The following is a 55694-nucleotide window of genomic DNA, read 5'->3' as shown; positions in this document are numbered from 1 at the left end:
CAGTACACGCGCAACATGGCCACCGGTGCGTCCACCTGTGACCTGGCGATCATCCTGATCGACGCGCGCTACGGCGTGCAGACCCAGACCCGGCGCCATAGCTTTATCGCCTCGTTGCTGGGCATCAAACACATTGTGGTGGCCGTCAACAAGATGGACATCAATGGCTTTGACCAAAGCGTGTTCGAGTCGATCAAGGCCGATTACCTGAAGTTTGCCGACGGCATCGCGTTCAAGCCGAGCACCCTGGCCTTCGTGCCGATGTCGGCGCTCAAGGGCGACAACGTGGTGAACAAGAGCGAGCGTTCGCCCTGGTACACCGGCCAGTCGCTGATGGAGATCCTCGAAACCGTCGAGATCGCCAACGACCGCAACTACACCGACCTGCGATTCCCGGTGCAGTACGTCAACCGTCCGAACCTGAACTTCCGTGGCTTTGCCGGCACCCTGGCCAGCGGCGTGGTGCACAAGGGCGACGAGGTTGTGGTGTTGCCGTCGGGCAAGAGCAGTCGCGTCAAGTCCATCGTCACCTTCGAAGGTGAACTGGAACACGCAGGTCCCGGCCAGGCCGTGACCTTGACCATGGAAGACGAGATCGACATATCCCGTGGCGACCTGCTGGTGCATGCCGACAACGTGCCGCAAGTGACCGACGCCTTCGACGCCATGCTGGTGTGGATGGCCGAGGAACCGATGCTGCCGGGCAAGAAATACGACATCAAGCGTGCGACCAGCTACGTGCCGGGCTCGATCACCAGCATTGTTCATCGCGTGGACGTGAACACCCTGGAAGAAGGTCCGGCCAGTGCCTTGCAGTTGAACGAGATCGGCCGGGTCAAGGTCAGCCTCGACGCGGCCATCGCCCTGGACGGTTACGCCAGCAACCGCACCACTGGCGCCTTTATCGTCATCGACCGTTTGACCAACGGCACCGTGGCGGCGGGCATGATTATCGCGCCACCGGTCGGCCATGGCGGCGCGGCGCAACATGGCAAGTTGGCCCACGTGGCCACCGAAGAGCGTGCGCAGCGTTTCGGCCAGCAGCCGGCCACCGTGTTGTTCAGTGGCCTGTCGGGCGCAGGCAAGAGCACCCTGGCCTACGCAGTCGAGCGCAAGCTGTTCGACATGGGTCGTGCGGTGTTTGTACTGGATGGGCAGAACCTGCGGCATGACCTGAACAAAGGCCTGCCACAGGATCGTGCCGGGCGTACCGAGAACTGGCGTCGTGCCGCCCACGTGGCGCGTCAGTTCAACGAAGCCGGCCTGCTGACCCTGGCCGCGTTTGTTGCGCCGGATGCCGAAGGCCGTGAACAGGCCAAGGCGTTGATCGGCAGTGATCGCTTGCTCACCGTGTATGTGCAGGCATCGCCGCTGGTGTGTGCCGAGCGTGACCCGCAAGGTTTGTACGCAGCCGGTGGGGATAACATCCCCGGCGAGTCGTTCCCGTACGACGTGCCGTTGAATGCCGACCTGGTGATCGACACCCAGGCCCTGTCGGTGGACGACAGCGTCAAGCAGGTGTTGGAACTGCTGCGCCAGCGCGGCGCGATCTAAACCTTGCTGTCACAAAAAGCCCGCCACCGATTACTCGGTGGCGGGCTTTTTGTGGGATCTTGAAAACAACCCGCTCCCACATTTTTGCTCAGCGACAGGCAGGATAATCCGTGTGAAGCTGGTCTAAAAGGGCATCCTTTTCAGTCCACAGGTTATTGATCCAGCCCTGGAACGCCGCCCGATACTCCCCATCCTGCTCATAATTCTTGCCAATGAACTCGGCCGGGATCTGCACCTCTTCAAACTGCACCACCACCTCCCGCACATTGCCGCACAGCAGGTCCCAATAACCAGGACGCCCGCCAGGGTAGTGAATGGTCACGTTCACCAGCGACTTCAACTGCTCGCCCATGGCATCCAGTACAAAGGCAATCCCACCGGCCTTGGGTTTGAGCAGGTAGCGGAACGGCGACTGCTGCTGCGCATGCTTGCCCTCGGTAAATCGCGTGCCTTCGGCAAAGTTGAAAATGCCGACCGGGTTGTCGCGAAACTTCGCACAGGTCTTGCGGGTGGTTTCCAGGTCCTTGCCTTTCTTCTCCGGGTGTTTTTCCAGATAGGCCTTGGTGTAGCGCTTCATGAACGGGAAGCCCAAAGCCCACCACGCCAGGCCAATCACCGGCACCCAGATCAGTTCCTGCTTGAGGAAAAACTTCAGCGGGCGGATGCGACGATTGAGCACGTACTGCAACACCATGATGTCGACCCAGCTCTGATGGTTGCTGGTCACCAGGTACGAGTGCTGGTAATCCAGCCCCTCAAGGCCCTTGAGGTGCCAGCGTGTACGGCGCACCAGGTTCATCCAGGCCTTGTTATTGCTGATCCAGGCCTCGTGGGTGTGGTTCATCAGCCACTCGCTCAAGCGCTTGGCAAACGGCAGCAGCTTGCACAGCGCGACGATAAACAGGAACGAGCACAACAGGATCGTGTTCAACGCCAGCAGCAGCGAGGCGATCACCCCGCGCACGGCGGCAGGCAGAAAATCCAGCATTTAGATATCCATAGGTCGGTTGGCGGCTTGAATCGCGGTCAGGGCGATGGTGTAGACAATGTCATCCACCTGGGCCCCACGGGGCAGATCGTTCACAGGTTTGCGCAGGCCTTGCAGCATCGGGCCGAGGCTGACGCAATCGGCACTGCGTTGCACCGCCTTGTAGGTGGTGTTGCCGGTGTTGAGGTCGGGGAACACAAACACCGTGGCCTTGCCCGCCACCTGGCTATTGGGCGCCAGTTGTCGGGCGACGCTTTCGTTGGCGGCGGCATCGTACTGCAACGGGCCGTCGATCAGCAGCGAACTCTGTTGTTCGTGGGCCAGCAGGGTGGCTTCGCGGACCTTTTCCACCTCTTCGCCGCTGGCCGAGTCACCGCTGGAATAGCTGATCATCGCCACCCGCGGGGTGATGCCGAAGGCGGCGGCCGAGTCGGCGCTTTGCAGGGCGATTTCCGCCAGTTCCGCCGCGCTTGGGTGCGGGTTCATCACGCAGTCGCCGTACACCAGCACCTGCTCGGGGAACAGCATGAAAAACACCGACGACACCAGGGTGCAGCCCGGTGCGGTCTTGATCAGTTGCAAGGCCGGGCGGATGGTATTGGCGGTGGAGTGGATGACACCGGAGACCAGGCCGTCCACTTCATCGAGCGCCAACATCATCGTGGCGATGACCACGGTGTCTTCCAGTTGCTGTTCGGCCATCGGTGCGTTGAGGCTTTTGCTCTTGCGCAGCGCCACCATCGGTTCGACATAACGCTCGCGGATCAGGTCCGGGTCAAGAATCTCCAGGCCTTCGGGCAACTCGATGCCTTGGGCACGGGCCACGGCTTCGACGTCGGCCGGCTTGGCCAGCAACACGCAACGGGCAATGCCCCGGGCCTGGCAAATGGCGGCGGCTTGCACGGTCAACGGCTCGCTGCCTTCGGGCAACACAATGCGCTTGTTGGCCGCCTGGGCACGCTGGATCAACTGGTAGCGGAACACCGCCGGTGACAGGCGCATCTCCCGTGGCGTGCCGCAACGCTGGTGCAACCAGCGCGCGTCCAGATGGCTGGCGACGAAGTCGGTGATGATCTCCGCGCGCTCGCGGTCATCAATCGGAATTTCCTTGTTCAGGCTGTTGAGCTGGTTGGCGGTGTCGTAGGAGCCAGTGCTCACCGACAACACCGGCAACCCGGCCTGGAACGCGCCACGGCACAGATCCATGATGCGCGGGTCGGGCAGGGTGTCGCTGGTCAGCAACAGACCGGCCAGGGGCACGCCATTGATTGCGGCCAGACTGACGGCGAGGATGATGTCGTCACGGTCTCCCGGTGTCACCACCAAGACACCGGGCTTGAGCAGTTCCACGGTGTTGCGCATGGTGCGCGCGCAAATGATGATCTTGGTCATGCGCCGGGTTTCATAGTCACCGGCATTGAGCACTTGGGCGCCCATCAGGTCGGCCACGTCACGGGTGCGCGGCGCATTGAGCTCCGGTTGGAACGGAATACAGCCCAGCAGGCGGAAATCGCCACTGCGCAGCAACGGCGAATGCTCCTTGAGGCGGGCGGCGAAGGCTTCCATGCTTTCGTCGGTCTGCACCTTGTTGAGGATCACGCCGAGCACTTTCGGGTCTTTCGGGCCGCCGAACAGTTGCGCCTGTAATTCCACGCGACCGGACAGTTCGGTCAGCACTTCGTTTTCCGGCGCAGAGACGAGGATGACTTCGGCATCCAGGCTTTTGGCCAGGTGCAGGTTGACCCGGGCCGCATAGCTGGCGCTGCGGGTTGGCACCATGCCCTCGACAATCAGCACGTCCTTGCCCACGGCGGCCTGCTGGTAAAGGGTGATGATTTCTTCGAGCAGTTCATCGAGCTGGCCATCGCCGAGCATTCGCTCGACATGGGCCAGGCCCAGGGGTTGTGGCGGTTTCAGGCCGTGGGTGCGCGCCACCAGCTCGGTGGAGCGTTCAGGCCCGGTGTCGCCAGGGTGCGGCTGGGCAATCGGCTTGAAGAAGCCGACTTTCAGCCCGGCCCGCTCAAGGGTACGCACCAGCCCAAGGCTGATGGAGGTCAGACCCACACCAAAATCGGTGGGCGCGATAAAAAAAGTCTGCATGCGAATTCTCTGGAGGTGCATGGCTTGGGTGGCGCTCTATGGTTGAGCGTCGACCGCGAATCAGGTGCCAAGGGTATCGTTATCCGGGCCCTGCGCACACCAGCCACAGGCAAAGGGCTGGCCTATTTTTGCCAGGCGTTGCGCCGGGTCAAGGACCCAGGCCCGGGATTGCCAGGGCGGCTGGTGGCGCAGGTGCTGCGTATGGCCGCAGGACAACGCGACAACCCAGTGTCCGTCTGCGTCCTGCTGAAATCCTGCGACCGTCGGGTCACTGGATCGACCCCGTCTGTCCGGGTTCTGTTCGCTTTCGGGCAAATCCTTGTTTAGACTTGTCCGTTCTTCATTCTTATGCAAAAGGTCTCGCCCCATGACGATCGCCGCTAACAAGGCTGTCTCCATCGACTATACCCTGACCAACGACGCTGGTGAGGTCATCGACAGCTCCGCCGGCGGCGCGCCGCTGGTCTACCTGCAAGGCGCAGGTAACATCATCCCAGGCCTGGAAAAGGCCCTGGAAGGCAAGAACGTTGGTGATGAGCTGACCGTTGCCGTAGAACCTGAAGATGCCTACGGCGAGTACTCGGCCGAACTGGTCAGCACCCTGAGCCGCAGCATGTTCGAAGGCGTCGATGAGCTGGAAGTGGGCATGCAGTTCCACGCTTCCGCGCCGGATGGCCAGATGCAGATCGTGACCATTCGCGACCTGGACGGCGACGACGTGACCGTTGACGGTAACCACCCGCTGGCAGGCCAGCGCCTGAACTTCCAGGTCAAGATCGTTGCCATCCGCGACGCTTCCCAGGAAGAAGTGGCTCACGGCCACGTGCACGGCGAAGGTGGTCACCACCATTAATTGACGGGCGATGCCAGTCAGTTGAAAAGAAAGGCGCCTTCGGGCGCCTTTTTTGATTGGCGGCTATTCTTGCCGACTTGACGGTTGTAATCTCGAATGGCCGTTACGAAGAATATGGGAAATCTGGAGTTTGTCATGAGTGCTTTCCACGACCTGAAACTCAAAGCCCTGGATGGTCAGGAGCTGCCTCTGGCGCCCTACAAGGGGCAAGTCGTGCTGGTGGTCAATGTCGCCTCCAAATGTGGGCTGACCCCGCAATACGCCGCGCTGGAAAACCTCTACCAGCAATACAAGGACCAGGGGTTTACCGTACTGGGCTTGCCGTGCAACCAGTTTGCGGGGCAGGAGCCGGGAACGGAGGAAGAAATCCGCGAATTTTGCAGCCTCAACTACGGCGTGACCTTTCCATTGGGCAGCAAGTTGGATGTGAACGGTCCTGATCGCCATCAGTTGTACCGTCTATTGGCGGGTGAGGGCGCCGAGTTTCCCGGGGATATCACCTGGAATTTCGAGAAGTTCCTGCTGGGCAAAGATGGGCGGGTTTTGGCGCGGTTCTCCCCGCGCACAGCGCCTGATGACCCCACGATCGTCCAAGCCATCGAAAAAGCCTTGGTCTGACCTACTTAGGAGCCGGCTTGCCGGCGATGATGCCCGAAAGAACACCTCGGGGTGTCAGGTAGACAACATCACCGTTAACGACCATCGCCAGCAAGCTGGCTCCTACAGTGTTTTGTGTAGCTCCCGGCTTTTGCACCTTAATCACCGCAATCAATAGTGCTACCCAGCCCTCCGCGTGCGCCATATTATCCGCATCATAAAATCCATCTGCCGCGGAGTGCTCCCATGCCTGTCCAAGCCTTGTTCAAACCTTTCCAGCTCGGCGCACTGCAATTGCCGACCCGCGTGGTCATGGCGCCGATGACCCGTTCGTTTTCTCCCGGTGGCGTGCCGAACGCCAAAGTGATCGAGTACTACCGTCGCCGTGCGGCGGCGGGTGTAGGGCTGATCATTACCGAAGGTACGGTGGTGGGCCATCAGGCTTCCAACGGGTACCCGAACGTTCCGCATTTCTACGGTGAAGCGGCATTGGCCGGCTGGAAGAAAGTCGTCGATGCGGTGCATGCCGAAGGTGGCAAGATTGTTCCGCAACTGTGGCACGTGGGTAGCGTGCGGCGCATCGGCACCGAGCCGGATGCCAGCGTGCCGGCCTATGGCCCGATGGAAAAACTCAAGGATGGCAACGTGGTGGTCCACGGTATGACCGTCCAGGATATCAAGGAGGTGATCGCGGCCTTCGCCCAGGCTGCCAAGGATGCCCAACGCATTGGCATGGACGGCGTGGAAATCCACGGTGCCCACGGTTATCTGGTGGACCAGTTCTTCTGGGAAGGCAGCAACCAGCGCACCGATGAATACGGTGGCAGCCAGGCCAATCGTTCGCGCTTTGCCATTGAGTTGATCCAGGCCGTTCGGGCCGCAACAGGTCCTGAGTTTCCGATCATTTTCCGCTTCTCCCAATGGAAGCAGCAGGATTACACCGCGCGTCTGGTGCAAACCCCTGAGGCGTTGGGGGAGTTTCTCAAGCCGTTGTCTGACGCCGGTGTGGATATTTTCCATTGCTCCACCCGCAGGTTCTGGGAGCCTGAGTTTGATGGCTCCGAGCTGAATCTGGCGGGCTGGACCCGCAAGCTCACGGGCAAACCGACAATCACCGTGGGCAGTGTCGGCCTGGACGGTGAGTTCCTGCAGTTCATGGTCAACACCGACAAAATCGCACAGCCGGCGAGCCTGGAAAAACTCTTGGAGCGCTTGAACAACGATGAGTTCGATCTGGTGGCTGTGGGCCGGGCGCTGCTGGTGGATCCGGATTGGGCGTTGAAGGTGCGTGAAGGGCGTGAAGGCGATATTTTGCCGTTCAGTCGTGAGGCGTTGACGACCCTGCGATGACGGGTTGCATCGCGGTTGCCCGCCAGTGAGCCGACGATGGGGCGACTCACTGGCAGGCTGCTATTGGAGTCAGCCTGCTGGTGAGATGTTCGGCTTGGTCATATTATTGACGAAAGGTCGATCTGGAGCGCGTTGCGGGTCCCCGAGTTTAGTGCTTCCTGGATTACTCGGTTTATCATATGCGACTTGATTCTGCTGTATGTTTTTTTCCTGTGGGGTGTCTTCGGGAAAGGGGCGGGGCTTGGTATAGGAATCTAAATTCGCCAATGCAGGGGATTGAGTATTGATGTGCATAGATATGAACCTTTTGGCTATGGAGTTTGTTCAAGCTAACCTCGGTATGCACACACGGTGTTTGGCCAGCGCTACCTAGGTCAACGTTCAGTGGCAATAAACAAACTCAGCGTTCCTTGAGATCAGGTAACAAATTGCACGGGCTCAATGATCTGGCAAGTGGCGAGCATTCATGGGGGAAAAGGTAAGGATGGTGCAGTAAAGTGTGCTGCACAGACGCCCCGCAACTGCCTTTCAAACTGTTCGATAATCGCCGGCCAGCCCTGACGGCTGGCGTGTTGCCTAGCGTTGAGTCGTACCCTGCGAAGGAGCTCATGCTCTTCCAGCAACCAACTGGCCGCATCGCAAAAACCATCTTCGTCCCCTGGCATAGCCACCGCACCACTGTAGCCATGGCGGATGTGCTGGGTAGCGGCCGCCTGGTCATAGGCCACCACGCCCAGCCCCGATGCCATCGCTTCCAGCACCACATTGCCAAAGGTTTCGGTGAGGCTGGGGAACAGAAACAGATCCCCGGAGGCATAGTGTCGGGCCAATTCCTCACCGCGTTGCGCCCCGCAGAAAATCGCATTGGGAAGGGCCTTGGCCAGCGCTTCGCGTTGCGGTCCGTCACCGACGACGATCAGCTTCAAACGACGTTGTGGATAAGTCGCCTGCAACCCGTCGAAGCAGCGTTTGAGCAGCCCCAGGTTTTTCTCCGGCGCCAGGCGCCCGACATGCACGATTGCAATATCTTCATTGCCCAGCCCCCATTGCCCACGCAGGGCATTGTCACGTCTGGCCGGGTGGAACAGTTGGCTGTCGACGCCGCGTGACAACAGGTCCAGGCGTTCGAAGTGGCGGCGCTCCAGCTCCAGGCGCTGGCTGACGCTGGGCACCAGGGTCAGGGTGGAACGGTTGTGGAACCAGCGCAGGTAATGGGTCAGTACCCGGCTGAGCATGCCCAGGCCGTACTGGCTGGAGTACTGCTGGAAGTTGGTATGAAAGCCGCTGACCACGCTGATCCCCAGGCGCCGTGCCGCACGCAGGGCCGACAAGCCCAGTGGGCCTTCGGTGGCGATATACAGCACATCGGGGCGCCGGCGCTTCCAGCGGCGCAGCAGTTTGTGCATTGAGGACTGGCCCCATTGCAGGCCGGGATACCCCGGCAAGGGCCAGCCGCGACACAGCAACAGGCCGTCGTCGCTGGGGCGACTCTGGTCGCCACCCTGGCGCGGGCGCACCAGTTCCACCTGATGCCCACGTGCGCGCAACCCGTCACACAGGCGACCAAGGGTATTGGCCACGCCGTTGATTTCCGGTGGGAAGGTTTCGGTAATCAGGGTGATATTCAGGAAAGCTGTCGTCATGCAGCCAGTGTCGGCGCAGGCCATGTCGTCATTGTGTCATCGCAATGACGGATTTATGACGACAGGACCCGCTACTGGTTTAGTTGAACGGCGTAGGACGCGGGGTCTTGGCCGAGGACGGCGGCAGGATCGGCAGTTTGAAGTCCGGCTGGTCGCCGGTCAGGGTGTCGAGGAACGCGACAATCTGGCTGACCTCATCGGTGCTCAACTTGCGCCCCAGCTGCAGGCGGGCCATGACGTCCACCGCTTCGGTCAGGTTCCAGTAGGCACCGTCGTGGAAGTAGGGGTAGGTCAGGGCGACGTTGCGCAAAGTCGGCACCTTGAACATCATCCGGTCCTGATCCTTGCCGGTCAGGCCCGCCACGCCCTGGGCCGGATTTTTGGTGGCGTAGGGTTCGACCATGCCCATTTTCTGGAAGGTGCTGCCACCGACCGCCTCGCCGTTATGACAGGCCACGCAGCCGATGCTCTTGAACAACTGGTAGCCCTGCGCTGCCGTGGCGCTGATGGCTGTTTTATCGCCCAGCAGCCAGCGGTCGAACGGGGCGTTGGGGGTGACCAGGGTCTCTTCGAAGGCCGCGATAGCGTTGGTTACATCGTCGAACTTGATGCCGCCATCGCCATACACGTTCTTGAACGCGGCCTGGTATTGGGGGATCGAGCGCAGCACGTCCACGGCCAGGTCATGGGTGAAGCCCATCTCGCCGGGGTTGGCAATCGGGCCGCCGGCCTGTTCTTGCAGGTTGGCCGCGCGGCCATCCCAGAACTGCGCGACGCTCATGCTGGAGTTGAGCACCGTCGGTGAGTTGATCGGCCCCTGATGCCAGTTATGCCCGATGGAGGTGGGCAGATTGTCGCTGCCGCCCATGCTCAGGTTGTGGCATGAGTTGCAGGAAATAAAACCGGACTTGGACAGACGCGGGTCGAAGAACAATTGCTTGCCCAACTCGACCTTGGCGGCGTCAGTGATTTTCGCCGGCTGCACCGGCAGGATCGGCTCGCTGGCGGCTGCGGCCCCCCAGGCCTCACCGCCCAACATCAACCCAAACATCAGCATCAACGGTCTGTACATGGCTTGCTCCCCACAGGCTTATCGTTTTAATAACCATGTGCTCTATGTGGGTAAATCGTCATGATCCAGGTCAATCGAACCGATCAGGGTTTTTCCGCCAGCAGGGTTTCGGCGCCGCGCTCGCGCACCCAGAACAATGTGGCGCCCGCCACCGCCGCCGGCATCATCAGCAGGTTGACCACCGGCACCAGCAGCACCAGGTAGACGATCCCGCCGAAACTCATGCTCTGCCAGCGCTTCTGGCGCAGCCAGGCGAGCATTTCGTTCCAGCCCAGTTTGTGGTTATCGGCTGGGTAGTCGATGTATTGGATCGCCATCATCCATACCCCGAACAGCAGCCACAGGGGGGCGGCGATCAGGTTGACCACGGGAATGAACGACAGGATAAACAGGCCGATGGCGCGTGGCAGGAAGTAACCGAGCTTGCGCATTTCCCGCGCCAGTGTGCGCGGGACCATGGCGAACAGTTCGGCCCAGCTGAAGGCCGGGAAGTCATCGGTACCGCGCACCACCACTTCGACCTTCTCCGCGAGAAAACCATTGAAGGGCGCCGCGATGATATTGGCGAGCATGGTGAAGCTGAAAAACACCATAAAGGCCACCAGCAGCACAAACAGCGGCCACAGGATGTAACTGAGGAAGCTCAGCCAACTGGGTAGCGTCGGCATCAAGGTGTCGACCCATAGACTGAACTGATGACCAGCAAAATAGATCAATCCGACGAACAGTATCAGGTTGATCGCCAGGGGCAGCAGGACAAACAGACGCAGGCCTGGGCTCAAGACCAGTTTCAGGCCTTCGCGCAGGTATTGTGGGCCTGACAGAACGGGGGCGGGCATGGGTAACTCCGGGTAAAAGGGCAAACGCGCCGACCTTACCGGCTTTGCGAAAGTGGTGAAAGCGCGGTCAGCGAGTCGACATTAACGGTAACAAACATGTCGATTAATAGGGGGTACAGAATAGAGACCACCTATGAGCTGGATTGTTATTCCGTATTTCCTTAATCTTGCCCCCCTCTATACGCTGCACCCATTATTTTTCAGGACCTCGCGAGTTCAAGCCTTCCCCAAGTGCTTCGCGGTCCTTTTTTATTCCAGCCGCTCTGTAGTCCGGGCGGTCGATAGGAGTGAGTCATGTCTGATAGCCGTCATTCGCGAGTGATTATTCTCGGTTCCGGCCCTGCCGGTTACAGCGCTGCGGTCTACGCGGCCCGGGCCAACCTCAAGCCGTTGCTGATCACCGGCATGCAGGCGGGTGGTCAGTTGACCACCACCACTGAAGTCGACAACTGGCCGGGCGATGTCCACGGCCTGACCGGCCCGGTGCTGATGGAACGCATGAAAGAGCACGCCGAGCGTTTCGAGACCGAAATCGTCTTCGACCATATCAATGCCGTGGATTTCTCGAAAAAGCCCTACAGCCTGACCGGCGACAGCGGCGTCTACACCTGTGACGCGTTGATCATTGCCACCGGCGCCAGCGCCCGTTACCTGGGCCTGCCTTCGGAAGAAGCGTTCATGGGCAAGGGTGTTTCGGCCTGTGCGACCTGCGACGGTTTCTTCTACCGCAACAAGCCAGTGGCTGTGGTCGGTGGCGGCAACACGGCGGTGGAAGAGGCGCTGTACCTGGCCAACATCGCCAGCACCGTGACCCTGGTTCACCGCCGCGAGACCTTCCGCGCCGAGAAGATCCTGATCGACAAGCTGCACGCGCGAGTTGCCGAAGGCAAGATCATCCTCAAGCTCAACGCTACCCTGGATGAAGTCCTGGGCGACAACATGGGCGTGACCGGTGCCCGCCTGAAAAACAACGATGGCAGCTTCGACGAGCTGAAAGTCGACGGCGTGTTCATCGCCATCGGCCACACCCCGAACACTTCGCTGTTCGAAGGTGTGCTGGAAGCCAAGGACGGTTACCTGGTGGTGAAGGGCGGCCGTGAAGGCAATGCCACCGCGACCAACCTGGAAGGCATCTTTGCTGCTGGCGATGTGGCTGACCACGTTTACCGCCAGGCCATCACCTCGGCCGGCGCCGGTTGCATGGCGGCCCTGGATGCCGAGCGTTACCTCGACGGGTTGAAAGACGTTTCTTGCTAAAACCGTTGAAATAAAAAACCGGCTGCGAGGCCGGTTTTTTTATGTGCGCGATTTGACGAACGCCGCCATCTCAATCTGGCAATCCAATCAATGTGGGAGCTGGCATTAGGGCAAGCCCGGCTCTCACATTGACCGGGTTTGTAAGCTGGATCAGCGGCGGGTCAGGGGCTGTGTGCTGAATTTCACACCCGCCAGGCCATGCTCGATCAATGCGCGGATATTGCCATGGTCATTGCCCTCAGGCGTGGCCAGTACCGAACGGTAATGCTCACCGAACGCCAGCAGCGCTTGCTGGTCGCTCAAGCCCTCCAGCAGCGCCAGGCCCAGGGTCTTGCACGAACCTTCGTTCTGCCCTGCGGCGTTTTCTACGCTGCCATTGGTGAAGGCCTGTGGCTGGTAGTCGTAGCCGGCGGCAATTAAGGCCAGGGTATCGGCAAAGAGGTGTTCGCCGCTGTCGAGGCTGTCGCGCAGGGTGTTCAGGTCAGTCATGGGTTTTTCCTTTGGCAAACGCCGCTTGTTGTTCGGCGCTGGCTTCTTGCTGGTATTGGGCTTTCCACTCGGCGTACGGCATGCCGTAGACCACTTCGCGGGCGTCATCAAGGCTGACCTCGATCTGGCGCTCATCGGCCTCGGCCTTGTACCACTTGGACAGGCAGTTGCGGCAGAACCCGGCAAGGTTCATCAGGTCGATGTTCTGCACATCCTTGCGGCTGTCCAGGTGCGCCACCAGTCGGCGGAAGGCAGCAGCTTCGAGTTCCAGGCGTTGTTGATCGGTCATAGGGTTCACGCAGATTCAGGGGGTTAACGGCTGGCCGCGAGCGTAATCGATACCGACTCGGCAAAGCGCAGCGCATGGGGCTTGTCGACTTCAACCTCGGCATACAGCACCGACTCATTGCTCATCACCAGGTCCAGCAGTTCCTGGGTCAGGCGTTCGAGCAGGGCAAAGCGATTGCCTTCGACGTGGGCGATGATGGCCTTGGTGATGGTGCGGTAGTTCAAGGCGTGGTCGATGTCGTTGTCGCGCACGGCGTCTTGTGCGGCATACAGGATGGTCAGGTTGATCAACACGTCCTGCTTGTTGAGGATCTCATCCTCGTTGATGCCGATAAAGGTGCGCAGACACAGGTCCTTGACCCGGATGCGCGCCATACCTGGTTGAAGTTGTGGCATTGCTACTTGCTCCGTCCAATCAGTTGCAGGAACCCCAGGCGGCTGGCGTTCGGGTTTACTTGACATGCCGCCCGCCGTTGACGGTCAGGGTGGTGCCGGTTACATAAGGGTTGTCCAGCAGGTAACGCACACTCTGGTAAATCACCTCGGGCCCGGGTTCGATACCCAGTGCCGACTTGGCCAGGACCTTGGCACGATAGGCCGCATCGTCGCTGTCGTTGAACATCACCATGGCCGGCGAGATGCCATTGACCTTGATCCGGGGCGCGTATTGGGCGGCGAAGGACAGGGTCAGGCTGTCGAGCCCGGCCTTGGTGGCGCAGTAGGCGATGTGCTGGCGACTGCCCTTGCGGGTGACATCGTCGCTGATGTGCACAATGTCGGCCAGTGTCGAGCGGTGCAACAAGTCTGCACAATGCAGGTTGATCAGGTACGGCGCAAGCATGTGTACGCTGAACATATCGATAAAGGCGTGGGCTTCGTCACCGGGTGTTTCTGCAGCCCAGGTCGAGGCATTGTGGACGATCGCCCGCAGGCTGTCGGTATGGGTCTTGAGTTCGCTGATGAACGCCAGGATACCGGCCTCGCACGAGAAATCGGCAAATACGCCAATCGCGCCACGCTCGCGCAAGGCCTGTACGCCAGGGCGTTCATTGCGATAGCTGAAGATCACCGGTTGGTTGTCGTCCAGCAGGCGCAGGGCGCAGTGCAGGCCGACACGTTGGCCGGCGCCGGTAATCAGGATCGGGGCGGGGGTGACGGTCATGGGAGGCTCGGGTCGCGGGCAAGCTAAAACTATACCAGCGACCGGCCTGTTGCGGATGGGCTCAAACGGTTGCTTCGGCAGGTTTGACCCGTGACGGTGCAGGATTGAGCCAGCCTGCCAGCAGATGGGTCGACAAGGGGATGAACAGATAGACCATCAATGGCGTCAGGGCCAGGGTGCTGACCAGCACGCGACTGAACATGCCCAGCTCGGCCAGCAGCGGTTCAAGGCCAAAGTTGAACAGCAGCGATACCGGGAAAAACGCCAGCCAGATGGCGACGGCCTGTTTCCAGCGCGGCGGGCGCTGGCCCACGGCACCAAACCAGCCTTCCATGCCGCTGACGCGATGCTCCATGGGGTCTGCGAACAACTCGCTGCCACGTCCGAGCCAGGCGCTGCGCGAGGCTGAGAACTCCCAGGCGTGCAGGGTTTTTTCGTCGGCGAAGCGGAAGATGATCTGGAATTCGCCGCCATCGGCCGGCGGTGCAAGCACGCCTGAGCCCAGGTAGCCGGGAAAGTCGGTAGCCAGTTGCTCGCCTTCACGCAGCCAGCTCATCATGTCCTGATAACGACCTTGGGCAGCGCGGCGCGCGACCATCAAGGTGACGGGTAGGGTAGACATTGTGTATCTCCGAATATGTGGGAGCGCTGCACCGGGTAGGTGGCGTCCCTGGCGAAACCGCGGGGTAGGGCGGCTACGCAAAAAAACAGGCAAGGATTATTCCTGATTTGACGAAATACGCCAGCAACATTGGACGGCTGGCCGGATCCCTTGAAAAAGACAGGTAGATAAGCGTTAAATGGGATCCAACTATGCATAAACTTTTGGTTCATTGATGTCTGTAATCACAGCACTCTCCCACGGTCTTGAACAAGGCGACCCGTCCGTTACCGATGAGTTGTTCCCGATTCGTGAAGTCGCAAGATTGACAGGTATCAACCCGGTCACCCTGCGGGCGTGGGAGCGGCGTTATGGTTTGATCCAGCCGGTGCGTACCGAAAGTGGGCACCGCCTGTACACGCAGAAGGACATCGAGACCGTTCATCGAGTTATGGATTGGATCGAGCGTGGTGTGGCGGTCAGCAAAGTTGGCAAAATCCTCGCGCGCGACGATGCTCAGGCCTCTTCCCAGCGCCAGTTGCAGGGCGGCAGCGGTGAACACGAATGGACGCAGTGGCAGCAGCAGTTGCAACTCGCCATTGGCGTTTTTGATGACTTGCAACTGGAACGCCTCTACGGCCAGATTTTTGCGGCGTACCCCGTTGCGGTGGTGTTCCAGGACATCCTGATGCCCCTTTGGCACCAGTTGTTGCGGCATCAGGGGCGTTTCGGCCAAGCCAGCGAATGGCTGTTTTTCGACAGCTTCCTGCGCGCGCGGGTTTCCCAGCGCCTGCAAGTGACCCGCGCAGGTCGCACACCGCAGGTATTGCTGGCGGCCATTGCCGGTGAATGCCGGGAGCTGGAATTGCTGGTCGCAGGGCTCATGTTCAGTGGTGATGAACTGGCTGTTCATGTGCTGAGCGTGGGCCAGCCCCTTGATGAGTTGACGCTGATCTGCGAGAAGACGCGCCCGCAGGCGCTGGTGCTGTTCTCTAACCGTTCACCGACCCAGGAACTGCCCAAGCGCCTGGAACGGTTGGCCCTGACCCTGGAATGCCCGCTGCTGCTGGCCGGTGATGCCGCGGACATGGCCGAGCAGCAACTGGCCGGCAGCGCAATCGGTTGCCTGGGCAATGAAGGACGGTTGATGCAGCGGCGCTTGCAACAGTTTCTTGGTGGAACCCTGGATACCTGAAATCAGGCATGCACTTCGGGGTGGGCCAGGCGATGCTGTTGCAGGATGAACTGGCGCAGGCGTTCGGTTTCATCCACATCGGTCTGGTTCAAGCGGTAGGCAAACAGGCCGCGAGCGGTCTCGCGCTCCAGTGTGCCACGCACCGCAATCCGCTCGTAGCCCGACGGGCTGAACCACATCGAGAACGTCCGTGGTGGTTTGCTGCGGCCCCGGGACTGCACCAGCAGGCCCTTGAATGACACTTCATGCACCCACAACGCACCCGGCTGGCCCCTGACGTTTTCCAGGGCGACCGGCTCTTCGAGCACCAGGCGCCAGGGCCGGATCATCGGCCCGTCCTCGAAAATGCTCGGGACCCCAAGACGCAAGTGCAAGGCATGGAACTCGTCTTCCACCAGTTGCAGTGGAAAGGTCATTTGCTGGTTATCGAATTGTGCCTGGATCGTCACCTGCTCATGGGCTGCAAGCCGCGTGAGCAGGTCACGGATCTGCGCGCCGCCGTTGACCGTCAGGCTCGACGATACATCCCGCACATTCAGTTGCGGGTTGTGGTGCATGCTCTGGATGAACTCCAGCTCGTCCTGCGTCAAAAGCGCGTCGCGTTGCATTGATCTGGCTCAAGGAAAGGCGTGGTAAAAGCGATTATCACTCTAAAGACCGCATTTTCTAAAGTTTGTTAGATCCGCTCGTCGCCCGGAGCGCTGCCAACTGGGCCGTAAGCTCGGCCACCTGGGCTTCCAACTGGGTTACACGCTGCTGGGCCTTGACCTGAGTCGTCACATCTTTTTGTACGCCGACGAAGTAGGTTTGCTTGTCGGCATTGTTGTAAACCGTCGAAAGTGACAGTTCATTCCAGAAGTGCGTGCCGTCCTTGCGGTAGTTGCGCAGGATTTCCCGGCACGCGCCGCCACTGTCCAGGGCTTCGCGAATGGCCATCAGGGCCGGCTGATCGCGGTCGCCCGATTGCAGGAAGCGGCAATCCTGATAAAGGATGTCGTCCAGGGCGTAGCCAGTCAGGCGTTCGAAGGCCGGGTTCACGTAAATCAGTGGCTTGTCCTTGCCTTCCCTTTCTGCCACGACGATCCCGTCGTTGGAGGCGTTGACCACCATTTGCATCAGCTTGGCGTTAATCATCGAGCGATCCATTGCTTGTTTGTGGGCCTGGCAGTGTAAGACAACCCGCCAAGCTTTCCACTGGCTGCTGTTCAATAGTGTGAAGCTGTTAATATCCCAGGTTTTCACTCAACTACAGGATCAGATTGATGAAAGTCGCCATCCTTTCCGGCTCGGTCTATGGCACCGCAGAAGAAGTCGCCCGCCACGCCATGGAGATACTCAACGCCGCCGGTTTCGAGGCCTGGCATAACCCGCGGGCGACCCTGGCCGATGTGCAGGCCTTCGCCCCGGATGCCTTCCTGGCCGTCACCTCCACCACCGGCATGGGTGAGTTGCCGGACAATCTGATGCCGTTGTATTCGACCATCCGCGATCAATTGCCTGGCGCCTGGCGCGGATTGCCGGGGGCGGTGATTGGCCTGGGCGACGCCAGCTACGGCGACACCTTCTGCGGTGGCGGCGAGCAGATGCGTGAGCTGTTTGGCGAGCTGGGCGTACGCGAAGTGCTGCCGATGCTGCGCCTGGATGCCAGCGAAAGCGTCACCCCCGAAGCGGACGCCGAGCCCTGGCTGGCAGACCTGGTCACGGCCCTGCGCGGCTGATCGGGAACTCTCGCAGCAACGCCACGTCCTTGGTCATGCTCGGCGGGGTGTTGCTCCAGTGGTTGCCGCACCTTTATTGGCGTCGCTTCTCTGACGCCACATTGTACGAATCCGAACTATCCTCACGGTTGACCCGCTCGGTCATCAAGCTGGCTGCCAACGCAACTACGGCTTGCCCAAGGTCTGACTAGACTGGCCCTTCACCCCAAAATAATAAGAACACCACAGCGTCGAGGTCATTGCCGTGAGCCTAGCCCCTGTTCAATCGACACAGAGTGTAAAAGACCAGGTCAGCGCTGCCGAATGGCAGACCCGTGTCGACCTGGCAGCCTGCTATCGCCTGGTGGCCCTGCATGGCTGGGATGATCTGATTTTTACCCATATCTCGGCCAAGGTGCCGGGCACCGAAGACTTCCTGATCAATCCGTTCGGGCTGATGTTCCACGAAATCACCGCCTCCAGCCTGGTCAAGGTCGACCAGGCCGGCAACAAGTTGATGGCCAGCCCCTACGAAATCAACCCCGCGGGCTACACCATCCACAGTGCGGTACACGAAGTACGCCACGACGTGGTCTGCGTGCTGCACACCCATACCGCCGCCGGCGTGGCCGTGTCGGCGCAGAAGCAAGGTGTATTGCCCATCAGCCAGCAGTCGCTGTTTGTGCTGTCCAGCCTGGCCTATCACGCCTATGAAGGCGTGGCGTTGAACCACGAGGAAAAGGCCCGCCTGCAAGCCGACCTGGGACCGAACAATTTCCTGATGCTGCACAACCATGGCCTGTTGACCTGTGGCGCGAGCATCGCCGATACGTTCTTGATGATGTTCACCTTCCAGCGTGCCTGCGATATCCAGGTGCTGGCGCAAAACGGCGGAGCCGAATTGATCGCCATCGAGCCGCAGATTCTCGCGGGTGCCAAGGCGATGATTGCCGGCGTGACCAAGAGCGCCCAAGGCATGGGCGGCGCGCTGGCCTGGCCGGCGCTGTTGCGTAAGCTCGACCAACAAGACCCTGGATACCGACTCTGATGCCGCTGACAGAGATTCCCCTGAGTGCCTGGCGCAAGTGCGGGCAGAGCTTTGTCTTTCGCGGGCAGACCATCCGTTATTGGGTGGCCGGGCAGGGCGAGCCATTGCTGCTGATCCACGGTTTCCCCAGTGCCAGTTGGGATTGGCATTACCTCTGGCAACCCCTGGCCCAGCGCAACCAGGTGATCGCCTGCGACATGCTCGGCTTCGGCGACTCGGCCAAGCCCCTGGATCACACCTATTGCCTGCTGGAACAGGCTGACCTGCAACAGGCCCTGCTGGCCCATTTGCGGGTGCGGCAGCCGGTGCATGTCATGGCCCATGACTACGGCGACAGTGTGGCCCAGGAACTGCTCGCCCGGCACTACGAGGGCAGGTTCCAACTGGCCAGTTGTGTATTTCTCAATGGCGGGTTGTTCCCCGAGACCCATCGTGCGGCGCTGGTGCAAAAACTGTTGCTCAGCCCCTTGGGGTGGATGATCGGCCGCGCCTTTGGGCGCAACGCCCTGGCCGACAGCTTCAAACAGATCTTTGGCCCGGCGACCCGCCCCAGTGAAAGTGCCCTGGATGATTTCTGGAGCCTGATCGAAAACAACGGTGGCCCGCGGATCTTGCACAAACTCATCGCCTACATCCCCCAGCGCCGTCAACAACGCGAGCGCTGGGTGGCGGCCATGCAACGCGGCGAGGTGCCGTTGCGGGTGATCGATGGCGAGGTAGACCCGATTTCCGGTGCGCATATGGTCGCGCGTTATCGCGAGCTGATAGCGGATGCCGACACGGTATTGCTGCCCAATATCGGCCATTACCCGCAGGTCGAAGCGCCGGTGCAGGTGCTCAAGCATTACCTGTCATTTCGCGAGGGCATTGAAAACAACCAAGATCGCCTATGGGAACTGGCTTGTGTGGGAGCTGGCTTGCCTGCGATTCGGGCTCCTCGGTAAATCAGTTGCGCCGAGGTGATGCAATCGCAGGCAAGCCAGCTCCCACATAAGCCAGCTCCTACACGAGCCGATCATCCCCGTACCTTATTGCGCACCATTCACCCCCGCCCGTATTTATTGTGACCAGAAGCCCCGTGCCCGACACTCAGCCCATCATCCACTGTCTTTGCTGGAGTTCCCTATGAGTGAGTCTGTGCAGTTCCAAGATAAAGTCGTGATCGTCACCGGTGCCGGTGGCGGTTTGGGTCGTGCCCATGCGCTGCTGTTCGCCAGGCACGGGGCCAAAGTATTGGTCAACGACCTTGGTGGCTCGACTCAGGGCGAAGGCGCCAATGCGTCGGCCGCCGACCGTGTGGTGGCCGAGATTCGCGAGGCCGGCGGGATTGCCGAGGCCAACCATGATTCGGTGACCGACGGCGAAAAGATCGTGCAACACGCCCTCGATGTGTTTGGCCGCATCGACGTGGTGGTGAACAACGCCGGGATCCTGCGCGACAAGACCTTCCATAAAATGGAAGACGGCGACTGGGACCTGGTTTACCGGGTGCACGTCGAAGGCGCCTACAAAGTGACCCGCGCCGCCTGGCCGCACATGCGCGAGCAAGGCTACGGCCGGGTGATCTTCACGGCGTCCACTTCCGGCATCTACGGCAACTTCGGCCAGTCCAACTACGGCATGGCCAAGCTTGGCCTGTATGGCCTGACCCGGACCCTGGCGCTGGAAGGGCGCAAGAACAACATCCTGGTCAATGCCATCGCGCCCACTGGCGGTACGCGCATGACCGAAGGCCTGATCCCGCCACAAGTGTTCGAACGCCTCAAGCCCGAGCTGGTCAGCCCGCTGGTGGTGTTCCTGGGCAGCGAGGCGTGCCAGGAAACTTCCGGGTTGTTTGAAGTGGGCGGCGGCTGGATCGGCAAGACCCGTTGGGAGCGCAGCCTGGGCGTAGGCTTTGACCCCGAGGCTGGCTTCTCGCCCGATGACGTGGCGGCGCACTGGCAGCAGATCTGCGACTTTGAAGGCGCGGCCCATCCCAAGGACAACATCGAAGCCTTGAAGGAGATGATGGACAACCTGCAGAAATACAGCCTGTGATCGTTACCTGAAAAACATTCAATCCTGCGGGGCGCTGATGGCGCCCCGTTTTATTTCAGGCATAAAAAAGGCCGCTGCATCAGCAGCGGCCGAAGTAAGACGTTGGATCAAGGAGCTACAAATCAACGTCAGTGAACACGGGTAACAGACTGAAAATACGCTTCAATCTGTTGAAGACTGGCTTCCAGGAAACACATGGTTTGTTCTGAAAGTTCGGTAAGAATAGTCCCTTGTAACGGAATGAAAAATACTGATTCAGGACAAGGACTGTTACCAAAACAACAACAGTGCCTGCCCCCTGTAGGAGCGAGCTTGCTCGCGAAAAACTTCAGGGCGCCGCGTTAAACCAGGCAAAACGCGTCATCGTTAACGTTCTTCGCGAGCAAGCTCGCTCCTACAGGGGGCGGGAGGGAGAGGGGGTTATCCATTCTCTTGATAGCGCTTCATCCACTGCGTCGATAGGCCCGCCAATACCCACGCTAGAGCCTGTGTTAATCCTTTCGAGCGACAAAACGAATACCTCCTTGGTGCGCTTATCGCTCCTGATGGCGGGCAGTAGGGTGGGGCCTTCTGTCACACCACCCTAGGAAGACGCATGACAAAAACAACAATGCGCGCCATCTTCAGGCCACAGGCGCTGGCCGCTGCGGTTGCTTTGGGTTGCTGCGTTCAGGCGCAGGCTGTTTCATTCAACATCGGCGAGATCGAAGGGCAATTCGACTCGTCGCTGTCGGTTGGTGCCAGCTGGGGCATGCGCGATGCCGATCGCAAGCTGGTGGGCACGGTCAATGGCGGCAGTGGCCAGGCTTCCACTGGGGATGATGGGCGCCAGAACTTCAAGAAGGGCGAGACGTTCTCGAAAATCTTCAAGGGCCTGCACGACCTGGAGCTCAAGTACGGCGACACCGGTGTGTTTGTGCGGGGCAAATACTGGTACGACTTCGAGCTCAAGGACGAAGACCGCGAGTTCAAGCCGATCAGCGACCACAACCGCAAGGAAGGCTCCAAATCCAGCGGTGCGCAGATCCTCGATGCCTTCGTCTATCACAACTATTCCCTGGGGGACCTGCCGGGCACCGTGCGCGCCGGTAAACAGGTGGTCAGTTGGGGCGAAAGTACCTTCATCGGCAACTCCATCAACAGCATCAACCCCATCGACGTCTCGGCCTTTCGTCGTCCGGGCGCCGAGATCAAGGAGGGCCTGATTCCAGTCAACATGCTGTTCGCGTCCCAGGGCCTGACCAACCAACTGACCGTGGAAGGTTTCTACCAGTTGGAATGGGACCAGACCGTGCTGGACAACTGCGGCACCTTCTTTGGGGGTGACGTGGCGGCCGATGGCTGCACCGACAACTACACCGTCGGCAGCCCGGCGATCCGTCCGCTGCAACCGGTGGCCGCCGCGTTCGGCCAGGGTTTTGGGGTGACCAATGAAGGGGTGATCGTGCGCCGCGCCGCCGACCGTGATGCACGGGATTCCGGGCAGTTCGGCATGGCCTTGCGCTGGCTTGGCGATGACACCGAGTACGGCCTGTACTTTATGAACTACCACAGCCGCACGCCGACCGTGGGCACCCTCACGGCCAACACTAACCTTGCGACCATCGGCAATATCATCAACGCGGCCAACGGCATTGCCCCCGGCAGCGGCGCCGGCCTGGCGCAGAGCGTGATGCTCGGACGCGGCCAGTACTACCTGGAGTACCCGGAAGACATTCGCCTGTACGGCGCCAGCTTCTCCACGACCCTGCCCACCGGCACGGCCTGGACCGGGGAAATCAGCTACCGCCCCAACGCCCCCGTGCAACTCAACACCACGGACCTGACCCTGGCCCTGGTCAACCCGATTGCCGGCAACGCCGCCTCGCCGATCAAAAGCTCATTCGGTGCCGACAATACAGGCTACCGGCGCAAGGAAATCACCCAGTTCCAGACCACCATGACCCAATTCTTCGACCAGGTACTGGGCGCCGAACGCCTGACCGTGGTGGGCGAGGCGGCCATCGTGCGGGTCGGCGGGCTGGAGAACAAAACCAAACTGCGCTACGGCCGCGATTCGGTCTACGGCCAATACGGCTTTGGTGGTGATACCGATGGCTTCGTCACGGCGACGTCCTGGGGTTATCGCGCCAGGGCGATCCTGGACTACAACAACGTGATCGCCGGGATCAACTTCAAGCCCAACCTGTCCTGGTCCCATGACGTCAAGGGCTACGGCCCCAACGGCCTGTTCAACGAAGGAGCCAAGGCGCTCAGCGTCGGGGTCGATGCGGACTACCGCAACACCTACACCGCGAGCCTGAGCTACACCGACTTTTTTGGCGGTGACTACAACACCCTGACCGACCGCGACTTCCTCGCCCTCAGCTTCGGCGTGAACTTCTGATTCGGCTTAAAAAGAACAAGGACAACAACCATGCGTAAGATGATTTTGCAGTGCGGTGTGCTGACCCTCAGCCTGTTGGCCGCCAACGTGATGGCCGCCGTGTCACCGGAAGAAGCCGCCAAGCTGGGGAGCACCTTGACCCCGATGGGCGCGGAAAAGGCCGGTAATGCCGATGGCTCGATTCCAGCCTGGACCGGTGGCATCCCCAAAAACGCCGGCGCGGTGGACAGCAAGGGCTTTTTGGCCGACCCGTTTGCCAATGAAAAACCGCTGTTCGTGATCACTGCCGCCACCGTCGACAAGTACAAGGACAAGCTGTCGGATGGGCAGGTGGCGATGTTCAAACGTTACCCTGAGACCTACAAAATCCCGGTCTACACCACTCACCGTACGGTCAACCTGCCCGAGGATATCTACGAATCGATCAAGCGCAGCGCACTCAACGTCAAGTCGATCAACGACGGCAACGGCCTGGAGAACTTTACCGGCAACCGTTACTACGCCTTCCCGATCCCGAAGACTGGCGTCGAGGTGTTGTGGAACCACATCACCCGTTACCACGGTGGCAACCTGCGGCGCATCATCACCCAGGCCACCCCGCAGACCAACGGCAGCTACACGCCGATCCGCTTCGAGGAAGAGTTGGCGGTGCCGCAATTGATCCCGGACATGGACCCGGCCAAGGGTGCCAACGTGCTGACCTTCTTCAAGCAGTCGGTCACCGCACCCGCGCGCCTGGCGGGTAACGTACTGCTGGTGCACGAAACCCTCGACCAGGTGAAGGAGCCGCGCCTGGCCTGGATCTACAACGCCGGCCAGCGCCGCGTACGGCGTGCGCCGCAAGTGGCCTACGATGGGCCGGGCACCGCATCCGACGGCCTGCGTACCTCGGATAACTTCGACATGTTCTCCGGCGCGCCAGACCGCTACGACTGGAAGCTGGTGGGCAAGAAGGAAATGTACATTCCCTACAACGCCTACAAGCTCGACTCGCCGTCGCTCAAATACGACGACATCATCAAGGCCGGCCACATCAACCAGGACCTGACCCGCTACGAGTTGCACCGGGTGTGGGAAGTGATCGGCACGGTCAAGCCAAACGAACGGCATATCTACGCCAAGCGCCACATGTACATCGACGAAGACAGCTGGCAGGTGGCGCTGGCCGACCACTATGACGGTCGTGGCCAACTGTGGCGCGTGGCCGAAGGGCATGCGCAGTTCTACTACAACAACCAGATCCCGGCCTACACCGTCGAGACCCTGTACGACATCATCGCCGGGCGCTACATCGCCCTGGGCATGAAGAACGAGGAGAAGAGCAGCTTCGTGGTTGGCTTCAAAGCCAAGGCAGCGGACTACACCCCGGCAGCCTTGCGCGCCTCCGGCGTGCGCTGATTGTGGGAGCGGGCCCGCTCCCACATTTGGCCGTGTTTCAGTATTCAGATTTTGTGCCGGGGTTCATTTGAAACCCGGCTTTTTTATGTCCGGCAATCAGCCCGCTGAATACTTCTTCAACAACGCCCATTGACAGGACTACGGTAGACCGCACGCCGCATAACAATAAAAAAGGGACGCTGGAATGACCGCCATGACCCGTCGCCTGGATCGCCCTGGATTCATGCCGCGTTTGTCTTGCCACCATTTGCTGCGCCCACGCCTGGCCGAGCCGTTGCTCCATGCCGAGGCGCGGGTGAAATTGCTGTGTGCGCCGGCCGGCAGTGGCAAGAGCGCTTTGTTGGCCGAATGCGCTCTGCAGGCTCCGGCAAACTGCCTGGTGTATTGGTTGCCACTCAATGGCGCCGCCCTGGAACCGCTGGATTTGTGCCAGCGCCTGGCACAAAGCCTGGGCCTGGCGTTTGTCGACGAAGCCAGCCTGTTGCTGGACCTGAGCCGCTGGCAAGCGCCGGCCTGGCTGTTTCTCGATGACTATTGCCGGGTGGCGGCGCCGGCCCTGGATGCTTTGCTCGATCGCGTGTTGGCGGCCAGCAGCCCGGCCTTGATCTGGTGGCTGGGCGCGCGGCGTCGGCCTGCCTGCAATTGGCCGCGGCTGTTGCTCGATGATGAGCTGTGGGAGTGCGGTACTACGGAATTGGCGTTCGATCAGCAAGAGGTCCAGCAACTGATCGAGCATCACGCCGGTGCCGGGCAGACCGCCGACAAGGTCCTGCAGTTCAGCGCCGGCTGGTGCGCCGGCGTGCGTATCGCCCTGCTTGAAGGCGACAGCCATCCCGACAGCGGCGCCTGGCATGGTCGCTCGCAGACCTTGCTCGACTACCTGCAACACGAACTGTTCAGCACTTTGCCCAGCGAGCTGGAGGAAGCCTGGCGTGTCCTGGCGCACCTGCCGCGTTTCAACCCGGGGTTGTGCGAGCACTTGTTCGGGTTTGGCGATGGCGCCGACTACCTGCGTGATCTTCAGGCCCTGGGTGCGTTTATCGAGCCCTGGGAAGACTCGCCGGACTGGCTGCAAGTCTTCACCCCCCTGGCCCAACTGCTGCGCGACGAACCCTGGCCGGCCCGGCGCTCCTGGCACCGGCGCGCCTGCCAATGGTTCACCGCCGCGCAGGATTGGCAGGCGGCGTTTGAGCAGGCGCTGTTGGCTGAGGAATACGAAGTGGCGGTCAGCCTGTTGGAGCACTTCAGTTTCCAAGACCTGTTCCGCCAGCAGAATGCGGTGTTGTTGTTACGCCTGCATGAGCAACACGGCGATGAGTTGATGCTCGGCTCGGCGCAACTGGTGGGGCTGGTCACGGCTGCCTTGCTGTTTGCCGGGCGTTTCGACCAGGCTGCGCAATGCATTGATCAACTGGCGCGTTTCACCCCGCAACCCACGGCCGCCTTGCAACGGCATTTGCTGGCGCGCTGGCAGGCGCAGTGGGGTTGGCTGTTGCACCTGGGAGGCGAAGCGGCGCGGGCGCGGGCGCATTTTCTCGATGCCTTGAATGATCTGCCGGACAGCGCCTGGACATCGCGCCTGATGTGCCTGTCCGGGTTGACCCAGCAAGCGTTGTTGCGCGGCGAACTGGACGTGGCGCAGGCCCTGAACCGCGAGGCGCTGTGCCTGGCGCGGGCCCATGGTTCACTGCTGCTGGAGGCGGTGCTGGAACTTGACCATGCGCAATTGCTGGAGCAGCGGGGCGCCCCGTATCGGGCCCAAAGCCTGCTGGAAGGCGTGCAGGCGATGCTGGCCCAGCAGCGTCTCAAGGCCGGGCCGCTGATGGGCCGGATCGCCCTGCGGCGTGGACACCTGGCATTGCGCCAGGGGCACGACGCCCTGGCCACCGAGTGCCTCGAAGCCGGCCTGGGCATGTGCCTGCACAGCCAGGACAAACGCGTGCTCTATGGGTTTCTCGGGTTGGCGATGCTGGCGGCCAACCGCGGCGACTATGCCCAGGCATTTATCCAGTTGCGCGATGCCGAGCGCCTGATGCAGCGCCGGCATGTTCCCGACACGGTCTACCGGGCCGTGTTGCTGTTGCTCAGCGGGCATTTCTGGTTGCAGCAGGGGCGCGCCGAACTGACCCTGGAAGCCGTCAGCCGAGTGCTGCGCCACTTTCATGGCCCCCTGGCGAAACAGGCGCCGCCGGCGACCCTGGAGCTGATCCCCAGGCTGGAATACCTATTGGTGCTGGCTCAGGTGAAGCTGCGCCAGGCTGATCAACCGATCCCTCGGCTTATGGCCTTGCTGGACACCGCTCGCGAACGTGGCATGCAGTGCCTGGAAGGGGAGTTGCAGTTGGTGTTGGGCGAGGTGGCCTGGCAACTGGGGGAGCGTGCCTTGGCGGTGCGCTCGCTGCAAAACGGGTTGGCCCTGGCGGCGCGCTGCCAGGTGCAGCAGGCGGTGCGTGAACTGCGCCTGCGCCAACCTGGGCTGCTCAGTGAGCTGGGGCTTGAACCTCAGGAGACGCTGGCGGCACCTGGAGAAAACCCGCTGAGCCAACGGGAGTTGGAGGTGTTGCAACTGATTGCGCTGGGCAATTCCAACCTGGAAATTGCCGATCTGTTGTTTATCTCGCTGCACACCGTGAAGACCCATGCACGGCGGATCCACAGCAAGTTGGGGGTGGAGCGCCGTACCCAGGCAGTGGCCAAGGCCAAGGCCCTGGGCCTGATGGCCTGATTACTCCAGGCAATGCAGATCAAAATGTGGGAGCGGGCTCGCGTTTCTGTCAGGGCTGGTAGCCCATGCGCCAACTCACCGCCTGGCTCGCGGCAAGCAATTGCCTGGCCGCCGGCCCATCTTCATCGGCATGGAATAACGACGTCGGCCCCACCACGGTCATCACCGCCACCACCTGCCCCATCGCATTGAATACCGGCGCCGATAGCGCATCGACCCCCGGCATCAGCAAGCCATGGACAAAGTGCAGGCCGCGCTGGCGAATTTGCTCGCACGTTTGCGCATGCGCCTGATTGTCCGCCAGTGCATGGGCGGTGCCGGCCTGGATTTCCAGTTCGCGCAGGTCCACGGTTTCCCGCTCGGGCAAGAAGGCACTGAACACCAGCCCCGTGGATGAGCTGAGCAGCGGCAGCACCGACCCCAGTTGCGTCACCACCGTGACCGCGCGCACCGCCGGTTCGATATGCACCACGGTCGCGCCATGGTTGCCCCACACCGCGAGAAAGCAGGTTTCATTCAACTCATCGCGCAACTGCGCCAGGGGCAGGGTGGCGACTTTCAGCACGTCCATGCTACCCAGCGCCGCCAGCCCCACGCGCAAGGCCTCGCGGCCCAGGCCGTAATGGTTGGTGGCGGTGTTCTGTTCGGCAAAACCCGAGGCAATCAGGGCCTGCAAGTAACGGTGGACCTTACTGGCCGGCATCTGCACATGTTCGGCCAGGCGCGACAGGGACGTGGCCGGCGACAGTTCAGCCAGGGCCTTGAGGATGTCGGTGCCGACCTCGGCCGAACGGACTTTCTGTTTACCGGTGTCGCGGGTAGCGAGCGGCTTTTCCATGGCAGGCGTGTATCCCAGAGACGAATGGCGGTCTTTATAGCTTGACGCTCCCTACCAATCAAATTACGTTATGCGTAATTGGATTACGATAAAAATAACGGCGGCGTGCGCAGGCTTCTTCAAGAGGGCGGCGTTGTGCTGTTCACTCCACTTGAGGAGGCATCATGTCCCCTGATTCCTTGGCCTACCAATCGGGCTTTGGCAATGAATTCGCCAGCGAAGCCTTGCCCGGCGCCCTGCCTGTCGGCCAGAACTCCCCGCAAAAAGCGCCCTACGGGCTGTATACCGAACTGTTCTCCGGCACCGCCTTCACCATGGTGCGCAGCGAAGCCCGGCGCACCTGGATGTACCGCATCCAGCCGTCGGCCAATCACCCTGCATTTATCAAGCTGGAACGGCAACTGGCCGGTGGCCCGCTGGGCGAGGTCACGCCCAACCGCCTGCGTTGGGACCCGCTGGAGATTCCCGCAGAACCTACCGACTTTATCGATGGGCTGGTGGGCATGGTGGCCAACGCCGGTGCTGAAAAGCCTTCCGGCATCAGCATCTACCACTACTGTGCCAACCGCTCCATGGAGCGGGTGTTCTTTAATGCCGACGGCGAACTGTTGATCGTTCCCGAGCAAGGTCGCCTGCGCATTGCCACCGAGCTGGGCGTGCTGGAAGTCGAGCCGCTGGAAATCGTCGTGCTGCCGCGAGGCCTGAAGTTCCGCATCGAGCTGCTGGATGCCCAGGCGCGCGGCTACGTCGCCGAAAACCACGGAGCACCGCTGCGCCTGCCCGACCTGGGGCCGATCGGCAGCAATGGCCTGGCCAACCCGCGGGACTTCCTGACCCCGGTCGCCCACTACGAAGACCTCTCGCAACCCACACCCCTGGTGCAGAAATTCCTCGGCGAGCTGTGGGGCTGCACCCTGGACCATTCGCCGCTGAACGTGGTGGCCTGGCACGGCAACAACGTGCCGTACAAATACGACCTGCGCCGCTTCAACACCATCGGTACGGTGAGTTTCGATCACCCGGACCCGTCGATCTTTACCGTGTTGACCTCGCCCACCAGCGTCCACGGCCTGGCCAACCTCGACTTCGTGATCTTCCCGCCGCGCTGGATGGTGGCCGAGAACACCTTCCGTCCACCGTGGTTCCACCGCAACCTGATGAACGAATACATGGGCCTGATCCAGGGCGCCTACGATGCCAAGGCCGAAGGCTTCCTACCGGGTGGCGCGTCGCTGCACAGTTGCATGAGCGCCCACGGCCCGGATGGTGAGACCTGCACCAAGGCCATCGCCGCGGACCTGGCGCCGCACAAGATCGATAACACCATGGCCTTCATGTTCGAGACCAGCCAGGTGCTGCGCCCGACCCGCTTTGCCCTGGACTGCCCGCAACTGCAAAACACTTACGACGCTTGCTGGGCCACGTTGCCGGCAACCTTCAACCCGAATCGGAGATAAACCATGACTCAGTCCACTCTCACCCGTAGTTGGGTGGCCTCGGCCAACGGTCACACGGATTTCCCCCTGCAGAACCTGCCCCTGGGCATCTTCAGCCTCAACGGTTCGGCACCGCGCAGTGGTGTGGCGATTGGCGAACATATTTTTGATCTGCAAGCGGCCCGTGAGCTGTTTGACGGGGATGCCCGCCGCGCCGTCGACGCCATGGCGGACGGTCAATTGAACGCCTTCTTCGAACTGGGCCGTGCCCCACGGGTTGCCCTGCGGGCCCGCCTGCTGGAACTGCTCGCCGAGGGCAGCAACCAGCAAGCGCAACTGCAAGGCCTGGGCGCCCAGGTGCTGCCACTGGCTGCCGATTGCCAGATGCACCTGCCAGCGAAAATCAACGATTACACCGACTTCTACGTCGGCATCGAACACGCGCAAAACGTCGGCAAACTGTTCCGCCCCGACAACCCGTTGCTGCCTAACTACAAGTACGTGCCGATCGGTTATCACGGCCGGGCTTCGACGATTCGCCCGTCCGGCACCGACGTACGCCGGCCCAAGGGGCAAACCCTGCCAGCCGGCCAGACCGAACCGACCTTCGGCCCTTGCGCGCGTCTGGACTATGAGCTGGAACTGGGGATCTGGATCGGCCAGGGCAATGCCATGGGCGACTCGATTGCCATTGGTGATGCGGCCGATCACATCGCCGGTTTCTGCCTGCTCAACGACTGGTCGGCCCGGGACATCCAGGCCTGGGAATACCAGCCGCTGGGGCCGTTCCTGTCAAAAAGCTTTATCACCAGCATCTCGCCGTGGGTGGTCACCGCCGAAGCCCTGGAGCCGTTCCGCAAGGCCCAGCCCGCCCGCCCGGCCGGCGACCCACAACCGCTGCCGTACCTGCTGGACAAGCGCGATCAAGCCGGCGGCGGTTTTGACATCGAACTGGAAGTGCTGCTGACCACCGCCGCGATGCGCGAGCAGAACCTGCCAGCCCATCGCCTGACCCTGAGCAACACCCAGCACATGTACTGGACCGTGGCGCAAATGGTGGCGCACCACAGCGTCAACGGCTGCCAACTGCAGGCCGGCGACCTGTTTGGTTCGGGCACCTTGTCGGGCCCTGCGGCAGGCCAGTTCGGCAGCCTGCTGGAAATCACCGAAGGCGGGAAAAAGCCAATCGAACTGGCCTCCGGTGAGGTGCGCAAGTTTCTTGAAGACGGCGACGAAATCATCCTGCGTGCCCGCTGCCAGCGTGATGGATTTGCCTCCATCGGCTTTGGCGAATGCCGTGGCACTGTGGTCGCGGCGCGCTAAGAGGGCAGGGGCATGGAACTCTATACCTACTACCGTTCCACGGCGTCCTACCGGGTGCGGATTGCCCTGGCGCTCAAGGGCCTGGGTTTCACCGCGCTGCCGGTCAACCTGCTGGTGCCCAAGGGTGGCGCCAACCGCCAGCCCGAGTACCTGGCGATCAACCCGCAGGGCCGGGTGCCGGCCTTGCGTACCGACGAAGGCGAACTGTTGATCCAGTCGCCGGCGATCATCGAGTACCTGGACGAACGTTATCCACAGGTGCCGCTGCTCGCCAAGGACTTGGCGATGCGTGCCCATGAGCGCGCGGTGGCGTCGATCATCGGCTGTGACATTCACCCGCTGCACAACTCCAGTACCCAGAACCTGCTGCGCCAGTGGGGGCATGACGAGGCGCAGTTGCTGGAGTGGATCGGGCACTGGATCAGCCAGGGCCTGGGCGCGGTGGAGCAATTGATCGGCGATCAGGGTTACTGCTTCGGCGAGCAGCCGGGGATGGCGGATACATTCCTGATTCCGCAGCTGTATGCGGCAGAGCGCTTCAAGGTGGCACTGGATGGCTACCCACGAATCCTGCGGGTCGCTGCATTGGCAGCCAAACACCCCGCATTCATCCAGGCCCACCCCGCAAACCAACCTGACACCCCCTAAATCAATGTGGGAGCTGGCTTGCCTGCTCCCACAAGTGATACCCATAAAAACAATACAGGTACCTTGCGATGCACAATCAGATTGCCAGCTTTCGCGCGGCACTCGACGCCCGTCCGGTGTCGCGCTACCAGTGGTTGATTCTCCTGTTGTTGGCGTTGTTGCTGGTCACCGATGGCTACGACGCCCAGGTGCTGGGCTACGTGGTTCCGGCGCTGGCCCAGGACTGGGGCCTGGAAAAAGCCGCTTTTGGCCCGGTGTTCAGCGCCAACCTGCTGGGGTTGACCCTGGGTTCCCTGGCCGTGACACCCCTGGCCGACCGCTTCGGCGTGCGCCGCATCCTGCTCGCTTGCGTACTGATCTATGCCAGCCTCACGGTGTTGATGGTGTTCGCCAATTCCCTCGAAACGCTGATGGTCGCGCGGTTCATCTGTGGCATTGGCATGGGCGGGGCGATGCCCAGCGCCATGGCCCTGATGTCGGAGTATTCGCCACCGCGCATGCGCACCTTGATGGTGACGTTGGCGGCGTGTGGTTTCTCTTTCGGTGGTGCGGCGGGTGGTTTTGTCGCGGCGGGTTTTATCGACAGCTTCGGCTGGCAGGCCGTGTTCCTGGCGGGGGGCGTGACGCCGCTACTGCTGTTTCCGTTCCTGGCATGGCTACTGCCTGAATCCCTGCCGCGCCTGTTGCGCGATGCACCGCCTTATACGCGCCTGCAAAAAGTCACGGCGCGCATGCTGCCAGGTTGGCAGGCGCCAGCGGCGAGCGAGGAACAGAATCGCCAGGAGCAGGGCAGCAAACTGACGGTGGTGGAGTTGTTTCGCAACGGTTATGCACGGCCAACGCTGCTGATCTGGTCGACCTTTTTTGTCAGCCTGATCCTGCTGTATTTCATGATCAGTTGGTTACCGTCGCTGCTGCTGGAAAGTGGCATGACGTTGAACAAAGCCAACCTGGTGACCTCGATGTTCCTGTTCGCCGGCACCCTGGGCGCGATTGGCATGGCCTGGTTTGCCGACCGCCTGAAAAGCAAAGTGCGCCTGCTCTCGGGAGTGTTGGCCGGCGCTGCGGTGTGCACAATCCTGCTGGGGCTCAACCATGACAACCCGCGCTACCTGGTGGCGTTTGTGTTTGCCGCAGGCTTTTGCATCATTGGCGGCCAGTTGACCCTCAATGCGTTTGCCAGCAACTTCTACCCGGCCCATGTGCGGGCTACCGGCACCGGCTGGGCCCTGGGCGTGGGGCGCTTTGGTTCGATCCTGGGGCCACTGTTTGGCAGCATGCTGCTGGCGATGCAGGTGCCGGTGCAGCAGATTTTCTTCTTCTGTGCGATTCCGGCAGTGATTGCGGCGTTGCTGATCATTCAGGTGCGTTCGCCCAGGGCCACGACGCCAAAAGATTCGCTGCGTGGCGATATTCTCAAAACCTGAGGAGCACCCTGCTTACCTGTGGGAGCTGTCGAGCCCCGGCGAGGCAGCGATGGGGGCGACGCGGTTTAACGGTCGGCCCCTTTCAATGCACCACCGCGCCAGGTGGCAGGTGGCCCAGGCGTTCCGTCAGTCTCAGCCGCTGCACCGGGTCCTCGCTGAGCAACAGCGCATGCTCAAGGTCAAAACGCTCGGCATTCGGGCAGTCCAGATGTTTATACAGGCTGGCCCGTGCCAGATAGTCGGCAGCATTGGCGTTGCCCAGCTCCACCACCCGCTCAGCGTCAATCAGCGCCGCCAGGTGATTGTCATGGGTGAGGTGCAACTGCCGCAGGTTGCGCGACAGTCGTTGCAGGATCAGTCGCGGTTCGGCGCTATGCAGGTGACTGGCTTGCAACTTGAGGTTGGGACCGTACTGGCGTTGCAGCAGTTCGCGGCAGTCGTTGGGGTACAGCCGTCGCCCGCCACAGGGGTCAAGCAAATGATCGGCACCGATCACCCGCAGCAAAAAGTGGCCTGGAAAGTTCACCCCCACCATGGGGATTTCCAGACGCCGCGCCAATTCCAGGGCAATCAGGCCCAGGGCCAGGGGCTGCCCGCGCTGGCGCTGCAAGACCTTGTCCACCCGCGCGGCGGCGGGGCGCAAGGGGGTAAAGTCATCCTGGGCGAACCCCAGTTCATTCATCATCCGCAGCAATGGCTGGCCCAATTCATCGGCGGGCAACAGCGGCATGCCGAGGCTGACCTGTTGTTGCAGCAGGTTGAAGTCAGCCAGGATCGTTTGTGGGACCACGGCCGGGTCGTGCTCGGCAGCGATCCATAACGCAGCTTCAAACAGCGCCGGAGGCGAGCGGTGTAGACATTCGAAAAAGGCTTGGCGGGGATTCATAACGTTCTCCGACGGATGTCCCGTTTTAGCCTTGCCGAGAACTTTCGTCCAGCTTCTTGAGAAACCACCTACCGGGTTATGTCACAAAGCCTGTAATTACCGCCTGCTTATTCCCGTGCATTCCAGCAACCTTTTGCCGTCGGCCTATACTTGGCGACAACTAGAAGTGATTCGGGAGCTCGACGACGATGTTTGCTCTCATGCACAGCACCCGCCTTGAATCCCTGCACCTGAGCGTTGACCCGGTGACCGGGTTGAAGGCGGTCATTGCCATCCATAGCAGTCGCCTGGGGCCGGCCCTGGGCGGCTGTCGTTACCTGTCCTACCCCGACGACGAAAGCGCCGTGGCCGACGCTGCACGCCTGGCCCAAGGCATGAGCTACAAGGCCGCGCTGGCGGGTCTGCCGGTGGGCGGTGGCAACGCGGTGATCGTCCGACCGGCCCATGTGCAAAGCCGTGCCGCGCTGTTCGAAGCCTTTGGCCGATGCATCGAGCAACTCGATGGCCGCTATATCACCGCCATCGACAGTGGCACCTCCGTGGCCGACATGGACTGCATTGCCCAGCACACCCGTTTCGTCACCAGTACCACCGCCTCCGGCGACCCTTCACCCCATGCGGCCATGGGCGTATTCGCCGGCATCCGCACCGCCGCCATGGCCCGCCTGGGCAGCGATAACCTGGAAGGCCTGCGCGTGGCAATCCAGGGGCTGGGCAACGTCGGCTACGCTTTGGCCGAACAACTGCACGCCGCCGGTGCCGAATTACTGGTCAGCGACATCGACCCTGGCAAAGTGCAACTGGCCATGGAGCAACTGGGCGCCCACCCGATTGCCAACGACGCCTTGCTCAGCACCCCGTGCGACATCCTCGCGCCCTGCGGCCTGGGCGGCGTCCTCAATCGCCAGAGCGTCGCCCAATTGCGCTGCGCCGCCGTCGCCGGCTCGGCCAGCGCCCAGTTGACCCACCTGCCCGTGGCCGACCAATTGGAGGCGCGCGGCATCCTCTACGCGCCGGACTACGTGATCAACTCCGGCGGCCTGATCTACGTCGCCCTCAAGCACGGCGGTGCAGACCTGGCGACCATCACCGCGCACCTGTCGAACATCGGCACACGCCTGACCGAAATCTTCGGCCATGCCCAGGCCGAAAAACGCTCGCCTGCACGGGTGGCGGACGCACTGGCCGAACGCCTGTTGTACTCTTGAACGCCTGTCAAAAGGTCCTTCAAGCGAGGACCTGTGCCGTGGACACCTATTGAAACAGGCTTAAGCGCCGCGAGGAGGGTGTCAGGTCAAGAGAAATACATCGCCATGGGTAACTAGCCCATTTCGCGTGCCCCACAACTCTTCAATACCATTCACAACTACCATCGAATGCCCACCGGTTTCTCCCTTGGGGTTAGTAACCTCCCTGTTCACTATGCCGATTGCGCCATTTTGCAAGTCACTGACGGAGCCCTGTTTTATATGATCTTTCAGGCCCAGGCGCATGAGGCCTTCGTTCCCATCTTCACCATCTTTAAGCGTTTCCAACGCCTTAGCAAAACTTTGTGCAGCCGTGCCATCGTTATTTTCCATCTGTGCCCGTTTGGCACTCACGGCATACATAAAGTTTGCATCTTTCATCATCTCGGGATCATCACCTTTGATCTTGGAGTTTGCCGTCGCCTGCTCCAATTCATCCTTGGACAAATGCACCTTCATGCCATCTCGCATCGTTACGTCATAACCGTCGCCAGCTTCTTTTACTTCCTTGAATACGTCAGCTGGTTTCTGGCCAAAACGCATCATTGCCGCCTTGATTCCCGAAATCGTAAGACAGTCCCCGTTTTCCCCTTGAGTAAATCCACCCCAGATATCCTTCGGTTTTGTGCCTGAACTGGAGTCGTAAGACCTGGAATCGTCAGAATATTCCGCCCGTGCGGATGAGGCCGTTGAGGGGGCGAAAAGCGACTGGGTACCACCGCGCCTCCAGGCAGACGGTATAAGGTGATCTTCCTTATAGGCCGGGGCCGCTGAAGACATGGCTGTAGATGGCGAAGCTGTATAGTTGCCCGGGCCAAAGTTGATCGACCGAGACTGGGCGGCAACATTGGCCCTTGACGGGGGATGATGAGCTGTTTGGTCAACCGGCTGCCCCTGTGCTCCCCACTGGAATGCAGCAGGTTTTCCCTCTGTGTAAAACGGCCTCCCACCACGGTCTGAGGCTGAAAAACTATCCATCCATCCTCCCCTTTCTGCGAGCACTGTCAGAGTGTCGGCGCACGTTCGCAGAGTATGCTTTCACCGAGTGAGCGAAATTGCCCACGACATATCCACTATGTGGCGGGCACGACATTCGGGTTCCAGCAAGGAGACTAGTTTGGACTACTGCACATAAAAATGGCCCTGAACCATCGGGTCAGGGCCTGTTAGATTCGGGCGTTATTCCGCCGGAGGGTTCAGCAATTCGGACAACGCATCCGGCTGGCTCTTGAACGCCTTGGCAAACACATCGCGATTCTTCGCCATGTAGATCCCGGCTTCCTCCACCTGCTGCTCGCTCAGGGACGGCACGGCTTTTTGCAACACTTCTGCCAGCAACTCAGCGAGTTCAAGCATCTTGTCATGACGGTCAGCTTCGGCTTTATCCATGAACAAACGCTCCAGATCTCGGCTGCTGCGGTATACCACTTCGACGGCCATTCACCACCTCACATGCCTTCACGATAGTTGTCTATTGCGACTACTGTATTTATATACAGCTAAAAGAATAAGCCAATCCAGGGGGTTTGGGTAGCAGCTTTTTAATGTAGTCGGGAAATGGGGCTTTGCTACAGCGGAAATTTCTGACAACTTGCCGGGGTTGCGCTGGATTTGTCCGGTGGCTTACCTTCCTCGGGCGCTGCGTATGCAGCGAGTGGGCTTGGCGGCCCGGTAGAAGATAGCGCAATAACCCCCAATAAGACTGCTGGCGTTTTTACGCCTGCTTTCTTGTGTCATGGCGGGTTGCGCAGGGACCCTTCGGGGTGCTGGGTTTCTTCTTACCGGTCCGCCAACCTTGTGCAATCCGTCACCCAATCTGCTTGGCGGCAGACGGCGGTGGATATCCATTCGATTAAGAAGAGATACGCCATGAAAAAGAACTCCCCCAACCCCCCAGACAACTCACGCAATGACACTCGGCTGCAAGCAGCAGCTAATCGGGCCATTGATCACTACCTGCGGCCTGAATCGCCTCAACCTGCTCCGGAACCGCCCGCGACGCTTTTCAGCGTAACGCCTCGGGCTGATACGCAAACCTTACTGGTCAACGCCAGCGAAACCTTGAACAGTGCCCGTGAAATGGCAAGCACACTGGCATTCGACCTTGATGGCTCACAGCGCAGCTTGCTGCTGGCGGTTCACCAGTTGGTGGAGATGAGCGGTTTGCTGGTGGACCGAGCGCTGGAGCAGGTCGCATAAGTTAATGCCAATCTGTAGGAGCTGGCTTGCCAGCGAAAATCGTCAACGATAACGCAGGGTGCCTGATACCCCGCGCGGTTCTCAGGTTCTTCGCTGGCAAGCCAGCTCCTACAAAACTGGTATAGGCTTTGAGTTTTTATGGATACTTCCTTTTCCTCAGATTTCCCCGCAGATAGCCAAGAGCAAGTCGACAGCTACGACCGCTGGTTTCGCATTCAAGTTCAAGCAGCTCTGGATGACGGTCACCCAGGCATCCCTCATGATCAGGTCATGGCAGAAATGCGGGCCCTGATTGACGCCAAGGTCGCAAAGCATTCCGTTGATTGAAGTGCCTAATGTCAACTGGCTATCATCTCACTCTGCAATCCCTGGCCTTTTTTCTGCATGCCTAACTATCGTCACGCCGAACGGGCATTATCCGATCCGCCGTGAGGCACGAGGCAGGTGTTGGCCGGGTTGGCTATTTTTAAACAGTGGTGGTGAGCAATGACAGAAATGAAGTGGGCCGACAAAGTGCGCAAAAGCTTGCACGCGAACGCAGATTCCCTGGGCAATCTGGCGGTGGAGGCGTTTCACTATCTGGCGCTGTTTGGTATCGGTGCAATCACCGCCTATGCGGCAATAATGACCTTTATCGACATGTTGCAAAAAGGCGGCATCAGTGTGGATGACATCCTGCTGCTGTTTATCTACCTGGAGCTGGGCGCCATGGTGGGGATCTATTTCAAGACCAACCACATGCCCATCCGCTTCCTGCTCTACGTGGCAATTACCGCATTGACCCGTCTGCTGATCGGCGACGTGTCCCACCACAACGCCCCGGACCTGGGGATTATTTACCTGTGTGGCGGGATTTTGTTGTTGGCGTTTGCCATCCTGGTGGTGCGTTTTGCGTCGTCACGTTACCCATCGGTCAAGGAAAAGTCCGAGTCCTGAGTCAGAGTCCGGCCGTGATCGGCGGCCGGTTGCTCGGCGGGCGCTGCAGCAGTTTGTGGCTGTCGCCGTCGGTCATCACCGCCAGAATCTCCATGGCGCTGTGTCCCTGTTCAATCGCAATGCCGAATTGCACGCTTTGCACCAGGCGTTTGAGGCGTTGTGGGTCGTTGCGCTGTTCGGCGCTGATCATGCGTTTGGCAACCACGCCGCTGTCGTCGGAGAGGGTCAGCATGATGCTGCCGTCCAGGCGCTGGATGCTCAGGTTGACCCGGTACTTTGGGGTGAACGTGTCGGTGATCAACTGAAAAGGATTGTCCATGGTGCGTTACCGCCTGATAAGAACATGCACTGATTGACGACCGGTATCGGGATTGGTTCGTGTTGCCTGACCACCGGTCACAAGCTCCGTTTTCCTTCAGAGGGTGTACAGCAAGGGGCGTGCCGTACAGGTATCTTTCAGACGATGAGTGACCCCTGTAGGAGCGGGCTTGCCCGCGATTGCGGTGGATCAGCCAACCATTCAGTGGCTGACATACCGCCATCGCGGGCAAGCCCGCTCCTACAGGGTGATCTGTTTTAGGGCACCAGCGAGAAAATGACCGCAGACAGCGCAATCAACCCGACCAGCACCACAAACACGTTGGACACCTGGCCCGAATACTGGCGCAAAGATGGCACGCGGCGGATCGCATACATCGGCATCAGGAACAGCAAGCACGCGATGATCGGCCCGCCCAGGGTTTCGATCATGCCCAGGATGCTTGGGTTGAAGGTGGCGACGGCCCAGCAACTGAGGATCATGAACACGGCGGTGCAACGTTCCAGCCAGCGCGCCGACAGGGTGCGGTTGCGCCCGCGCAGGGATTTGACGATCAGGCCCTGGAAGCCTTCGCTGGCGCCGATGTAGTGGCCGAGGAAGGACTTGGTGATGGCCACCAGCGCGATCAACGGCGCTGCATAGGCGATGACCGGGGTCTGGAAGTGGTTGGCCAGGTAGGACAGGATCGAGATGTTCTGTGCCTTGGCGGCGGCGAGATCTGCCGGCGACAGCGCCAGCACGCAGCTGAAGCAGAAGAACATCACCGTCAGCACCATCATGCCGTGGGCCATGGCCAGGATGCCGCTGCTCTTGCGTTCAGCTTGGGCGCCGTACACGCGCTTCTGGTCTACCGCGAAGGCCGAGATGATCGGCGAATGGTTGAACGAAAACACCATCACTGGAATCGCCAGCCACAGGGTCTTGAAGAATGCCGGCAGCGGCATGCCCTCGCTGGCCGAGGCGAAGAACGCGCCGTTCCAGTTGGGGATCAGGCTCAGTGCCAGCAACAGCAAGGCGGCGACAAACGGGTAGACCAGCACACTCATGGCCTTGACGATCACGCCCTGGCCGCAACGCACGATGGCCATCAGGCCGAGGATCAGCACCAGGGACAGGATCGCCCGTGGCGGCGGCGTCATGTGCAGCTGGTGTTCCATGAAACTGCTGAGGGTGTTGGTCAGGGCGACGCTGTACACCAGCAGGATCGGGAAGATGGCGAAGAAGTAGAGCAGGGTGATCAGCTTGCCGGCACCGACGCCGAAATGTTCTTCCACCACGTCAGTGATGTCGCCGGATTTGCCCGACAGCACAAAACGCGTCAGCCCACGGTGGGCGAAGAAGGTCATGGGGAAGGCCAGCAGCGCCAGTATGATCAACGGCCAGAAGCCACCGACCCCGGCGTTGATCGGCAGGAACAGGGTGCCGGCACCGATGGCGGTGCCGTAGAGGCCGAGCATCCAGGTGGTGTCGTGCTTGCTCCAGCCGGTTGTTACGGTTTGCGTGACAGAAGCGGGATTTTCGGCAGCAGGTGTACGTACATCGGTCATCGTTATTGCCTCGTTATTATTTTTGCGCGGGCTCACGTTGGGGCGGTCAGGGAATGCTCCTCAGCATTCCACCCAGTTCACGGCCAGGCCGCCCCGTGAAGTTTCTTTGTATTTGTCATGCATATCGGCGCCGGTATCGCGCATGGTGCGGATTACCCGGTCGAGGGAGATAAAGTGCTTGCCGTCACCGCGCAGGGCCATTTGCGTGGCGTTGATGGCTTTGACGGCGGCAATCGCGTTGCGCTCGATGCACGGCACCTGGACCAGGCCGCCTACCGGGTCGCAGGTCAGGCCGAGGTTGTGCTCCAGGCCGATTTCAGCGGCGTTTTCCAGTTGCTCAGGGGTGGCGCCGAGAATATCCGCCAGGCCCGCAGCGGCCATGGCGCAAGCCGAGCCGACCTCGCCCTGGCAGCCGACTTCGGCGCCGGAGATCGAGGCGTTTTTCTTGCACAGGATGCCGACGGCGGCCGCCGCCAGGAAGAAATTGACCACATCATCATCAGACGCGTCGGCGTTGAATTTCATGTAGTAGTGCAACACCGCCGGGATGATCCCGGCTGCGCCGTTGGTGGGGGCGGTGACCATGCGCCCACCGGCGGCGTTTTCTTCGTTGACGGCGAGGGCGAACAGGTTGACCCATTCCATGGCCGACAAGGTTGAAGTGATCACATTCGGTTTACCGATTTCCAGCAAACTGCGGTGCAGCTTGGCGGCACGACGCGGCACATCCAGACCGCCGGGCAAGATGCCCTCGTCGCGCAGGCCTTGCTCGACGCATTCGCGCATCACCGACCAGATATGCAGCAGGCCGCTACGGATGTCTTCGTCACTGCGCCAGGCGCGCTCGTTGGCCATCATCAATTCGGAAACCCGCAGGCCGTGTTTGTTGCACAGGGCCAGCAGTTCAACGGCGCTGGAAAAATCGTAGGGAAGTTCGACTTCGCTTGTGGGAGCAATGCCCGACTCGGCCTCGGCTGCCTCGATGATGAAACCGCCACCCACCGAGTAGTAGGTTTGCTCGCTCAGCAGACCCTTTTCTCCATAGGCATGCAGGGACATGGCGTTGGGGTGGTAAGGCAGGCTCTCATCCAGCAGCAGGAGGTCGTGTTGCCAGTTGAAGGCAATGTCCTGTTTACCGGCAAGCAGCAAGCGGCCGGATTCGCGTAACTGTTGGATGCGTGGGGCAATGGAGGTGGGATCCACCCGGTCTGGCCATTCGCCCATCAACCCCATCACGCAGGCCCGGTCGGTGGCGTGGCCCACGCCAGTGGCGGACAGAGAACCGTACAGGCGTACTTCAACGCGCTGGGTTTGCTCCAGCAATTGCTGGTCTATCAGGGTCTGGGCGAAGGTGGCCGCTGCCCGCATGGGGCCCACGGTATGGGAACTGGACGGGCCGATGCCGACCTTGAATAGATCAAAAACGCTGATAGCCATGCTAAAGCCTTACAAGCAATGGAGTAGGAATCGCTGCCATGTTTTGTAGGACAAGCGGAATTGGCGCGATACTGAGCCTCTAGATCGGCACTGACCAACGAATTATCCTAAGACACCCTTTAGCAGGACTAAACTCTATGGCTCGCCCGCTTCATGCCCAGACCTATGTCTGGCTGCACGTCTTTGCCTGCGCTGCGCGGCATTTGTCGTTCACCCGTTGCGCCGAAGAACTGCACATCACGCCAGGGGCGGTCAGCCAGCAGATTCGCCAATTGGAAGAGCGTCTGGGCTTTCGCCTGTTTCATCGACGCGCGCGCGGCGTGGAATTGAGTGCCGAGGGGCAGCGCTTGGCGATCACGGTGAGCGAGGCCTACGGCAGCATCGATGCCGAGTTGCAGCGCCTGGATGCGGGGATGATCAGCGGTACCTTGCGCCTGCGCTCCATTCCGTCCTTCCTCGGTAAATGGCTGACACCGCGTTTGCCCCGTTTGCAGCAGCGCTTCCCGGATATCCAACTGCGCCTGGTGGCTGAAGACAGCAGCATTGCCCTGCACGAAGGCGACTTCGACCTGGCCATCGACCTTAACGACGGCAGTTATCCTGGTTTGTTATCCACAGCCTTGCTCGACGAACAGATATTCCCGGTATGTGCGCCGAGCCTGTTGCGCGGGCGCCCGCCGCTGCACGGGCCGGCCGACCTGGCCCATTTCCCGCTGCTGCACGACATCACCGCCTGGCGTGGGAGTTATGAGTACGCTGAGTGGGAGTTTTACCTGAACGCTATCGGCTATCACGACGCTGATGTGCGGCGCGGTCACACCTTCAACCGTAATCACCTGACCATCGAAGCGGCCATTGCCGGCATGGGCGTGGCGATTGCCCGAAGAACCCTGCTCAATGACGAATTGGAGCGTGGCACCCTGATCGTGCCGTTCGGCCTCGCGGTGCCGAATCACAAACGTTATGTGCTGCTCTATGCCCCAGGCGCGCTGAATCATCCGGGCGTGCGTGCGGTGCATGACTGGCTGGTGGAAGAGGCGGGGATCTTTCGCGGATTGCACCCCTTGGGAGAGGGGCAATTGTGAGGATTTATTGAGGTAGGAGGATGTACCCAACTCCCGACGATAACAGCGCTTTGGGCGGTTGTCAGACTTAATTTGTAATGTGGGATTTATCTTTGCAAAGGGGTTGAATTGTTCCGTCAGGTGCTCAATTGTGTAATCAAGAGGTCATGATTTCACCGCATCGGTGTTGCAGTTGTGACCTCTGGCGAGCTAGCTGAAATAAGGGAAACACTATGCAAATCCAAGTCAACAGCGACAACCATATTGAAAGCAGCATCCGACTGGAGGAGTGGGTACGTACTACCATTGAGAGCACGCTCGAACGTTATGAAGAAGACCTGACCCGCGTCGAGGTTTACCTGCGCGATGAGAACGGCGACAAGCCGGGCCCCCACGATTTGAGTTGCCGCCTGGAAGCGCGGCCAAAGGGTCATCAACCGATTTCGGTGCTTCAGAAAGCCGACACCCTGGAACAGGCGATCGACGGGGCGGCCACCAAGCTGGAACACGCGCTGAGTAATCTGTTCGGCAGGCTGCAGGGCAAGCCGCGTGCAGAGAAAAGCACGCCAAACAACCAAGTCGATGATGCCGGGCTTGAAGAGGAATTCCTGGAAAACGAACAGGCTGCGCTTAACAGCTGATTGCTGAGTGTTTTTCAACCCCCAAATAAACGGGCCTGCAGATGCAGGCCCGTTTTTTTGTATCTGATGAACGCTTCACTGTAGGAGCGAGCTTGCTCGCGAAGGGCGTTAACGATAACGCGCAGATCCTGCGGGCACGCGGTGTTCTTAAGCTTTTCGCGAGCAAGCTCGCTCCTACAAAAAGCCGGCAGTCCGGTCGTTAGAACGCGACTGAGGTTTGCACATACACCGTACGCGGCTCACCCACGTATTTGCCCTTGTTGTTATCGTCAAACGAGCGGGTGTAGTACTGGGTGTTGAAGATGTTCTTCACCCCCACCGCCACATTCAAATCTGATAACTGCGGGCCGAAATCATAGGCGGCGCGGCTGCTGAACAGCATGTAGCCGGGGATGCGCCCGGTGCTGCCATCAGCGCTTTCGGCCTGGGTGTTGGCGTTGTCGGCGAACTGGCTGCTCTGGTAGGTGCTGTCCAGGTTCAACTTCCATTGGCCTTCGGTATAACCCACGCCCAGGGTGCCTTTGTGCTTGGACGAGAACGGCACGCGGTTGCCTTTGTTCGGGCCGTCTTCGCGGATGGTTGCATCGACGTAGGCGTAGCTGGCGTACACATCAAAACCGGCCAGCGCCGGGCTCAAGCCGTCGAGGGCGTAGTTGAGGCTGGACTCGATGCCTTGGTGGCGGGTTTCGCCCCGGGCGATTACCGAGTCGTTGGTCTGGTTGCTTTCATACTGGTTGTCGAAGTTGATCAGGAAGGCGCCGATTTCCGCACGTAGCGCACCGTTGTCGTAGCGCGTGCCGACTTCCCAGGTGCGGGCCTTTTCTGGCTTGACCGCGCCGCTGCTCACACGGTTGGGCATCTGGCTGTACTGCACGCTGCCGAAGGAACCTTCGGTGTTGGCGTACAGGTTCCAGTCGTCGGTCAGGTGATAGAGCACGTTCAGCGCTGGTAAGGCGGTGTTGTAGTCGCCCTTGTATTTGACGTTGGTCAGGTTGTTGGTCTGTTGCGACTTGATCATTTCGTAGCGGATGCCAGGGGTCACGGTCCACTTGCCGATATCAATCCGGTCGTCGATAAAGAACGCATTGGCTTCGGTGCCGCCCCGGGTATCGCGGTCGTTGCGGCTGTCGGTGTTGGGCAATTGCTGGTTGGCGCTGATCGGCGTGCGGTAGCGCAATTCGTGCCCGGCTTCGTTGATGTAGCGGTAGCCGACGCCCACTTCATGGCTGGTCGGGCCGAGGTCGAAGCCTTGCGCCAGGCGTGTTTCCAGGCCGCGTACCCAATACTCGCGCGGGGACAGCGAGAGGAAGCTACCCTGGTCCAGATAACCGCTGCGCAAGGTCTTGGTGAAGAAACTGTTGACGGTGAATTCGCGGCGGTCTTCCTGGTAGCGATAGCCGACGTTGAACATCGTACGGCGGCCCCAGAACTTGTCGTAGGGGCGGGTGGATTGATACGGGTCCGCCTTGTAGGCCGCAGTGCTCAAGCCGCCGGGCATATCGGCCTGACCTTCGTAGTACTGGGCCATGGCATTGAAGCTGTTGGCCTCATCCAGTTGGTAGTTGCCCTTGAGGATCAGGTCGTCGATTTGTGTGTCGCTGTGTTCGCGCCAGTCACCGCCACGGGTGCCGGAATACAGAATCGCGCCGCCCAGGCCATTGTCGGCGGTGCCGCCCGCCAGCAGGTTGCCGGTGGTCTTGAAGCCATCATGGCTGGAGGACGGGCTGGTCTCGGTCTGCAGGCCACCCTTGACGGTCGGCGCATCGGGAATCGCCCGGGTCACGAAGTTGACCACGCCGCCGACGTTCTGCGGCCCGTAACGCACGGCGCCGCCGCCGCGTACCACGTCCACCGCATCCATGTTGCCCATGCTGATCGGCGCGAACGACAGTTGCGGTTGGCCATACGGTGCGAAGGGCACCGGGATCCCGTCCATCAACACGGTCGAACGTGACGCCAGGCGCGGGTTGAGTCCGCGAATGCCGAAGTTCAGCGCCATGTCGTGGCTGCCGGTGCCGTTGTTTTCCGGAGCATTGACCCCGGGAATGCGGTTGAGCACATCGCGGGCCTGGGTGGCGCCCTGGCGCTCGAACTCTTCGCGACGGATCACATCACGGGCGCCGGGGTGTTCAAAGACATTGGTTTGCGCGGCATCGCCCAGCCAGTCGCCGACCACATTGGAGGTACCCAACTCCAGGGTGGCCGGGGCGTTCAGCGGTTGCAGGCTGTAGGCATTGTTACCCTCGGCGCGGGCTTGCAGGCCGGTGCCCTTGAGCAGTGCATTCAAGCCTTCTTCAGTGGTGTAGTTGCCCGTCAGGCCCTGGCTTTGCGCCCCGGCCGTCACTTGCGAGCCAAAGGAAATCAGCACGCCGGCTTCACGGCCAAATTGATTCAGCGCCGCCTCCAGGGATGACGGGGCGATGTGATAAGGCTTGGCCTCGGCCGCCATGGCGTAGGGCAGGGCGCTGAAACTGAGGCTGGCGCCCAGCAACAAATGGCGCAGGGTACGGGCAAGTGGCGTCAGGCGAGTCGGTTGCTGGGGCATGAAGAACGTTCCTGAGAGAAGGGAATCCGGGTGGCTTTCCTTGTCTGTCACGTGGGATCGGGAAAACGGCTCACGTTTGCAGAAAATAATTCATGCACGGGCTTCGACGCTGACCCAGTAACGGGTAAAGCGCCGGACTTTGACCGGCAGGCTGATTTGCAGCAGGTCCAGAATGCGTTCGCTGTCGTCCAGCGGGTAGCTGCCGGAGATCAGCAGGTTGGCCACCAGCGGGTCACACTGCAATTGGCCGCGGCGATAACGGCTCAGTTCTTCGAGGAAATCGGCCAGGCGCATGTGCGACGCCACCAGCATGCCGTCGGCCCAGGCGCCAGTGTTGGCATCGGTCAGGCGCGGCGTATCCCAGCCTTTGCGGGTGAGGTTGGCCTGGCGGGATTTTTCCAGGGTCAGGGGCAGGCCGCTGTAGGACCTGGGTGCAATCTCCACCTGGCCGTCCAGCACTGCCACTTGGGTGTGATCGTTGAACTGGCGCACATTCACCTGTGCCGCCTGGGTGGTGACGATGCCCTGGCCGGTGATGATCTGCAACGGGGTGTTGGCGCGCAGTAATATCTCGCCTTCGAGCAGGCGGATCAGGCGTTGTGGGCCATCGAACTGCACGTCCACCGCACTGGCGGTATTGAGTTGCAATTGGCTGCCTTCGGCCAGTTGCACCTTGCGCCGCTGGCCGAGGGGGCTGCGGTAGTCGGCGCTCAGCGGCGGGATCAGGTGTTGCTGGCGCAGGCCCCAGGTCGCGGCGGAGCCGACACCGAGGATCAGCAGCAGTTTCAGCGTCTGGCGCCGGCTGCTGGATTTCGGTGCGTTCAACGCCGCATGGGCCAAGGGCGATGGCATCCCGCGCAGGCGCTGGTTGACCCGCTGGATATGCTCCCATGCCCGTTGATGTTCGCTGTGGGCGTCCAGCCAACGTTGCCAATTGGCCTGCTGGCGCGGGTTGAGCGGGCCTTGCTGCATTTGCATCAGCCACTGCACCGCCTGTTCGGCGACCTGGGTCGAGAAGTTCGCGGCGGGGTTCATAGGGCAAAGTAGCAGCGCATGGCGGCTTTATTCAGATGACGTTTGACGGTGGCGATGGAGATCCCCAGTTCGGCAGCGATCTGTGGATAAGTCAGGCCGTCGAGTTGGGCCAGCAGGAAGGCGCGCTTGACCAGCACTGGCAAACCGTCGAGTAACTGGTCCAGCTCCATCAGGGTTTGCAGGATGATGGCCCGGTCTTCTTCCGAAGGCGCAACGTGCTCGGGCATCTGCGCCAGGGCGTCGAGGTAGGCGCGTTCCAGGTCCTGGCGGCGGTAATGGTTGAACAGCACGCGTTTGGCGATGGTCGTCAGGAAGGCACGCGGTTCGATCAGCGTCGGTGTGTCACGTGCCGTCAGTACACGGATGAACGTGTCCTGGGTCAGGTCGGCGGCGCTTTGCGGGCAGCCGAGCTTGCGTCGCAACCAGCCGGTCAGCCAGAGGTGATGGTCGTGATACAGGACTTCGACGGTATTGGACGGCCGCAACGCGAACACTCCGGCAGCATCTGCATGCTGTAGGTAACGAGAATTGTTCGCATTGTAGGGTTGCGAGGTGGCATTCGGCAATCAGCAGGAGACCGATGGGGGCTTTATAGCCGCAACAGAACCCTGTGGGAGCAGGCAAGCCAGCTCCCACATTTGATGTTCGTCGCTCTGTTAATCCGTTCTCTTTTGCTTATGAGAATATTTATCATTAAACTCGCAGCCCTGATGAACCAGGCGCCTTCGGCATGAAACGCAAAGCCTCACTTCCTCTTTCTTATCGTCTTGCTGTGACCTCGCGGCTGTTGGCCGCTGTCGTCGGCGGTTACATGCTGGCGTCCCTGGCCAGTGTCTGCCTGACCTTATGGCTGCCCATTTCCCGTGCCGATGCGGTGGTCAGCGGCATGCTCAGTTCCTTTGTGTTCTACCTGCTGGCGGTGATCTGGTGTTTTGCCTGCCGTACAGCCGCCCGTGCCTGGTTTGGTGTGCTGGTGCCCAGCGCGATATTGGCCACCCTGGCTGGCCTGGCCTATTGGATGGCGCGCCCATGAAAGAGGGTTTCCGTCAGGCAATGGCCTGGTTACACACCTGGGCCGGGTTGATTTTCGGCTGGTTGCTGTTCGCGATTTTCCTCACCGGCACCCTCGCTTACTTCAAGGATGAAATCACCCACTGGATGCAGCCGGAAGTGCCGGCCCATGCGGTGGACGATGCCCGCAGCCTGGCCGTGGCGCAAAGCTATCTGGAACAGCACGCACCCACGGCCGCGCGTTGGTTTATCAACCTGCCCAACGGTCGCGAGCCTGGTTTATCGGTGATGTGGCAAGACAAGATCGACCCAGGCCGACGCGGTAACTTCATCGAAAAACTGCTCGACCCGGTTTCCGGCGAGCAACTCCAGGCCCGTGAAACCATGGGCGGCGAATTCTTCTATCGGTTCCATTTCCAGTTGCAGATGCCCCATCCCTGGGGCCGCTGGCTGTCGACCATCGCGGCGATGGTGATGTTTGTCGCGCTGATCACCGGGATCATCACCCACAAGAAAATCTTCAAGGACTTCTTCACCTTCCGCCCGCGCAAGGGCCAGCGCTCCTGGCTCGACGGGCACAACGCGGTCGGTGTGCTGGTGCTGCCGTTCCACCTGATGATCACCTACAGCAGCCTGGTGATTTTCATGACGATGGTCATGCCGGCCAGCATTCTTGCCTCTTATGACGGCAACACCCGTGCATTCTTCAATGAGCTGTTCCCGGCCACCAACAACGCGCCGGCTCTCGGCCAACCGGGCAAACTGCTGCCGTTGGCGCCGTTGGTGGAGCAGGCTCGGGCGCAGTGGGACGGTGGGCATGTAGGGCGCTTGGCGGTGAACAACCCAGGCGATGTGAATGTCTCGGTCAATGTTTCCCGCGCCGGCTCTGACCGGGTGGTGCATGAGTTCGGCAGCACCGTGTCCTTTAATGGCACCACCGGTGAGGTGCTGCGTGTCAGTGCCGAACAGTCGCTGCCGATGGCGATTGGTGGCAGTTTCTACGGCTTGCACATGGGCCACTTCGCCGGCCCGGTGCTGCGCTGGCTGTACTTTATCTGTGGCCTGGCGGGTACGGCGATGATCGGCACCGGCTTGGTGATCTGGCTGGGCAAGCGTCAGCTCAAGCACGCAAAAACCGGAGTGATGCCGTTTGAGCTGCGCCTGGTGGAGGTGCTGAACATTGCCAGCATGTCCGGGCTGGTCATCGCCATCGCCGTGTTTTTCTGGGCCAATCGCTTGCTGCCTGCGAACTTCGCCGAACGTTCGGACTGGGAAGTGCAGGGCTTCTTTATTGCCTGGGGCCTGACCCTGCTGCACGCCATGCTGCGCCGTGGCCGCCGGGCCTGGGTCGAACAATTGGCGGTGGGTGCCTTGCTGTTTATCGGCGTGCCGCTGCTTAACGCGCTGACTACCTCCGAACACTTGGGCGTGTCGCTGGCCAAGGGCGATTGGGCGATGGCCGGCTTTGACCTGACCTGCCTGGGCAGTGGCCTGTTCCTGGCTTGGGCGGCCTGGAAGATGCAACTCCGCAGCGCCGCGCAGCCCAAGGCCGAGCGCGCCCGGCCGTTGACGCTCAAAGGCGAGGTGAACTGATGTTGTTGGCCTTGTTGTTGTGCTATGCGGGCTTCACCGCGCTGTGCCTGTCCCTGGATCGCCATCACGGCGAGTTGCTGCACAGCAAACCTTCGCCACGCCGGCGCCTGGGTTTGCGCTTGGGCGGTTGGCTGCTGTTGCTGGTGTCGATCTGGCCGGCAGTGCAGGCGGCTGGTTGGAGTCGCGGGCTGGTGGACTGGTGTGCGGTGCTGATGCTCAGTGCGCTGTTGCTGGTGTTGTTGATGCCCTATCGGCCAAGGCTGGCCCTGATCCTGGCGGGCGTCGGCCTGCTGGCCAGCCCCGTTGCGGCCTTCGCGACCCTCTGAGCCGCCTTGATGATCACCACGCCGCCCGAATCCCAGGATCACCCCCGCGCCGAATCGTCGGGCGGGCGCGCACATTTCCTGCAGGTGTTTTTGTCCCAGCGTTCACAGATGGAGGCCTTGGTCAGCCGCCGCGTAGGCTGCCGTGCGACGGCGGCTGACCTGGTGCAGGATTTGTTCCTGCGTTTCTGGCGCCGGCCCCTGGTGCAGGTTGAGGAACTGAGCACCTACCTGCTGCGCTGCGCCGGCAATATCGCCATCGACCACCTGCGCAGCGAAGGCGCGCGGGTGCGCGGCAATGAAGGCTGGCTGCCGGAACAGCAGGATCATTCTGGCTGCGAGCCCCAGGCCGCGCTGGAGGCCGGCAACGACCTGCGTCATGTCGAAGCGGCGCTGCGCCGTTTGCCGGAACGCACGCGGCAGATTTTTTTGCTCAACCGGATCCACGGGCGCAAGTACGCCGAAATCGCCAAGGCCATGGGCCTGTCCCAAAGCGCTGTGGAAAAACATATGATGCGCGCCCTCGAAGCCTGCAAAGCCAGCCTTCGGGAAGCCCATCCGCCACGTTCGCCAGGGAAAGCACCGTGACCACCACCCCGACACCCGCCCAGGAACAGGCCGCCCTGGCCTGGCTCAGCCTGCTGCACGATGCGCCCAGCAGTGGCGACCAGGCTACGTTCAGCCGCTGGCTGCGTGCCGACCCGGCCCACGTCGAGGCGTATGCCCAGGCGCAGGTGTTGTGGGAGTTGAGCGAAGTACCGGCGAGCACCCTGGCCGACGAAGACGCCTTGGCTTTGCAGCGTTACCTGAAGGCCATGGACGCCGCGAAGCGCTCCCGTGTGCGCCGCTGGTCGGGGGCCGTCGCCCTGGCGGCATGTCTGTTGTTGATGGTGTCGATGGGCGCGGGCTGGCAGCCGCAGCGCTGGGTCGATGACCTGGGCGCCGATTACGTCAGCTTGCCTGGGCAAGTCAAAACCGTGATCCTGGCCGATCAAAGCCAGGTCACCCTGGATGCCGACAGTGCGATTGCCGTGGATTTTCGCCACGGCGAGCGGCAGATCCAACTGCGCCGTGGCGCCGGTTTTTTCAGCGTCACCCACACCGGCCAGCCTTTTGTGGTGCACGCCGGCAGCGGCGAAGCGCGAGTGCTGGGCACGCAGTTTGAAGTGCGCCTGCAACCGGCGGGCGCCCAGGTGACCGTGTTGTCGGGGCGGGTGGGGGTCAAACCGTCGGCGCAGGGTACTCAGCAGATTCTGACGGCCGACCAGCAAGTGGCCTACAGCGAGGGTGTGGCCGACGAGATGCATGCGGTGAACAGCGAAGCGCGCATGGCCTGGCGTGATGGCTGGCTCAATTACTACAAGACCCCTTTGGCCGATGTGGTCAAAGACCTTTCCCGCTATTACCCCGGCCGTATCCTGCTGCTCAACGACGCACTCGGCGCCCGCCGGGTCAGCGGCAGCTTCCCGAGCAACAACCCCGAGGCGGTGCTCAAGGCCTTGCAGGCGGTGCTGGGTTTTGAGCAGCACAGCGTGCTGGGCCGGCTGATCGTCGTCCGCTAACAAAAACACCGCCTCCCACAGGAATAGCGGATGACTGAAAGAAAGTTGATAACGGTTCTTATTTGTATTTATGATATGTTATTACATTCATATCCAGGAGCCTCCCCCATGAAAGTGCTGTCCTCACTCAAAGAAGCCAAGAACCGTCATCGCGACTGCCAGATCGTCAAGCGTCGGGGGCGGATCTATGTGATCTGCAAGTCCAACCCGCGCTTCAAGGCCCGTCAGGGCGGGGCGAAAAACAAGAACAAAGGCTGACGGTGAAATTATTTTCAATTTCACCTGAGGTAAAACCCCGCGCCATCCGTGTAGTGCTTGAAACTGCGATCAATTCGCATTAACGGCGTTTTCTACACGGGTGCTCAAGCATGAAGTCCAGGGCAAAGTCGGCGGCAGGCGGTTCGGTTAAACAGTGGCTGGGAGCCTCCTTTCTGGTCGCTTCAAGTCTGGCAATATTGCCCTTGAGCCTGGCGCAGGCGGCAGATGCGCAGCAGCAAAGCACGCTCTTCAACTTCGCGCTCCAGGCCAAACCGTTGCCCCAGGCCCTGAGCGATTTCAGCCGCGTGACCGGCATCAGCGTGGTTTATACCGACGAAGCCCCCTACACCCTCAACGCCCCGGCTGTCAGCGGGCGGATGAGTGCGGCCCAGGCCCTGCAGCGCTTGCTGGGCAATACCGGCTTGACCTTGCGCCAGATCGACGCGCGCACCCTGGCGCTGGAGCCGGCACCCACCGAAGGCGCATTGAACCTGGGGGCCACCACCATCAGTGGCGTCAACCCGCAGCAAACCAACAGCTACCAGCCGCCGCCCACCAGTTCGGTGATGCGTTCCCAGGGATTGCTGTTGGAAACCCCGCAAACCGTGAACATGGTGCCGGCCCAGGTGATGCGCGACCAGGTGCCGCGCAACCTCGATGATGCCTTGGGCAATATCAGTGGCATCACCCAGGCCAATACGTTGGGCAGTACCCAGGATGCGGTGATGTTGCGCGGTTTTGGCGACAACCGTAACGGTTCGGTCATGCGCGACGGTATGCCCGTGGTGCAGGGCCGGGCGCTGAACGAAACCGCCGAGCGTGTCGAAGTGCTCAAGGGCCCGGCGTCGTTGCTGTATGGCATCCAGGACCCGGGCGGCGTGATCAATATTGTCAGCAAGAAACCCGAGTTGACCCCATCCACCGCGCTGACCGTGCGTGGCTCGACCTATGGCAGCGGCAAGAACGGCAGCGGCGGCACCCTCGACACCACCGGCCCGATTGGCGACAGCGGCCTGGCTTACCGGTTGATCGTCGACCATCAGGACGAAGATTACTGGCGCAACTTCGGCACCTACCGTGAAAGCGTGATCGCCCCCTCCCTGGCCTGGTACGGCGACAACACCAAGGTATTGCTGGCCTACGAGCACCGTGAGTTCCTCTCGCCGTTCGACCGTGGTACGGCCATCGACCCCAAGACCAATCACCCGCTGGACATCCCGGCCACGCGTCGCCTGGACGAGCCGTTCAACAATATGGAAGGCCGTTCCGACCTGTATCGCTTCGAGGTCGACCACGATCTGAACGACGACTGGAAGGCCCATTTCGGCTATAGCTGGAACCGCGAAACCTACGACGCCAGCCAGGTGCGCGTGAGCAAGGTCAACGCCAATGGCACCTTGAATCGCAATATGGACGGCACCCAGGGCGCGCTGACCACCGATCGCTTCACCACCGTCAGCCTCGAAGGCAAGGTGGACGTGGCCGGCATGCGCCATGACCTGGTGTTCGGCCTGGATGACGAGTACCGCAAGATCTACCGCGCCGACCTGATCCGCCAGGCCAGCCGCAGCGTGTTCAATTACAACGACCCGGTGTATGGCCGCGAAGTGGCGGGCACTACCGTCAGTGCGCCGGACAGCAACCAGACCGACCTGCTGCGCAGCGACTCCGTGTTTTTTCAGGACGCCATCCACCTGACCGACCAGTGGATCCTGGTGGGCGGTGCGCGCTTCCAGGCGTACGACCAGTACGCCGGCAAGGGCCGCCCGTTTACCGCCAACACCGACAGCAACGGCCAGAAGTGGGTGCCCCGCGCCGGCCTGGTGTACCGCTACACCGATGAGTTGTCGTTCTATGGCAGCTACACCGAATCGTTCAAACCCAACTCCACCATCGCGCCGTTGGATAATAAGATGGTGATTGACGGCAGCATCGCCCCGGAACAGTCCAAGTCCTGGGAACTGGGAGCCAAGCTCGATATGCCGGGGCGCATCACCGCCAACGTCGCGTTGTTTGATATCCACAAGCGCAACGTGCTGGTGTCGATCACCGAGGGTGCGACCTCGATCTACAGTGTCGCCGGCAAAGTGCGCTCCCGTGGCCTGGAGATGGACCTGAGCGGGCAATTGACTGACCAGTGGAGCCTCATCGGCAGTTATGCCTACACCGATGCAGAAGTCACCGAAGACCCGACCTACAAGGGCAATAACCTGCAAAACGTGGCGAAAAATACTGCGGCTTTATCCGCCGTGTATGACTTCGGCACGATCGTGGGTGGCGATCAACTGCGCGTCGGTGCGGGTGCCCGTTACGTGGGCGAACGTGCCGGTGATGCCCTCAACAGCTTCGACCTGCCGGGCTACACCGTGGCCGATGCGTTTGCTACCTACGACACCCGGGTCGACGGGCAAAAGGTCAAGTTCCAGCTCAACGTGAAGAACCTGTTTGACCGTACCTACTACACCTCGGCCGTCAGCCGTTTGTTTGTGTCCATGGGCGATGCGCGCCAGGTGTCGTTGTCCAGCACCCTGGAGTTCTGACCATCGGCGATGACGCTGGCGGCCTGAGCTGCTAGCGTTGCGCTCTTTGTTGATCGCCAGGACGTGTTGATGCAGTTGGGACGATGGATACACACCCGCGCCATGCTGGTGGGCATGAGCCTGTTGTTGGGGGGCTGTGCCACGCCTTCGACAACCCGCGAGCAGGCGCTGGACCGGTTACTGGCCGATCCGGCCCTGGCGGGCGCCAGCGTTTCATTGATGGTGCGCGATGCCCGCAGTGGCAGCACGCTGTACCAGCACAACCCACGGACACGGCTGGTGCCGGCCTCCAGCCTGAAGCTGCTGACCACGGCGGCGGCCATGGATGTACTGGGCCCGCAGTATCGGTTTTCCACACAGTTGCTGAGTAATGGCCGCCAACAAGGCGCGCGCCTGATGGGCAATCTGTACCTGCGTGGCCTGGGCGACCCGACGATCCAGTGGGCGGACTACCAGGCGCTGGCGGCGAAGCTGGCCGGGCAGGGCATCCGGCAGGTGACGGGGGATCTGGTGTTCGATGACAGCTGGTTCGACGCCGAGCGCCTGGGCGTCGATTGGGCCCATGACGATGAAGACAAATATTACGGCGCGCAGATCTCCGCGTTGACGGTGTCGCCCAATGCCGATTTTGATGCGGGCACCTTGATCGTCACGGCCAGGGCGCCCGCGGCAATCGGCCAAGCAGTGAGTGTCAGCCTTAGTCCGGCCACTGATTATGTGCAACTGAGCAACCTGGCGGTCAGCGGCCCGGGTAACAGCTATGGGCTCAATCGCCAGCACGGCAGCAACCTGCTGCGCCTGAGCGGCGCCTTGCAGCCGGGGACGCAAAGCCGTCAATGGGTCAGCGTCTGGGAGCCGACGCAACTGGTGGCCAATCTGTTTGAGCGGGCCTTGGCGGAGCAGGGGATCACTGTGCAGGGCCGGCGGGTGATCGGCGGCGTGAGTCCAGAGGTGGCAACCGTGTTGGCGGTACATGAGTCGGCGCCGTTGCAGGAACTGATCAGGCCCTTGCTCAAACTGTCCAACAACAGCATGGCCGAAGCGCTGCTCAAGGCCATGGGGCGCAAACAGGCGAATGCCGGCACGGCGGCGGCGGGTGTGGTGGCGGTTGCGGATTTTCTGCGCCGCCAGGGCATGGATCCGGCGACGTTGAATCAGGTGGACGGCTCGGGTTTGTCGCGACGTAACCTGGTGTCGGCGCAGAACTTCACCGACCTGCTGCTGGCCATGGGCAAACAGCCGTGGTTCAACGCCTGGTACGACGCGCTGCCGATTGCCGGCAACCCGGATCGCCTGAATGGCGGCAGCCTGCGTTACCGCCTGCGCGGGACAGCGGCGCAAGACAACCTGCAGGCCAAGACGGGCTCGATGGGTGGGGTGTCTTCGTTGACGGGCTACATCACCGATGCGGGTGGGCGGCGGTTGGTGTTTTCGATGCTGACCAATAACTATGTGGTGGAGGGCAGTCGGATCAAGGCTCTGGAGGATCGACTGGCGACGATCCTTTGTAGGAGCGAGCTTGCTCGCGAAGGTCGTTAACGATAACGCGGGGAACCTGACTCCCCGCATTGCCCTCAGGTTTTTCGCGAGCAAGCTCGCT

General features: G+C 61.0%; 54 protein-coding genes and 1 pseudogene (1 of these 55 running past the window's edge). 32 read left to right on the top strand and 23 right to left on the bottom strand.

The features are described from left to right. Positions 1-1554 carry the 3' portion of a sulfate adenylyltransferase subunit CysN gene (gene cysN, locus BFQ03_RS25865; RefSeq protein ID WP_032857734.1) on the top strand. It extends 345 nt beyond the left edge of the window, so the window shows 1554 of its 1899 coding nt (coding positions 346-1899); the start codon falls outside the window, past its left edge; the stop codon is at positions 1552-1554. Between the two features lie 88 nt (positions 1555-1642). On the opposite strand, the gene BFQ03_RS25860 is transcribed toward cysN, so the two are convergent. Genes BFQ03_RS25860 through BFQ03_RS25850 form a run of 3 tightly spaced genes read right to left on the bottom strand, consistent with a single transcriptional unit; the run spans position 1643 to position 5041 of the window. Then, the gene (locus BFQ03_RS25860) at positions 1643-2542 is read right to left on the bottom strand and encodes an acyltransferase (protein ID WP_065944296.1); all 900 of its coding nucleotides are present in this window, start codon (positions 2540-2542) and stop codon (positions 1643-1645) included. Then, positions 2543-4642: a phosphate acetyltransferase gene (gene pta / locus BFQ03_RS25855; RefSeq protein WP_032857730.1), complete on the bottom strand. Its 2100-nt coding sequence runs from the start codon at positions 4640-4642 to the stop codon at positions 2543-2545. It lies immediately after the preceding gene. A gap of 60 nt (positions 4643-4702) precedes the next feature. After that, positions 4703-5041, bottom strand: a complete 339-nt coding sequence (locus tag BFQ03_RS25850; protein ID WP_082445526.1) for a DUF3565 domain-containing protein — start codon at positions 5039-5041, stop codon at positions 4703-4705. Here BFQ03_RS25850 and BFQ03_RS25845 point away from each other — a divergent pair. The 3 genes from BFQ03_RS25845 to BFQ03_RS25830 all read left to right on the top strand — a co-directional run bounded on the left by BFQ03_RS25845 (position 5010) and on the right by BFQ03_RS25830 (position 7442). Beyond that, positions 5010-5495 carry an FKBP-type peptidyl-prolyl cis-trans isomerase gene (locus BFQ03_RS25845; RefSeq protein ID WP_003188398.1) on the top strand — a complete coding sequence of 162 codons (486 nt, stop codon included), beginning with the start codon at positions 5010-5012 and terminating at the stop codon, positions 5493-5495. The two genes, BFQ03_RS25850 and BFQ03_RS25845, sit on opposite strands and share 32 nt — an antisense overlap. Before the next feature lie 135 nt (positions 5496-5630). Continuing rightward, positions 5631-6113 carry a glutathione peroxidase gene (locus BFQ03_RS25840; RefSeq protein WP_032857725.1) on the top strand — a complete coding sequence of 161 codons (483 nt, stop codon included), beginning with the start codon at positions 5631-5633 and terminating at the stop codon, positions 6111-6113. Positions 6114-6338: 225 nt separating this feature from the next. After that, a complete protein-coding gene (locus tag BFQ03_RS25830) occupies positions 6339-7442 on the top strand; it encodes an NADH:flavin oxidoreductase (protein ID WP_065944294.1) in 1104 nt (367 codons plus the stop codon). A 464-nt stretch (positions 7443-7906) separates the two neighbouring features. Here the strand turns inward: BFQ03_RS25830 and BFQ03_RS25825 are convergent, their stop codons facing one another. The 3 genes from BFQ03_RS25825 to cysZ all read right to left on the bottom strand — a co-directional run bounded on the left by BFQ03_RS25825 (position 7907) and on the right by cysZ (position 10996). Then, entirely contained in the window at positions 7907-9085 is a 1179-nt protein-coding gene (locus tag BFQ03_RS25825) for a glycosyltransferase family 4 protein (protein WP_032857832.1), read from the bottom strand. Between the two features lie 79 nt (positions 9086-9164). After that, the gene (locus BFQ03_RS25820) at positions 9165-10157 is read right to left on the bottom strand and encodes a cytochrome-c peroxidase (protein WP_032857720.1); all 993 of its coding nucleotides are present in this window, start codon (positions 10155-10157) and stop codon (positions 9165-9167) included. A gap of 83 nt (positions 10158-10240) precedes the next feature. Then, positions 10241-10996, bottom strand: a complete 756-nt coding sequence (gene cysZ / locus BFQ03_RS25815) for a sulfate transporter CysZ (RefSeq protein WP_032857719.1) — start codon at positions 10994-10996, stop codon at positions 10241-10243. Between the two features lie 294 nt (positions 10997-11290). Here cysZ and trxB point away from each other — a divergent pair, with 294 nt between their 5' ends. Then, on the top strand, positions 11291-12253 hold the full coding sequence (gene trxB, locus BFQ03_RS25810) for a thioredoxin-disulfide reductase (protein ID WP_032857717.1): 963 nt from the start codon (positions 11291-11293) through the stop codon (positions 12251-12253). 150 nt (positions 12254-12403) lie between these two features. On the opposite strand, the gene BFQ03_RS25805 is transcribed toward trxB, so the two are convergent. The 5 genes from BFQ03_RS25805 to BFQ03_RS25785 form a co-directional block, all read right to left on the bottom strand. After that, positions 12404-12742 carry a HopJ type III effector protein gene (locus BFQ03_RS25805; protein ID WP_065944293.1) on the bottom strand — a complete coding sequence of 113 codons (339 nt, stop codon included), beginning with the start codon at positions 12740-12742 and terminating at the stop codon, positions 12404-12406. Continuing rightward, entirely contained in the window at positions 12735-13031 is a 297-nt protein-coding gene (locus BFQ03_RS25800) for a DUF1244 domain-containing protein (RefSeq protein ID WP_032857713.1), read from the bottom strand. The genes BFQ03_RS25805 and BFQ03_RS25800 overlap by 8 nt, the downstream gene beginning before the upstream one ends. Positions 13032-13054: 23 nt before the next feature. Continuing rightward, positions 13055-13426 carry a dihydroneopterin triphosphate 2'-epimerase gene (gene folX, locus BFQ03_RS25795; protein WP_032857710.1) on the bottom strand — a complete coding sequence of 124 codons (372 nt, stop codon included), beginning with the start codon at positions 13424-13426 and terminating at the stop codon, positions 13055-13057. 55 nt (positions 13427-13481) lie between these two features. Continuing rightward, the gene (gene folM / locus BFQ03_RS25790; protein WP_032857707.1) at positions 13482-14192 is read right to left on the bottom strand and encodes a dihydromonapterin reductase; all 711 of its coding nucleotides are present in this window, start codon (positions 14190-14192) and stop codon (positions 13482-13484) included. A 61-nt stretch (positions 14193-14253) separates the two neighbouring features. Further along, the gene (locus tag BFQ03_RS25785; RefSeq protein WP_065944292.1) at positions 14254-14814 is read right to left on the bottom strand and encodes a putative antibiotic biosynthesis monooxygenase; all 561 of its coding nucleotides are present in this window, start codon (positions 14812-14814) and stop codon (positions 14254-14256) included. A gap of 214 nt (positions 14815-15028) precedes the next feature. On the opposite strand from BFQ03_RS25785, the gene BFQ03_RS25780 reads away from it, so the two are divergent. Continuing rightward, entirely contained in the window at positions 15029-15988 is a 960-nt protein-coding gene (locus tag BFQ03_RS25780; RefSeq protein WP_065944291.1) for a MerR family transcriptional regulator, read from the top strand. A 2-nt stretch (positions 15989-15990) separates the two neighbouring features. Here BFQ03_RS25780 and BFQ03_RS25775 read toward each other — a convergent pair whose 3' ends face one another. Together BFQ03_RS25775 and BFQ03_RS25770 are read right to left on the bottom strand one after the other, a co-directional pair. Further along, a complete protein-coding gene (locus BFQ03_RS25775; protein WP_032857702.1) occupies positions 15991-16596 on the bottom strand; it encodes a hypothetical protein in 606 nt (201 codons plus the stop codon). A 58-nt stretch (positions 16597-16654) separates the two neighbouring features. Continuing rightward, entirely contained in the window at positions 16655-17122 is a 468-nt protein-coding gene (locus BFQ03_RS25770) for a PAS domain-containing protein (protein WP_032857699.1), read from the bottom strand. 128 nt (positions 17123-17250) lie between these two features. Here BFQ03_RS25770 and BFQ03_RS25765 point away from each other — a divergent pair, with 128 nt between their 5' ends. The 7 genes from BFQ03_RS25765 to BFQ03_RS25735 all read left to right on the top strand — a co-directional run bounded on the left by BFQ03_RS25765 (position 17251) and on the right by BFQ03_RS25735 (position 27279). Further along, on the top strand, positions 17251-17706 hold the full coding sequence (locus BFQ03_RS25765) for a flavodoxin (RefSeq protein WP_032857698.1): 456 nt from the start codon (positions 17251-17253) through the stop codon (positions 17704-17706). Positions 17707-17950: 244 nt separating this feature from the next. Next, on the top strand, positions 17951-18733 hold the full coding sequence (locus BFQ03_RS25760; RefSeq protein WP_032857695.1) for a class II aldolase/adducin family protein: 783 nt from the start codon (positions 17951-17953) through the stop codon (positions 18731-18733). Beyond that, entirely contained in the window at positions 18733-19677 is a 945-nt protein-coding gene (locus BFQ03_RS25755) for an alpha/beta fold hydrolase (RefSeq protein WP_065944290.1), read from the top strand. The genes BFQ03_RS25760 and BFQ03_RS25755 overlap by 1 nt, the downstream gene beginning before the upstream one ends. Positions 19678-19858: 181 nt before the next feature. Beyond that, complete coding sequence (locus BFQ03_RS25750; RefSeq protein ID WP_065944289.1) at positions 19859-20770, top strand: SDR family oxidoreductase; 912 nt, start codon at positions 19859-19861, stop codon at positions 20768-20770. Positions 20771-21365: 595 nt separating this feature from the next. Continuing rightward, positions 21366-23156: a DUF1302 domain-containing protein gene (locus tag BFQ03_RS25745; protein ID WP_032857692.1), complete on the top strand. Its 1791-nt coding sequence runs from the start codon at positions 21366-21368 to the stop codon at positions 23154-23156. 30 nt (positions 23157-23186) lie between these two features. Continuing rightward, complete coding sequence (locus BFQ03_RS25740; RefSeq protein ID WP_065944288.1) at positions 23187-24554, top strand: DUF1329 domain-containing protein; 1368 nt, start codon at positions 23187-23189, stop codon at positions 24552-24554. A 184-nt stretch (positions 24555-24738) separates the two neighbouring features. Then, the gene (locus tag BFQ03_RS25735; protein ID WP_065944287.1) at positions 24739-27279 is read left to right on the top strand and encodes a LuxR C-terminal-related transcriptional regulator; all 2541 of its coding nucleotides are present in this window, start codon (positions 24739-24741) and stop codon (positions 27277-27279) included. 49 nt (positions 27280-27328) lie between these two features. Here BFQ03_RS25735 and BFQ03_RS25730 read toward each other — a convergent pair whose 3' ends face one another. Then, positions 27329-28117 carry an IclR family transcriptional regulator gene (locus tag BFQ03_RS25730; protein ID WP_065944286.1) on the bottom strand — a complete coding sequence of 263 codons (789 nt, stop codon included), beginning with the start codon at positions 28115-28117 and terminating at the stop codon, positions 27329-27331. Positions 28118-28281: 164 nt separating this feature from the next. Here BFQ03_RS25730 and hmgA point away from each other — a divergent pair, with 164 nt between their 5' ends. The 4 genes from hmgA to BFQ03_RS25710 all read left to right on the top strand — a co-directional run bounded on the left by hmgA (position 28282) and on the right by BFQ03_RS25710 (position 32951). Further along, positions 28282-29574, top strand: coding sequence for a homogentisate 1,2-dioxygenase (gene hmgA, locus BFQ03_RS25725; RefSeq protein ID WP_065944285.1), 1293 nt, complete (start codon positions 28282-28284; stop codon positions 29572-29574). Positions 29575-29577: 3 nt separating this feature from the next. Further along, entirely contained in the window at positions 29578-30876 is a 1299-nt protein-coding gene (gene fahA / locus BFQ03_RS25720) for a fumarylacetoacetase (protein WP_065944284.1), read from the top strand. 12 nt (positions 30877-30888) lie between these two features. Continuing rightward, positions 30889-31524, top strand: a complete 636-nt coding sequence (gene maiA, locus BFQ03_RS25715) for a maleylacetoacetate isomerase (RefSeq protein ID WP_032857679.1) — start codon at positions 30889-30891, stop codon at positions 31522-31524. A 68-nt stretch (positions 31525-31592) separates the two neighbouring features. Next, on the top strand, positions 31593-32951 hold the full coding sequence (locus BFQ03_RS25710; RefSeq protein WP_065944283.1) for an MFS transporter: 1359 nt from the start codon (positions 31593-31595) through the stop codon (positions 32949-32951). 82 nt (positions 32952-33033) lie between these two features. On the opposite strand, the gene BFQ03_RS25705 is transcribed toward BFQ03_RS25710, so the two are convergent. Further along, entirely contained in the window at positions 33034-33837 is an 804-nt protein-coding gene (locus BFQ03_RS25705; protein ID WP_065944282.1) for a SirB1 family protein, read from the bottom strand. A 188-nt stretch (positions 33838-34025) separates the two neighbouring features. On the opposite strand from BFQ03_RS25705, the gene BFQ03_RS25700 reads away from it, so the two are divergent. After that, positions 34026-35045: a Leu/Phe/Val dehydrogenase gene (locus BFQ03_RS25700; protein WP_032857674.1), complete on the top strand. Its 1020-nt coding sequence runs from the start codon at positions 34026-34028 to the stop codon at positions 35043-35045. Between the two features lie 81 nt (positions 35046-35126). On the opposite strand, the gene BFQ03_RS30055 is transcribed toward BFQ03_RS25700, so the two are convergent. Together BFQ03_RS30055 and BFQ03_RS25690 are read right to left on the bottom strand one after the other, a co-directional pair. After that, a complete protein-coding gene (locus BFQ03_RS30055; RefSeq protein ID WP_139115737.1) occupies positions 35127-36062 on the bottom strand; it encodes a hypothetical protein in 936 nt (311 codons plus the stop codon). A gap of 201 nt (positions 36063-36263) precedes the next feature. Next, positions 36264-36524 (bottom strand): YebG family protein, encoded by a 261-nt coding sequence (locus tag BFQ03_RS25690; RefSeq protein ID WP_010564043.1) that lies wholly within the window; start codon positions 36522-36524, stop codon positions 36264-36266. Positions 36525-36953: 429 nt separating this feature from the next. On the opposite strand from BFQ03_RS25690, the gene BFQ03_RS25685 reads away from it, so the two are divergent. The 3 genes from BFQ03_RS25685 (at position 36954) to BFQ03_RS25675 (ending at position 38219) form a co-directional block, all read left to right on the top strand. Continuing rightward, positions 36954-37283 (top strand): DUF6124 family protein, encoded by a 330-nt coding sequence (locus BFQ03_RS25685; RefSeq protein ID WP_032857671.1) that lies wholly within the window; start codon positions 36954-36956, stop codon positions 37281-37283. A 138-nt stretch (positions 37284-37421) separates the two neighbouring features. Next, positions 37422-37610, top strand: a complete 189-nt coding sequence (locus BFQ03_RS25680) for a type II toxin-antitoxin system RelB family antitoxin (protein ID WP_032857669.1) — start codon at positions 37422-37424, stop codon at positions 37608-37610. Positions 37611-37769: 159 nt separating this feature from the next. After that, positions 37770-38219, top strand: coding sequence for a phosphate-starvation-inducible protein PsiE (locus BFQ03_RS25675; RefSeq protein WP_032857668.1), 450 nt, complete (start codon positions 37770-37772; stop codon positions 38217-38219). 1 nt (position 38220) lies between these two features. Here the strand turns inward: BFQ03_RS25675 and BFQ03_RS25670 are convergent, their stop codons facing one another. The 3 genes from BFQ03_RS25670 to BFQ03_RS25660 form a co-directional block, all read right to left on the bottom strand. Next, entirely contained in the window at positions 38221-38538 is a 318-nt protein-coding gene (locus tag BFQ03_RS25670) for a DUF3509 domain-containing protein (protein WP_029295538.1), read from the bottom strand. Between the two features lie 257 nt (positions 38539-38795). Beyond that, the gene (locus BFQ03_RS25665) at positions 38796-40085 is read right to left on the bottom strand and encodes a serine/threonine transporter (RefSeq protein ID WP_032857667.1); all 1290 of its coding nucleotides are present in this window, start codon (positions 40083-40085) and stop codon (positions 38796-38798) included. 60 nt (positions 40086-40145) lie between these two features. After that, positions 40146-41522: an L-serine ammonia-lyase gene (locus BFQ03_RS25660; RefSeq protein WP_065944281.1), complete on the bottom strand. Its 1377-nt coding sequence runs from the start codon at positions 41520-41522 to the stop codon at positions 40146-40148. Between the two features lie 137 nt (positions 41523-41659). Between BFQ03_RS25660 and BFQ03_RS25655 the strand changes: the two genes are divergently transcribed. Continuing rightward, complete coding sequence (locus BFQ03_RS25655; protein WP_032857665.1) at positions 41660-42607, top strand: LysR substrate-binding domain-containing protein; 948 nt, start codon at positions 41660-41662, stop codon at positions 42605-42607. A 212-nt stretch (positions 42608-42819) separates the two neighbouring features. Next, positions 42820-43227: an HPF/RaiA family ribosome-associated protein gene (locus BFQ03_RS25650; protein ID WP_032857663.1), complete on the top strand. Its 408-nt coding sequence runs from the start codon at positions 42820-42822 to the stop codon at positions 43225-43227. Positions 43228-43426: 199 nt separating this feature from the next. Here the strand turns inward: BFQ03_RS25650 and fecA are convergent, their stop codons facing one another. The 3 genes from fecA to BFQ03_RS25635 all read right to left on the bottom strand — a co-directional run bounded on the left by fecA (position 43427) and on the right by BFQ03_RS25635 (position 47292). Continuing rightward, positions 43427-45772 carry a TonB-dependent Fe(3+) dicitrate receptor FecA gene (gene fecA, locus BFQ03_RS25645; RefSeq protein ID WP_065944280.1) on the bottom strand — a complete coding sequence of 782 codons (2346 nt, stop codon included), beginning with the start codon at positions 45770-45772 and terminating at the stop codon, positions 43427-43429. Positions 45773-45862: 90 nt separating this feature from the next. Next, the gene (locus BFQ03_RS25640; protein WP_065944279.1) at positions 45863-46807 is read right to left on the bottom strand and encodes a FecR domain-containing protein; all 945 of its coding nucleotides are present in this window, start codon (positions 46805-46807) and stop codon (positions 45863-45865) included. Further along, positions 46804-47292 (bottom strand): sigma-70 family RNA polymerase sigma factor, encoded by a 489-nt coding sequence (locus BFQ03_RS25635; protein WP_032857658.1) that lies wholly within the window; start codon positions 47290-47292, stop codon positions 46804-46806. Before BFQ03_RS25635 ends, BFQ03_RS25640 begins: the two co-directional genes overlap by 4 nt. 245 nt (positions 47293-47537) lie before the next feature. Between BFQ03_RS25635 and BFQ03_RS25630 the strand changes: the two genes are divergently transcribed. From BFQ03_RS25630 to BFQ03_RS30875, 9 genes and pseudogenes are all read left to right on the top strand, one after another. After that, positions 47538-47840 carry a DUF3649 domain-containing protein gene (locus BFQ03_RS25630; RefSeq protein ID WP_065944278.1) on the top strand — a complete coding sequence of 101 codons (303 nt, stop codon included), beginning with the start codon at positions 47538-47540 and terminating at the stop codon, positions 47838-47840. Beyond that, the gene (locus BFQ03_RS25625) at positions 47837-49411 is read left to right on the top strand and encodes a PepSY-associated TM helix domain-containing protein (protein ID WP_065944277.1); all 1575 of its coding nucleotides are present in this window, start codon (positions 47837-47839) and stop codon (positions 49409-49411) included. The genes BFQ03_RS25630 and BFQ03_RS25625 overlap by 4 nt, the downstream gene beginning before the upstream one ends. Continuing rightward, positions 49411-49737, top strand: coding sequence for a DUF3325 domain-containing protein (locus BFQ03_RS25620; protein WP_032857652.1), 327 nt, complete (start codon positions 49411-49413; stop codon positions 49735-49737). Before BFQ03_RS25625 ends, BFQ03_RS25620 begins: the two co-directional genes overlap by 1 nt. Positions 49738-49743: 6 nt before the next feature. Next, complete coding sequence (locus BFQ03_RS25615) at positions 49744-50322, top strand: RNA polymerase sigma factor (protein ID WP_032857649.1); 579 nt, start codon at positions 49744-49746, stop codon at positions 50320-50322. Next, positions 50319-51296 (top strand): FecR family protein, encoded by a 978-nt coding sequence (locus BFQ03_RS25610; protein WP_065944276.1) that lies wholly within the window; start codon positions 50319-50321, stop codon positions 51294-51296. The genes BFQ03_RS25615 and BFQ03_RS25610 overlap by 4 nt, the downstream gene beginning before the upstream one ends. 108 nt (positions 51297-51404) lie before the next feature. Beyond that, positions 51405-51554: a type B 50S ribosomal protein L36 gene (ykgO, locus tag BFQ03_RS25605; RefSeq protein ID WP_020297337.1), complete on the top strand. Its 150-nt coding sequence runs from the start codon at positions 51405-51407 to the stop codon at positions 51552-51554. Between the two features lie 110 nt (positions 51555-51664). Next, a complete protein-coding gene (locus BFQ03_RS25600) occupies positions 51665-54094 on the top strand; it encodes a TonB-dependent siderophore receptor (RefSeq protein WP_065944275.1) in 2430 nt (809 codons plus the stop codon). Between the two features lie 69 nt (positions 54095-54163). Further along, the gene (gene dacB / locus BFQ03_RS25595; RefSeq protein ID WP_065944274.1) at positions 54164-55633 is read left to right on the top strand and encodes a D-alanyl-D-alanine carboxypeptidase/D-alanyl-D-alanine endopeptidase; all 1470 of its coding nucleotides are present in this window, start codon (positions 54164-54166) and stop codon (positions 55631-55633) included. Then, positions 55614-55694, top strand: a pseudogene (locus BFQ03_RS30875) (outer membrane lipoprotein carrier protein LolA); the annotation flags it as partial. The gene dacB and the pseudogene BFQ03_RS30875, both read left to right, overlap by 20 nt.

This window comes from Pseudomonas sp. 25 R 14 (genome assembly GCF_900004755.1).
In the GTDB taxonomy this organism is placed as follows: domain Bacteria; phylum Pseudomonadota; class Gammaproteobacteria; order Pseudomonadales; family Pseudomonadaceae; genus Aquipseudomonas; species Aquipseudomonas brenneri.
The sequence above is the reverse complement of the archived record's forward strand: the minus strand, read 5'-3'. Positions and strand labels throughout refer to the sequence as shown.

Coding starts and splice junctions, on each gene's coding strand:
- BFQ03_RS25680 (WP_032857669.1), top strand. CDS start 37,422: ATGGATACTTCCTTTTCCTCAGATTTCCCCGCAGATAGCCAAGAGCAA.
- ykgO (WP_020297337.1), top strand. CDS start 51,405: ATGAAAGTGCTGTCCTCACTCAAAGAAGCCAAGAACCGTCATCGCGAC.
- trxB (WP_032857717.1), top strand. CDS start 11,291: ATGTCTGATAGCCGTCATTCGCGAGTGATTATTCTCGGTTCCGGCCCT.
- BFQ03_RS25785 (WP_065944292.1), bottom strand. CDS start 14,814: ATGTCTACCCTACCCGTCACCTTGATGGTCGCGCGCCGCGCTGCCCAA.
- dacB (WP_065944274.1), top strand. CDS start 54,164: ATGCAGTTGGGACGATGGATACACACCCGCGCCATGCTGGTGGGCATG.
- BFQ03_RS25800 (WP_032857713.1), bottom strand. CDS start 13,031: ATGACCGATCAACAACGCCTGGAACTCGAAGCTGCTGCCTTCCGCCGA.
- BFQ03_RS25740 (WP_065944288.1), top strand. CDS start 23,187: ATGCGTAAGATGATTTTGCAGTGCGGTGTGCTGACCCTCAGCCTGTTG.
- BFQ03_RS25850 (WP_082445526.1), bottom strand. CDS start 5,041: ATGGAGACAGCCTTGTTAGCGGCGATCGTCATGGGGCGAGACCTTTTG.
- BFQ03_RS25710 (WP_065944283.1), top strand. CDS start 31,593: ATGCACAATCAGATTGCCAGCTTTCGCGCGGCACTCGACGCCCGTCCG.
- cysZ (WP_032857719.1), bottom strand. CDS start 10,996: ATGCCCGCCCCCGTTCTGTCAGGCCCACAATACCTGCGCGAAGGCCTG.
- BFQ03_RS25670 (WP_029295538.1), bottom strand. CDS start 38,538: ATGGACAATCCTTTTCAGTTGATCACCGACACGTTCACCCCAAAGTAC.
- BFQ03_RS25730 (WP_065944286.1), bottom strand. CDS start 28,117: ATGGAAAAGCCGCTCGCTACCCGCGACACCGGTAAACAGAAAGTCCGT.
- BFQ03_RS25860 (WP_065944296.1), bottom strand. CDS start 2,542: ATGCTGGATTTTCTGCCTGCCGCCGTGCGCGGGGTGATCGCCTCGCTG.
- fahA (WP_065944284.1), top strand. CDS start 29,578: ATGACTCAGTCCACTCTCACCCGTAGTTGGGTGGCCTCGGCCAACGGT.
- BFQ03_RS25690 (WP_010564043.1), bottom strand. CDS start 36,524: ATGGCCGTCGAAGTGGTATACCGCAGCAGCCGAGATCTGGAGCGTTTG.
- BFQ03_RS25620 (WP_032857652.1), top strand. CDS start 49,411: ATGTTGTTGGCCTTGTTGTTGTGCTATGCGGGCTTCACCGCGCTGTGC.
- maiA (WP_032857679.1), top strand. CDS start 30,889: ATGGAACTCTATACCTACTACCGTTCCACGGCGTCCTACCGGGTGCGG.
- BFQ03_RS25625 (WP_065944277.1), top strand. CDS start 47,837: ATGAAAGAGGGTTTCCGTCAGGCAATGGCCTGGTTACACACCTGGGCC.
- BFQ03_RS25745 (WP_032857692.1), top strand. CDS start 21,366: ATGACAAAAACAACAATGCGCGCCATCTTCAGGCCACAGGCGCTGGCC.
- BFQ03_RS25705 (WP_065944282.1), bottom strand. CDS start 33,837: ATGAATCCCCGCCAAGCCTTTTTCGAATGTCTACACCGCTCGCCTCCG.
- BFQ03_RS25775 (WP_032857702.1), bottom strand. CDS start 16,596: ATGCAACGCGACGCGCTTTTGACGCAGGACGAGCTGGAGTTCATCCAG.
- BFQ03_RS25825 (WP_032857832.1), bottom strand. CDS start 9,085: ATGACGACAGCTTTCCTGAATATCACCCTGATTACCGAAACCTTCCCA.
- BFQ03_RS25805 (WP_065944293.1), bottom strand. CDS start 12,742: ATGACTGACCTGAACACCCTGCGCGACAGCCTCGACAGCGGCGAACAC.
- BFQ03_RS30055 (WP_139115737.1), bottom strand. CDS start 36,062: ATGGATAGTTTTTCAGCCTCAGACCGTGGTGGGAGGCCGTTTTACACA.
- BFQ03_RS25660 (WP_065944281.1), bottom strand. CDS start 41,522: ATGGCTATCAGCGTTTTTGATCTATTCAAGGTCGGCATCGGCCCGTCC.
- BFQ03_RS25820 (WP_032857720.1), bottom strand. CDS start 10,157: ATGTACAGACCGTTGATGCTGATGTTTGGGTTGATGTTGGGCGGTGAG.
- folM (WP_032857707.1), bottom strand. CDS start 14,192: ATGACCGTCACCCCCGCCCCGATCCTGATTACCGGCGCCGGCCAACGT.
- fecA (WP_065944280.1), bottom strand. CDS start 45,772: ATGCCCCAGCAACCGACTCGCCTGACGCCACTTGCCCGTACCCTGCGC.
- BFQ03_RS25840 (WP_032857725.1), top strand. CDS start 5,631: ATGAGTGCTTTCCACGACCTGAAACTCAAAGCCCTGGATGGTCAGGAG.
- BFQ03_RS25830 (WP_065944294.1), top strand. CDS start 6,339: ATGCCTGTCCAAGCCTTGTTCAAACCTTTCCAGCTCGGCGCACTGCAA.
- BFQ03_RS25630 (WP_065944278.1), top strand. CDS start 47,538: ATGAAACGCAAAGCCTCACTTCCTCTTTCTTATCGTCTTGCTGTGACC.
- BFQ03_RS25765 (WP_032857698.1), top strand. CDS start 17,251: ATGAAAGTCGCCATCCTTTCCGGCTCGGTCTATGGCACCGCAGAAGAA.
- BFQ03_RS25640 (WP_065944279.1), bottom strand. CDS start 46,807: ATGAACCCCGCCGCGAACTTCTCGACCCAGGTCGCCGAACAGGCGGTG.
- hmgA (WP_065944285.1), top strand. CDS start 28,282: ATGTCCCCTGATTCCTTGGCCTACCAATCGGGCTTTGGCAATGAATTC.
- BFQ03_RS25685 (WP_032857671.1), top strand. CDS start 36,954: ATGAAAAAGAACTCCCCCAACCCCCCAGACAACTCACGCAATGACACT.
- BFQ03_RS25845 (WP_003188398.1), top strand. CDS start 5,010: ATGACGATCGCCGCTAACAAGGCTGTCTCCATCGACTATACCCTGACC.
- BFQ03_RS25780 (WP_065944291.1), top strand. CDS start 15,029: ATGTCTGTAATCACAGCACTCTCCCACGGTCTTGAACAAGGCGACCCG.
- BFQ03_RS25735 (WP_065944287.1), top strand. CDS start 24,739: ATGACCGCCATGACCCGTCGCCTGGATCGCCCTGGATTCATGCCGCGT.
- BFQ03_RS25755 (WP_065944290.1), top strand. CDS start 18,733: ATGCCGCTGACAGAGATTCCCCTGAGTGCCTGGCGCAAGTGCGGGCAG.
- BFQ03_RS25700 (WP_032857674.1), top strand. CDS start 34,026: ATGTTTGCTCTCATGCACAGCACCCGCCTTGAATCCCTGCACCTGAGC.
- BFQ03_RS25750 (WP_065944289.1), top strand. CDS start 19,859: ATGAGTGAGTCTGTGCAGTTCCAAGATAAAGTCGTGATCGTCACCGGT.
- pta (WP_032857730.1), bottom strand. CDS start 4,642: ATGCAGACTTTTTTTATCGCGCCCACCGATTTTGGTGTGGGTCTGACC.
- BFQ03_RS25600 (WP_065944275.1), top strand. CDS start 51,665: ATGAAGTCCAGGGCAAAGTCGGCGGCAGGCGGTTCGGTTAAACAGTGG.
- BFQ03_RS25770 (WP_032857699.1), bottom strand. CDS start 17,122: ATGATTAACGCCAAGCTGATGCAAATGGTGGTCAACGCCTCCAACGAC.
- BFQ03_RS25650 (WP_032857663.1), top strand. CDS start 42,820: ATGCAAATCCAAGTCAACAGCGACAACCATATTGAAAGCAGCATCCGA.
- folX (WP_032857710.1), bottom strand. CDS start 13,426: ATGCCACAACTTCAACCAGGTATGGCGCGCATCCGGGTCAAGGACCTG.
- BFQ03_RS25675 (WP_032857668.1), top strand. CDS start 37,770: ATGACAGAAATGAAGTGGGCCGACAAAGTGCGCAAAAGCTTGCACGCG.
- BFQ03_RS25655 (WP_032857665.1), top strand. CDS start 41,660: ATGGCTCGCCCGCTTCATGCCCAGACCTATGTCTGGCTGCACGTCTTT.
- BFQ03_RS25665 (WP_032857667.1), bottom strand. CDS start 40,085: ATGACCGATGTACGTACACCTGCTGCCGAAAATCCCGCTTCTGTCACG.